General features: G+C 69.8%; 50 protein-coding genes (2 of these 50 only partly in view). 26 read left to right on the top strand and 24 right to left on the bottom strand.

What is annotated here, in order from left to right; translation table 11 throughout:
* Positions 1–815, top strand: partial view of a DNA cytosine methyltransferase gene (locus tag ODJ79_RS01015; RefSeq protein ID WP_263021343.1) — the 3' portion only. The gene continues 292 nt to the left of window position 1, outside the view; only the last 815 of its 1,107 coding nucleotides appear in the window; the start codon falls outside the window, past its left edge; it ends in the stop codon at positions 813–815.
* Positions 816–862: 47 nt separating this feature from the next.
* On the opposite strand, the gene ODJ79_RS01010 is transcribed toward ODJ79_RS01015, so the two are convergent.
* The 9 genes from ODJ79_RS01010 to ODJ79_RS00970 all read right to left on the bottom strand — a co-directional run bounded on the left by ODJ79_RS01010 (position 863) and on the right by ODJ79_RS00970 (position 11,878).
* Positions 863–1,231: a very short patch repair endonuclease gene (locus ODJ79_RS01010; RefSeq protein ID WP_263021465.1), complete on the bottom strand. Its 369-nt coding sequence runs from the start codon at positions 1,229–1,231 to the stop codon at positions 863–865.
* A gap of 81 nt (positions 1,232–1,312) precedes the next feature.
* Complete coding sequence (locus ODJ79_RS01005; protein WP_263021342.1) at positions 1,313–2,116, bottom strand: DUF6339 family protein; 804 nt, start codon at positions 2,114–2,116, stop codon at positions 1,313–1,315.
* Positions 2,113–3,027: a hypothetical protein gene (locus ODJ79_RS01000; RefSeq protein WP_263021341.1), complete on the bottom strand. Its 915-nt coding sequence runs from the start codon at positions 3,025–3,027 to the stop codon at positions 2,113–2,115. The genes ODJ79_RS01005 and ODJ79_RS01000 overlap by 4 nt, the downstream gene beginning before the upstream one ends.
* Positions 3,017–4,960, bottom strand: coding sequence for a hypothetical protein (locus tag ODJ79_RS00995; RefSeq protein WP_263021340.1), 1,944 nt, complete (start codon positions 4,958–4,960; stop codon positions 3,017–3,019). Before ODJ79_RS00995 ends, ODJ79_RS01000 begins: the two co-directional genes overlap by 11 nt.
* Positions 4,957–5,928 (bottom strand): PD-(D/E)XK motif protein, encoded by a 972-nt coding sequence (locus tag ODJ79_RS00990; RefSeq protein WP_263021339.1) that lies wholly within the window; start codon positions 5,926–5,928, stop codon positions 4,957–4,959. The genes ODJ79_RS00995 and ODJ79_RS00990 overlap by 4 nt, the downstream gene beginning before the upstream one ends.
* Before the next feature lie 17 nt (positions 5,929–5,945).
* Positions 5,946–8,543: a Z1 domain-containing protein gene (locus ODJ79_RS00985; RefSeq protein WP_263021338.1), complete on the bottom strand. Its 2,598-nt coding sequence runs from the start codon at positions 8,541–8,543 to the stop codon at positions 5,946–5,948.
* Positions 8,544–8,925: 382 nt separating this feature from the next.
* Positions 8,926–9,756 (bottom strand): PQQ-binding-like beta-propeller repeat protein, encoded by an 831-nt coding sequence (locus ODJ79_RS00980; RefSeq protein WP_263021337.1) that lies wholly within the window; start codon positions 9,754–9,756, stop codon positions 8,926–8,928.
* Between the two features lie 122 nt (positions 9,757–9,878).
* A complete protein-coding gene (locus ODJ79_RS00975; protein WP_263021336.1) occupies positions 9,879–11,195 on the bottom strand; it encodes a HAMP domain-containing protein in 1,317 nt (438 codons plus the stop codon).
* Entirely contained in the window at positions 11,192–11,878 is a 687-nt protein-coding gene (locus tag ODJ79_RS00970; RefSeq protein ID WP_263021335.1) for a response regulator transcription factor, read from the bottom strand. Before ODJ79_RS00970 ends, ODJ79_RS00975 begins: the two co-directional genes overlap by 4 nt.
* A 36-nt stretch (positions 11,879–11,914) precedes the next feature.
* Here ODJ79_RS00970 and ODJ79_RS00965 point away from each other — a divergent pair, with 36 nt between their 5' ends.
* The 4 genes from ODJ79_RS00965 to ODJ79_RS00950 are packed head-to-tail and all read left to right on the top strand — an operon-like array spanning position 11,915 to position 19,567.
* Positions 11,915–12,484, top strand: a complete 570-nt coding sequence (locus tag ODJ79_RS00965; RefSeq protein WP_263021334.1) for a DNA mismatch repair protein MutL — start codon at positions 11,915–11,917, stop codon at positions 12,482–12,484.
* Positions 12,485–12,501: 17 nt separating this feature from the next.
* Positions 12,502–12,840 (top strand): hypothetical protein, encoded by a 339-nt coding sequence (locus tag ODJ79_RS00960; protein ID WP_263021333.1) that lies wholly within the window; start codon positions 12,502–12,504, stop codon positions 12,838–12,840.
* Positions 12,840–14,750, top strand: a complete 1,911-nt coding sequence (locus tag ODJ79_RS00955) for a flotillin family protein (protein WP_263021332.1) — start codon at positions 12,840–12,842, stop codon at positions 14,748–14,750. The genes ODJ79_RS00960 and ODJ79_RS00955 overlap by 1 nt, the downstream gene beginning before the upstream one ends.
* On the top strand, positions 14,747–19,567 hold the full coding sequence (locus tag ODJ79_RS00950; protein WP_263021331.1) for a DNA repair ATPase: 4,821 nt from the start codon (positions 14,747–14,749) through the stop codon (positions 19,565–19,567). Before ODJ79_RS00955 ends, ODJ79_RS00950 begins: the two co-directional genes overlap by 4 nt.
* Here ODJ79_RS00950 and ODJ79_RS00945 read toward each other — a convergent pair.
* A complete protein-coding gene (locus ODJ79_RS00945) occupies positions 19,558–21,438 on the bottom strand; it encodes a discoidin domain-containing protein (RefSeq protein ID WP_263021330.1) in 1,881 nt (626 codons plus the stop codon). The genes ODJ79_RS00950 and ODJ79_RS00945 overlap by 10 nt on opposite strands.
* Positions 21,439–21,541: 103 nt before the next feature.
* Here ODJ79_RS00945 and ODJ79_RS00940 point away from each other — a divergent pair, with 103 nt between their 5' ends.
* Together ODJ79_RS00940 and ODJ79_RS00935 are read left to right on the top strand one after the other, a co-directional pair.
* Entirely contained in the window at positions 21,542–22,546 is a 1,005-nt protein-coding gene (locus tag ODJ79_RS00940; RefSeq protein ID WP_263021329.1) for a LacI family DNA-binding transcriptional regulator, read from the top strand.
* 104 nt (positions 22,547–22,650) lie between these two features.
* Positions 22,651–23,901 carry a ThuA domain-containing protein gene (locus ODJ79_RS00935; RefSeq protein WP_263021328.1) on the top strand — a complete coding sequence of 417 codons (1,251 nt, stop codon included), beginning with the start codon at positions 22,651–22,653 and terminating at the stop codon, positions 23,899–23,901.
* Here the strand turns inward: ODJ79_RS00935 and ODJ79_RS00930 are convergent, their stop codons facing one another.
* Entirely contained in the window at positions 23,902–24,093 is a 192-nt protein-coding gene (locus ODJ79_RS00930; RefSeq protein WP_263021327.1) for a hypothetical protein, read from the bottom strand.
* On the opposite strand from ODJ79_RS00930, the gene ODJ79_RS00925 reads away from it, so the two are divergent.
* A complete protein-coding gene (locus ODJ79_RS00925; protein WP_263021326.1) occupies positions 24,092–25,792 on the top strand; it encodes a SulP family inorganic anion transporter in 1,701 nt (566 codons plus the stop codon). The genes ODJ79_RS00930 and ODJ79_RS00925 overlap by 2 nt on opposite strands.
* 33 nt (positions 25,793–25,825) lie before the next feature.
* Positions 25,826–26,938, top strand: coding sequence for an aromatic ring-hydroxylating oxygenase subunit alpha (locus ODJ79_RS00920; protein ID WP_263021325.1), 1,113 nt, complete (start codon positions 25,826–25,828; stop codon positions 26,936–26,938).
* Positions 26,939–26,997: 59 nt separating this feature from the next.
* Here ODJ79_RS00920 and ODJ79_RS00915 read toward each other — a convergent pair whose 3' ends face one another.
* From ODJ79_RS00915 to ODJ79_RS00900, 4 genes are read right to left on the bottom strand one after another with little or no spacing between them, the layout of a single operon-like run.
* Positions 26,998–28,206, bottom strand: coding sequence for an ABC transporter permease (locus tag ODJ79_RS00915; RefSeq protein ID WP_263021324.1), 1,209 nt, complete (start codon positions 28,204–28,206; stop codon positions 26,998–27,000).
* Positions 28,187–28,873, bottom strand: coding sequence for an ABC transporter ATP-binding protein (locus ODJ79_RS00910; protein ID WP_263021323.1), 687 nt, complete (start codon positions 28,871–28,873; stop codon positions 28,187–28,189). The genes ODJ79_RS00915 and ODJ79_RS00910 overlap by 20 nt, the downstream gene beginning before the upstream one ends.
* Positions 28,870–29,862, bottom strand: a complete 993-nt coding sequence (locus tag ODJ79_RS00905; protein ID WP_263021322.1) for an efflux RND transporter periplasmic adaptor subunit — start codon at positions 29,860–29,862, stop codon at positions 28,870–28,872. Before ODJ79_RS00905 ends, ODJ79_RS00910 begins: the two co-directional genes overlap by 4 nt.
* Complete coding sequence (locus tag ODJ79_RS00900) at positions 29,862–30,350, bottom strand: hypothetical protein (RefSeq protein ID WP_263021321.1); 489 nt, start codon at positions 30,348–30,350, stop codon at positions 29,862–29,864. Before ODJ79_RS00900 ends, ODJ79_RS00905 begins: the two co-directional genes overlap by 1 nt.
* Positions 30,351–30,438: 88 nt before the next feature.
* Here ODJ79_RS00900 and ODJ79_RS00895 point away from each other — a divergent pair, with 88 nt between their 5' ends.
* Together ODJ79_RS00895 and ODJ79_RS00890 are read left to right on the top strand one after the other, a co-directional pair.
* A complete protein-coding gene (locus ODJ79_RS00895; RefSeq protein ID WP_263021320.1) occupies positions 30,439–31,080 on the top strand; it encodes a response regulator transcription factor in 642 nt (213 codons plus the stop codon).
* A 2-nt stretch (positions 31,081–31,082) separates the two neighbouring features.
* Positions 31,083–32,276, top strand: a complete 1,194-nt coding sequence (locus tag ODJ79_RS00890; RefSeq protein ID WP_263021319.1) for a sensor histidine kinase — start codon at positions 31,083–31,085, stop codon at positions 32,274–32,276.
* Here ODJ79_RS00890 and ODJ79_RS00885 read toward each other — a convergent pair.
* Both ODJ79_RS00885 and ODJ79_RS00880 read right to left on the bottom strand, forming a co-directional pair.
* Complete coding sequence (locus ODJ79_RS00885) at positions 32,248–32,616, bottom strand: hypothetical protein (protein ID WP_263021318.1); 369 nt, start codon at positions 32,614–32,616, stop codon at positions 32,248–32,250. The genes ODJ79_RS00890 and ODJ79_RS00885 overlap by 29 nt on opposite strands.
* A 28-nt stretch (positions 32,617–32,644) precedes the next feature.
* Entirely contained in the window at positions 32,645–33,940 is a 1,296-nt protein-coding gene (locus ODJ79_RS00880; RefSeq protein ID WP_263021317.1) for a helix-turn-helix domain-containing protein, read from the bottom strand.
* A 210-nt stretch (positions 33,941–34,150) separates the two neighbouring features.
* Here ODJ79_RS00880 and ODJ79_RS00875 point away from each other — a divergent pair, with 210 nt between their 5' ends.
* The gene (locus ODJ79_RS00875; protein ID WP_263021316.1) at positions 34,151–34,627 is read left to right on the top strand and encodes a glycine-rich domain-containing protein; all 477 of its coding nucleotides are present in this window, start codon (positions 34,151–34,153) and stop codon (positions 34,625–34,627) included.
* Between the two features lie 60 nt (positions 34,628–34,687).
* Positions 34,688–35,530, top strand: coding sequence for a phosphotransferase (locus tag ODJ79_RS00870; RefSeq protein WP_263021315.1), 843 nt, complete (start codon positions 34,688–34,690; stop codon positions 35,528–35,530).
* Here ODJ79_RS00870 and ODJ79_RS00865 read toward each other — a convergent pair.
* From ODJ79_RS00865 to ODJ79_RS00840, 6 genes are all read right to left on the bottom strand, one after another.
* Entirely contained in the window at positions 35,483–36,655 is a 1,173-nt protein-coding gene (locus ODJ79_RS00865) for an acyl-CoA dehydrogenase family protein (protein ID WP_317620625.1), read from the bottom strand. The genes ODJ79_RS00870 and ODJ79_RS00865 overlap by 48 nt on opposite strands.
* Entirely contained in the window at positions 36,652–37,764 is a 1,113-nt protein-coding gene (locus ODJ79_RS00860; RefSeq protein ID WP_263021314.1) for a CaiB/BaiF CoA transferase family protein, read from the bottom strand. The genes ODJ79_RS00865 and ODJ79_RS00860 overlap by 4 nt, the downstream gene beginning before the upstream one ends.
* Positions 37,765–37,826: 62 nt before the next feature.
* Entirely contained in the window at positions 37,827–39,290 is a 1,464-nt protein-coding gene (locus ODJ79_RS00855) for an aldehyde dehydrogenase family protein (protein WP_263021313.1), read from the bottom strand.
* An 85-nt stretch (positions 39,291–39,375) separates the two neighbouring features.
* Positions 39,376–40,713 carry a 4-aminobutyrate--2-oxoglutarate transaminase gene (gabT, locus tag ODJ79_RS00850; RefSeq protein ID WP_263021312.1) on the bottom strand — a complete coding sequence of 446 codons (1,338 nt, stop codon included), beginning with the start codon at positions 40,711–40,713 and terminating at the stop codon, positions 39,376–39,378.
* A gap of 1 nt (position 40,714) precedes the next feature.
* On the bottom strand, positions 40,715–42,133 hold the full coding sequence (locus tag ODJ79_RS00845) for a gamma-aminobutyraldehyde dehydrogenase (protein WP_263021311.1): 1,419 nt from the start codon (positions 42,131–42,133) through the stop codon (positions 40,715–40,717).
* Positions 42,134–42,716: 583 nt separating this feature from the next.
* Positions 42,717–44,216 carry an APC family permease gene (locus ODJ79_RS00840; protein WP_263021310.1) on the bottom strand — a complete coding sequence of 500 codons (1,500 nt, stop codon included), beginning with the start codon at positions 44,214–44,216 and terminating at the stop codon, positions 42,717–42,719.
* A gap of 145 nt (positions 44,217–44,361) precedes the next feature.
* Between ODJ79_RS00840 and ODJ79_RS00835 the strand changes: the two genes are divergently transcribed.
* Genes ODJ79_RS00835 through ODJ79_RS00825 form a run of 3 tightly spaced genes read left to right on the top strand, consistent with a single transcriptional unit; the run spans position 44,362 to position 47,088 of the window.
* Complete coding sequence (locus ODJ79_RS00835) at positions 44,362–45,930, top strand: PucR family transcriptional regulator (RefSeq protein ID WP_263021309.1); 1,569 nt, start codon at positions 44,362–44,364, stop codon at positions 45,928–45,930.
* 15 nt (positions 45,931–45,945) lie between these two features.
* Positions 45,946–46,419 (top strand): DUF2752 domain-containing protein, encoded by a 474-nt coding sequence (locus ODJ79_RS46965; RefSeq protein ID WP_317620624.1) that lies wholly within the window; start codon positions 45,946–45,948, stop codon positions 46,417–46,419.
* Between the two features lie 12 nt (positions 46,420–46,431).
* The gene (locus tag ODJ79_RS00825) at positions 46,432–47,088 is read left to right on the top strand and encodes an RDD family protein (protein ID WP_263021308.1); all 657 of its coding nucleotides are present in this window, start codon (positions 46,432–46,434) and stop codon (positions 47,086–47,088) included.
* Positions 47,089–47,131: 43 nt separating this feature from the next.
* Here the strand turns inward: ODJ79_RS00825 and ODJ79_RS00820 are convergent, their stop codons facing one another.
* On the bottom strand, positions 47,132–47,962 hold the full coding sequence (locus ODJ79_RS00820) for a class I SAM-dependent methyltransferase (RefSeq protein WP_263021307.1): 831 nt from the start codon (positions 47,960–47,962) through the stop codon (positions 47,132–47,134).
* A gap of 144 nt (positions 47,963–48,106) precedes the next feature.
* Between ODJ79_RS00820 and ODJ79_RS00815 the strand changes: the two genes are divergently transcribed.
* The 10 genes from ODJ79_RS00815 to ODJ79_RS00770 all read left to right on the top strand — a co-directional run.
* Positions 48,107–49,444: an extracellular solute-binding protein gene (locus ODJ79_RS00815; RefSeq protein WP_263021306.1), complete on the top strand. Its 1,338-nt coding sequence runs from the start codon at positions 48,107–48,109 to the stop codon at positions 49,442–49,444.
* 13 nt (positions 49,445–49,457) lie between these two features.
* Positions 49,458–50,393, top strand: a complete 936-nt coding sequence (locus ODJ79_RS00810) for a carbohydrate ABC transporter permease (RefSeq protein ID WP_263021305.1) — start codon at positions 49,458–49,460, stop codon at positions 50,391–50,393.
* Positions 50,393–51,226, top strand: a complete 834-nt coding sequence (locus ODJ79_RS00805) for a carbohydrate ABC transporter permease (protein WP_263021304.1) — start codon at positions 50,393–50,395, stop codon at positions 51,224–51,226. Before ODJ79_RS00810 ends, ODJ79_RS00805 begins: the two co-directional genes overlap by 1 nt.
* A 17-nt stretch (positions 51,227–51,243) precedes the next feature.
* Positions 51,244–52,467: an ABC transporter ATP-binding protein gene (locus ODJ79_RS00800; RefSeq protein ID WP_263021303.1), complete on the top strand. Its 1,224-nt coding sequence runs from the start codon at positions 51,244–51,246 to the stop codon at positions 52,465–52,467.
* 158 nt (positions 52,468–52,625) lie between these two features.
* Positions 52,626–54,263 carry a cellulose-binding domain-containing protein gene (locus ODJ79_RS00795; protein ID WP_263021302.1) on the top strand — a complete coding sequence of 546 codons (1,638 nt, stop codon included), beginning with the start codon at positions 52,626–52,628 and terminating at the stop codon, positions 54,261–54,263.
* A 119-nt stretch (positions 54,264–54,382) separates the two neighbouring features.
* On the top strand, positions 54,383–55,519 hold the full coding sequence (locus ODJ79_RS00790) for a serine hydrolase domain-containing protein (RefSeq protein WP_263021301.1): 1,137 nt from the start codon (positions 54,383–54,385) through the stop codon (positions 55,517–55,519).
* 118 nt (positions 55,520–55,637) lie between these two features.
* A complete protein-coding gene (locus tag ODJ79_RS00785) occupies positions 55,638–56,246 on the top strand; it encodes a hypothetical protein (RefSeq protein WP_263021300.1) in 609 nt (202 codons plus the stop codon).
* A 2-nt stretch (positions 56,247–56,248) separates the two neighbouring features.
* Positions 56,249–56,704 (top strand): hypothetical protein, encoded by a 456-nt coding sequence (locus tag ODJ79_RS00780; protein WP_263021299.1) that lies wholly within the window; start codon positions 56,249–56,251, stop codon positions 56,702–56,704.
* A gap of 39 nt (positions 56,705–56,743) precedes the next feature.
* Positions 56,744–56,869, top strand: a complete 126-nt coding sequence (locus ODJ79_RS00775; protein ID WP_263021298.1) for a hypothetical protein — start codon at positions 56,744–56,746, stop codon at positions 56,867–56,869.
* A gap of 238 nt (positions 56,870–57,107) precedes the next feature.
* A protein-coding gene (locus tag ODJ79_RS00770; RefSeq protein ID WP_263021297.1) for an AAA family ATPase crosses the window boundary here: on the top strand, positions 57,108–57,252 show its beginning. Its footprint extends 2,642 nt past the window's final position; 145 of the gene's 2,787 nt are visible here — the first part of the coding sequence; the start codon lies at positions 57,108–57,110; its stop codon lies off the right edge, out of view.

The following is a 57,252-nucleotide window of genomic DNA, read 5'->3' as shown; positions in this document are numbered from 1 at the left end:
TCGAATACGTTCGTGTACTTCGGGAGATCAAGCCGAAGGCCTTCGTGATCGAGAACGTCGATCGCTTTCTGACCAGCGACGAGTTCAAGGCGCTCCTTCGTCAGGTGGACGGCGGCGGTCTTTCCGGCTACGAGCTCCGATTCGATCTGGTCAACGCCGCCGATTTCGGCGCGGGCCAAGTACGACGTCGTGCAATCGTGATCGGTACGCGTAATGATCTGAAGCCCATCGACATTCCACTCGGCGACGTGCCCCGGGAACAATGGCGGTCGGTACGAGAAAGCCTCGACGGCCTCAACCCGCACGTGGACGAGAAGGATCAGCTCCTGCCGGACACGTATGTCGACCATCATGGTGTACGCCTGCCCGGCGCGTTCAGCGGCCTGACGTTGCACCTCACCCGCGACTACCAGGAGATCTCGAGAAAGCGGTTCAGGCGCATTCCTCCAGGCGGCAACAGATTCAACCTGCCGTACGAACTGCAGAGCCCCTGCTGGCGTAAGCACACCTCCGGTTCCGGGGACGTCATGGGGCGCCTGCACTGGGACCGCCCTTCGGTGACGATCCGAACCGAGTTCTTCAAGCCCGAGAAGGGCCGTTACCTTCACCCGACCGAGCACCGCGCCATCACCCACCTCGAGGCGGCTCGCCTTCAGGGCTTTCCGGACACCTTCCGGTGGTGCGGTTCCAAGTTGCAGATCGCGAAGCAGATCGGCAACGCCGTGCCGGTGGAGTTGGCTGCGGCCATCGGTAAGCACGTCGCCGAAAGCTTGGACAACGGCGGCGGTTCCGGCGAGCGGTCAACCCTCTTCTGAACACCTCAAGCCGAGCGGCCGGCCGCCGACCCACCCGTCATTGAGCCTCAAGAGCGAACAACAGCGGCGATGCGGTCGGCAGCCTCGGCAGGGTTCTCATGTTCCCAAATGCGCACGACCCGCCATCCAAGCGCGGCCAGGTGGTCGTTGGTGGCCACATCGCGAGCCTGATTTCCGGTGAGCTTCCTGAACCACCAATCCGAGTTGGCCGCCGGCCTGGTGGCGTGCTCTGGGCAGACGTGCCAGAAGCACCCGTCGACGAAGACCGCGACACGGGCGCGGGTGAAGGCGATGTCCATCGTTCGCCGCGGCATACCCGGAATCGGCATCGTGACTCGGAATCTCAGGCCCATGGCGTGCAGGCGCTTCCGAATCGCCACTTCGGGCTGCGTATTGCGCCTACGCTGCCGACTCATACGCCCCGAGACGGACGCCGAACTCGGTATCGGGAGTTGCGCCTCCGGCATGGCGGTCAGGCTACTCGCTGAACACGGACGTCAGATTCGGGCATGCCGCCCCACGGGTCGCCCGATATCGTCGCCTTGCCGCGTGCGGGTCCGGCCGTGCCGGACATCTGAGATCGTCCGCGCGACCTCGGGACGCAACAACGCCTCCGGAAGACCGAACAAGTCCTGGAACGCCCCGCGTCGCATCAGGTGCTTGAGGACATCTCGTAGGGCCTCGGTCTCGTCCATGCCCGTCCAGTCCTTCGGCCATTCCTTGGCGAGCGCTCGGATGAGCTCCGGTGAGCCGCCGATCGACCGACGACGCGCCAAGATCTGATCAAAGTTTCGTTCCGGGAACACGACGAGCAAATGGTACGGATCATCGCCGCGGACATTGTCCCGAAGCAGCTCAGCACGCCACCAAAGCCGGCCGAACACGTGGCGGGTGATGTCCGTCGCAAGGACCCGGTCCTCCGGAGGCTGGGGAAAGCGCCACACTGCGACATCGGGGAGCAGAACCAGGGCAAAGAATGCCCACATCGGTCGGATCGCGGCCTCGGCCGGAACGAGATCCATGCTCGTATGCAGCGTGCGAGCCAGCTCGGTGTCGAAGTCATGAACGGCACGGCGGATGGGTTCGCCAGGGAATCCGTGTTTTGCGGCGATCTCCACGACCTGGGTACGGATGACGGACAACCGCTCGACTGTCGCCCGGCCCCCACCGGTCGGCGCGAAGTACTGCGCAAGGTGCGACGTGTCGGACCATCCGGCCAGGCCTGCGGCATCCCGCGCCATGATCTCGCGGTAGCGTTCTCTTGCGGCATTCGCGGGCAAGCGCGGGTAAAGAGTGCTCATCGCTGGTCTGCCAGAAGCTCCGTGGCGGCCTGGATCACGGCCGCGAACAGCGGTGGATCGCTGCTTCGGATTCGCCGGATTTCCAGGAGGCCATCGTCGAGGTAACTCGCCATGTATGTCCTCATCAAACCCTGCAGAACTGCGCCCAGGGTGTCTTTCTCGAACGTCTCGGTCATCTCGAATGCTTCATCGCCGAGCGCCCGCTCGAGCATCGTCCGGACAACGTCCGACCGCAGCGTGGAGAGGACCGCGCGATCGACATCGCTCGGCGAGCCGGCGCGCTTCACGGCCGCCACAATCGTCGGATGATCCTGATTCACCAGGAGCTGGATGGCGCCGAGCGCGGTGGCGTTCAGATCCGGGCCCAACTCGAGATACCACGCCGCGCGTTGCGGAAGGCTTGACGATGAGAACGGGATCAGCGCGATCGGGAACAGCGGCGCGTCACCCTGCAGCCGAATCTCACACGCATCGCTCCACAGGTTGCTGCCGACGAGGTGCGCGGCGGCCGGGGCCGCCTCGACGTCACGGGCGAGCACCACCAACGTTTCGAACCGAACCACACCCCCGAGTCGTTCGCCGGGAACGGCCAAGTCGATCACGTAGTCCTGAACATCGTCCTGCAACTCGATCCAGGCCGCCGAGCCGCGAAGCAGCGACGGGACCGCACTCCACCGAACGCTGATCGCGAGCGGGGTTTCGCCGGGCAGGCCGGCGGACCTGCGGCATTCAGCAACGTCGATCGAGATTCGCCGGCGGAGCCGGAGGTTCGTCTGATAGTCCCACTCCGGCAGGCTGCCGGGTGCCTCCCGCTCGGAGTCGGAATCCGGATCAATGATCCATGCGGCGGCCTTGACCGAGCCACTCGCGATGCGGCGGTACGGCCACGCTCTCGTTCCTCTAGCGGCCAACGCCGACCGCCTCCTCGGGGCGAAGAACCGTCACGTCGATCTGCGTGATCGTATCCGGGACCGGTCTGACCACCAGGCTGAGTCGCAGCCCGGCCGCGGCGTCCGCCAGATTGATCAGCTCGCCGTCCTCGTCGTGCGTATCGATCCGCCAGCCGATGACCACTGGCTCCTCGGAGCCACCCGGAGGGTCCTGCTCGCGACTGCCATCCGCAACGGTGATACCGGCCGAGCCTCGGGCGACCAAGGGGCCGTTTCCGACCACCACCGCGTCCTGCACAAGCAGCAAGCCGATCTCGGAATCCTCGAAGTACGGGTCACCCTCGAGCCGAATCGAAGCCCGGCCGCGCTTCGCCGCACCCTGAATGGGCGGTGCCGTATCCGACCCTTCTGGTCCCTCGACTGCGCCGGCCCCGTCGGCGGGCGACGGACCGGGTTCGCCGTTGGACGGGATGGGATCTCCTCCCATCAGTGAGGCCGGCATCATGGCGGATGCAGCACCTGAGCCCGTCGCGGCGGCCACGAGCGACCCCAGGAAGTTGCTGACCGCACCGAGCGGCGCCGGCGCTCCCTCCGATTTCACCTCGGCCGGCCTCGCGAACTCCGCGAGCCGCTCCTTGATACGCACAAATGTCGTTCGGACGAACGTCCGATCTGCGCCCTCCAACTGCGCATAGACCCAGTCGTCATGCGTCGGCGGCTCGGCAGCCGCGTATGTGCGATCCATGTCGTCGAAGGCGCGGAACACGCCGCCGTAGGCAAGGTTCGCGCTGATCGGTTCGGGTCCTGGGTGATACTTCACGACCAACTCCGGCGCGCGCATCAGGCAGACGTGATGCGGTGCCGTCGTAATCCCGAGGTCCTGGGCCGCGGCCGGCGGCTCGTACGGGGGAATGAGCTGGCGCTCGAGCGCCATCCGACCGAGCGGCTTCTTCGGGCTGCCGCACATCAGGGTCTGCACATCCTCGCCGGTCGCCAGGCGTCGATACGCCGCGACGAAGGTACGCAGACCTCGCGTCTTCTCCGGAACCGGAACCGGCACGGCAAGGCCTCGATGCCAAACCTTCGGAACGAGCCGCTCGGCGCCGCGTTGCTCCAGCATGACCGGCCACAGGTTCCAGGCGATCGCATCGGCGAGGTATTGCGCGATGTCCTCGTCCGTCTCGTCACCGAAATCCGGCTCGACCACAACGACGTCGGTCCCGGTCTCGTCGGGTGCGAAGGCACGGAGACCGAGGGACTCGGCGACGGCTGAAGCGCGCTCGCCGACCAGAGGCTCGACATGTTCCGACTCCACATCGCCCCACCAATGACGGCCGGTGTACGGCTTGGCGATGCCCTCGCTGTCGGTCAACTCCATGGACTCGCCGAGGCAAACCCCGATGATGCGTGTTTCCAAGCCGCTGCTCGTAGCCGTCCTGGTATGCACGATGATCGTGCCGGCCCGAGACGTCTGGTAAAGAATGCCCTTGCCGTACCCGTACGTGCCCCCGCCACGCTTCGTGTCCGGCGGGTCGCCCACATTCAGCACAAACGAGACCCAGTCGCGCGGCTCCTCGCCCCGCGCAACATCCGCGCGGGTGGGGCCACCCAGTCCCTTGGTGCCACGGTCGCTGACGGTGAGTGTGCGAACCATCGTCGATTGCCATTCACGGCCACGCAGGATCTGACGCAGTGGGAAGCGCTCGCTGTGCGGTGCGCCCTCCAACAACATGGTTCGCCAGGCGTTGGCGTTCTGCGGCGGTACGACGGCAAGATTCAGCGTGAACTCCACCGGCTGGTCACCTATTTTGGCGTCCCAGCTGTTCTGCGCGGACTCGCGTACCAGGATGGCCGGCCACGGTATCGGCGGCTTGCCCAGTGTGCGTTTGATCCCCTCGGCACTGATGGAGCCGGCGGGCGGGAAGGGCTGCGAATACCAACGCGGCTGCGTCATTTTCCGGCCATGGCGTTCATGAAGTCGGAGATCTCGTCTTTCTGCATGGGCGCCGGTGCAAGATCAAGGTCGAGGGTGTAACGAAAGTCGGAGAGCCCGGCCGGCACACCGTTCACGAATGAGGTGGGCACGACCCGCGGGAACTGCTCGGTTATCCGGTAGCTCGCCTCCTCCATGACGGTGAACCGGATGCCGCTGTACTTGTCCCGGTCCGCGACAAGGTAGCCGCACCGGGCCAGCAGCTGCCAGAACTCACGAGGTCGGCCGACCCGAGCGGTGATCCTGTCGACAAGCTCCGGAATCGAGGTGCCTGTCCCATCCGCGGTGTCCAGGCGCATCCAGCGCAGCATGAGCCCACCGCCCGACGGCGGTACCAACTGATCCAGGCCATGTATTCGCACCGACCTACCCTCGGTCGAAGCGGTCGCCTTCACCTCCGCGTGCCAGCCGTTCGCCACGAAGTCGTGCGGCGATCGCAGCGGCCCTTGCCAGGCATCGGCCAGGGCCAGGTCGATGTCCAGCAGGGAATTGAGGAAGAACAACTCACCGCAGAGGCCGGCCAATCGTTCGATCCCGAGTTGTGCACCGCTTCGGAACAACTCGTGCCATCCGTCCAGCACCTCCTCGACGACCGCAAGCGGCGTGGCCCGTCGAAACGACAGCGCCCCGATGACGTCGGCGCAGAGCCCGGTGAAGATGTGCGCGAGGTCGTCACGTAGGAGCACCAGGTTCGCGTAGCAGCTCGCTCGTGAGCCTGCCTCGAGGACGAGCGGCAACAGATGCACGGCGGCGGCCCTGGTGTCGGCAGGCACGACGTCCGAGCTCTTCACCGGCACCAACAGGTGACGCTTTCGATCCGGGCCGATGGCGCAGAGCACGGGCGCAGCCTCGATCGAGACCGGAAGGGCGGAGGTCAACCACGCCGAGCTGCGTGGCTGGGCATCGAGGGCGGCCCAGTGGTCGGCCACCACGGTCCTCAAGTCGTTCATGCGCTCTCGTCCTCTGGGTCCTGGCGGAGGGCCTCGGGATCCTCCTCCTCCCAGTACGCTCCGGAGACCCTCGAGAGGTCCGCCGAGATGTAGTCCTGCTCGACCTGGCTGTCGGCTTTCGCGGGCTTGGGGAAGACAAACGCGGCGCCCATCACGACCTCGCAAGGCGCGTTCAGGGGGTGCCGCTCCTTACGCGTGGTCGTGGACACCGGGTCGATCGGGTACAGCAGAAGCAGGCCGTGGTCGGGGCGTTGCGCCGCCCGGAGCTTGTCGACCTCCGAACGCTTCGTCACGTCGGTACCGTCCGGCACCCAGAGGTTCACCGTGGCGTCCCGGGGACCGGACAACGTCTTGATGTCCGCCAACGGATCGTCGGCGTCATTGATCCGGCTACGGCGATTCAACCCCACCATGGTGCCGTCCGGCAGCTTCCACATGGTGGCATCCGCTTTGGAGTTGCCGATGATGGCAACATCCCAGGCGATCAATGCGTTGTTCTCGACCCGCTTCTCGATGTATCGCCTGAGAAGCTGGGGACGTGCCTCTTCGGTACGCTCATGGAAGCGGTACTCGTCGATGAAATTGAGAACGTCCCGGTACGAGACATCCCGCCACAGCCACCGCTGCCCGGAAGAGGGCAGCGGTTCGATCCGCCCGTGTTGTTGTGCCTCCTGGATCAGCAGCACCGCCGCATCCGCGTTCCGCTGGAGCCACTCCTCCGCTCCCGCATCCGTCGGGAAGTAACGGCTCTCCACAAGATCGCCGCCGTACGCGGCGTGCGCGGTCACCGCTGCCTTCATTCGAGCCGGCGCCGTGACAAGCATCTTCGGATGGGTGCGGATCCTGACCGCGAAGGTCAGCGGGTTCTTGTCCTCGGTGAGATAACGATCGATATCCTTGCGGATCTCGGCCTCCACCACCGCGAGATGCCGGAACCAGCCCGCCAGCTCGGTCGTCATCCAGATCCTCGGAAGATCTGCGTAACCGGATCGGTGGCCGAACCATCGACCCATCTGGAGCAGGGTGTCGTACGCGGAGGATGCCCGCACGAAGTAGCTCGTAACCAAGCCCTCAAGCGTCAAGCCACGGCTGAGTGTGTTCCCACCCACGGCGATCGCGACCACCGGTCCGGACTCGTAGTCGAGGCGGTCGCGGCTGCGGAAGTTGTCGACTACGACCCTGCTCTCAGCCACAACGTCCGGGAGATGCCGCAGAACAGCTTCGAAGGGAACGGGCATCTCACCGAAGTCCGCCGCGTTAACTCGACTCGTCTCGTCCGCCCACTGCTTCTCGATCTCGTCGTACAGATCGAAATCGTCGCTCCGCAGATCGACAAGCACCTCCTGACGAAGATCATCGAGCGGCGCGCGGAAATCCTCGTGGATGCCCGTCTGCAGCGTGGTGTGGACAAGCATGGTCGAATGCGGGACGCCCGTCCCCCGCACACGGCGCGCGGCCGTGGCGAGCCAGAAGTAGAGCACGGCGTGACGCAGCGACTCCGTCATCTCCGGCACGAAGTCCGCAGCGGCCGCTTTGTTGATCGGCCGGACCGACTCGACGTCCTCCTCCGGGATCTCGCGGATCATGTCCTCGCCGGCCGGCACCTCGTTGAGGTCCTCACCGTCCAGCGGATCGCGCCCGAAGAGCAACTCGGGTCCTTGATAGCCCGATGGTGCCTTCAGGCTTACGACGAAGTCCCGCGGGTAAAAGCCGTCGTCCACGGCGGGATCGATGAGGAGATTGGCGAATGGAGTCGCCGTGTATCCGACATAGTCGACCTTGGGAAAGGATTTGAGCAGCTTGCCGAGCAACGGGTTGATCACCTTGCCGCCGACCGTGGCCTGGTCGGCTTCATCGTCTATGACCAGCGTCGGGCAGTCACGGAGATAGGCCGTCGCGGTCGCCAGCCATCCGTTCAGCTTCTCCAGCACCTTCGCGTTCTTCTTGACGACCAGGAGGGACTGCTGATTCTGGGCAGCGAAATAGGCGGCCGCGTTCCCTTTGAGGTTGAAGTCCGAGTCGATGGTGGTGACCTCGTGCCACTGGCCAGGATTGAGCTGGACGAGTTCACGCGCGAGCCGGGCCTGCGTCTGGCGGCGGAGACCGTTGTGGATACCGGAAAGCACGATGAAGAGGCGATATCCGCGGTCGGCGGCCTTGGACATCACTGCGGTGAAGTTCGCCGTCTTGCCCGATTGAACGTAACCGAGCACCAGACCCATACTGCGGAAGTCGTCCGCCCGAGGGTTGTCGAGTAGTCCGACCACCTTCGTCGATTCCTCGTCGAGCGAGTCGATCGCGGCCTGCGGCCAAGGACGAGTGCCGCCCGCCAGCTTCTTCTGCAGCGCGGGCCAGTAGCGGTCTCCCGCCCGGGGCCCGGTGTACCACGTCAACCGACCCGCCGTGTAGACGACCTTGGGCTCCCGCATTTCGCGGACCCTGATGACCTCCTGCTCGTGTCGCTCGAGGATCAACCCGATGATCTCTTCCGGAACCCGAAGCAGACGAAGCTTCCGCACAGCCTTCTCAGGCGTGTCGCGTTCCAGGAACGATTGGAATGCTTCGTACTGGTCGTCCAGGTCCTCGTCGGTCATGCGGCCCATGTTTGCAGCAGGATGGGCCGGCACGACACAGGAACAGCAAAGAATTCTGCTGAAAGCGCTTGGCCGATCGTCGACCGAGCCCGACCAAGTGAAGCTGCCGTTCCCGACGAACAGCCTAAGACCTCACGGTCACGGCTCGGGAGCAAGGTTCTACGGCGTATCGACCGAAAGCGTTCCTGCGTCTTCCGTCAGAAGTTTGCCTCCGGTGACAGTCTGGTCCCCGCGATGGGTGGAGGCTGTCGGTGCGCCCGTTGCCGGGTCGAGGATGGGGCCCCCAAGTACAGCAGCCCGCCCGCCCGCACCGGCTGGGCCAGCTGCCCGGGCAGCGAGCGAGACCACAAGCCGCGCCCGCTAGCCGCGCTCAGCGCGTCGATCACCCCGCCGACCACGCGAAGACCCTGCGCCCGTCGGTGGCCAGCAAGTCGTTCGAGCCGCCCCGCGCGGTCCACAACACCGCCCCCGAGGCCGCGCCGATTGCCGACAACGACTGGCCGTTGGTGACCAGGAAGCGGTCGCCCGCCGGCGTCGCCGCCTTCGCCTGCCAGTAACCGCTCCTCGTCCATAAAGGAACGCCGGTGCTGATGGACACCGCCGAGGTTTGGTGGGTGTCGGTCAGCAGGAGGCGGCCGTCGGCGGAGACGTTTGCGCTCTGATAGCCGGCTTTGCGCCACGCGACCTTCCCGTCCGCCACGCGGTAGGCGACCGTGGCCCGCTCGTCCGAGGGGGACTCGCCCCACACCACGGCCATGCCCTTGTCGACGACCAGGGAGAAGGCCGGGGCATCGCTGGTGACGCGCCAGCGGACTCGGCCGGTGGCCAGGTCCAGGGCGACGATCGTGCCGTCCGGGTCGCTCTGGGAGAAGCAGTCGGTCGTGGCGGCGATCAGCGTGGCGCCGTCGACGGCCATCGACGGGGTTTCCGTGCCTACCGGGTCGGGCCAGTCGAAGTGCCAGGATGCCGCGCCGGTGGACTCGTTGTAGGCGGAGATGCCGTACTGGTCGGTGGCGATCACCCGGCCGGCCGCGACCAGCGGTGCCGAGAAGCCGGCGCAGGCGGCCTGTTTGCGCAGCTGGACGGTCCAGCGGCGGGTCAGGTGGCCGATCGTGCTGCGGTTGATCGCGGACTCGTGCGGGTTGTAGTAGCTGTCCTCGGCGTCGTAGCCGGGGTGCGGCCACTCGACGGTGGCGGCCGCACGGGCAGGCACCGAAAAGCCGACAGCCCAGATCAAAGCCGAGATCAAAGACAGGCGGAAAGCGTGCACGGCGCGACCGTATGTCGCAAGACGGGTCTGACGTGCGTAAATTCCCCGAGACGGACCGGAACGGGTTAGGGGACCGCGCGGCGGCGGGAGGGCTGTGCGGGCACCGGGGTCGGGTCGGGTGGGCCGAACAGGATGCCTACTCGGGCGCCGCCCAGGGGGCTGCGGGAGACCACCAGCTCGCCGGCGACCGTGTCGGCGGCTCGGCGGACTATGTCCAGGCCCAGGCCGGTCGAGCCGGCCCCGCTGACCCCGCGCTGGACGGCTCGCGACGGGTCGGCGATGCCGGGGCCGGCGTCGTCGACCAGCAGGCCGGTCGGGGCGATGCTCACCCGGAACGCGGTGCGCTCGGGGGTGTGCGAGAAGACGTTGCCGAGCATCGCGTCGACCACCAGGATCAGCTCGCTGCGGGGCAGGGGCAGCGTCACCGGCGTGTCGCCGCCTACCACCTCCCACGGGCGCTCCTGGTCCTCGGCCAGCACCGACCAGAAGGCGAGCCGGTCGGCGAGGACCTCGACCAGGTCGGTGCGCTCCTGGCCGCGGGCCTCGACGCCGAGTCGCGCCCCGGTGATGATCGCCTCGAGCTCCTCGTCGAGCAGGTCGCAGGCCTGGCGCATCCGGTCGGCCACCGGGCCGGGCGGCATCGCCTCGGCGTCCAGCCGCAGCGCGGTCAACGGCGTACGCAATCGGTGGGAAAGGTCTGCCGCCAGCTCGCGTTCCCGGTCCAGCAGGCTGCGCAGGTCGTCGGCCATGGTGTTGAAGGCGTTCGCGGCGTCGCGCAGCTCGCGCGGGCCGATCGGCTCGACCCGGGTGGCCAGGTCGCCGGCGCCGAGCCGGCGGGTGGAGCTGGCCAGCTGCCGGGTGGCCCGCACGAGCTGGCCGCCGAGCCGGTCGGCGAGCAGCGTCGAGCCGGCGACCAGCACGATCGCCAGGCCGCCGAGGATGAGCCAGGCCGTCCAGACGCCGCGGTGCATCTCGGCGTTCGGCACGTAGACCTCGACGACCACGGTCCGTCCGTCGGTGAGCACGGTCGGTTGCAGGTAGGCGAGCCCGTCCGGCGCGGGCGCCAGCACCGACCGGCGGTCCTGCGCGGCGAGCGAGATCTGCGCCTCGGCGGTGTGTGAGACGCCGATCGGGGAGACGTCCGGCAGGTGTACGGCGAGCCGCCCCTCGCTACCCGCCGTGGTGCTGGCCACCGCGTTGGTCAGCAGGGTCGGGTCGGCGTCCACGCCGAGCACGGTGACCAGCGAGGTGGCCTGCTGCCGGGCGTCGCTGACCGCCCGGTCGTACGCGATCTGCCGGGTCGCCACCGCGAGCGGCACGAGAAAGGCGAGCGCGACCATCGACGTGATGGCCAGTGCCAAGCGATTCAGGGCCCATCTCATCGGGGGTCGACCATCATCACGCCGACACCGCGCACGGTGTGCAGGAACCGGGGCTGCGCCGCGGTCTCGCCGAGCTTGCGCCGCAACCACGAGATGTGTACGTCGATGGTCTGCTCCTCGCCGATCCGGGCCTGGTTCCACACCTCGTTCATCAGCTCCCGCCGGCTGATCACCTGGCCGACCCGCTCGGCCAGGTAGGCCAGCACGTCGAACTCGCGACGGGTCAGCTGCAGCGGCTGTCCGCTCAGCTCGGCCCGGCGCTGCCGCGGGTGGATGACCAGGTCACCCACGACGATCTCCTGCTGGATCGGCTCCGGCGCGGTGCGGGCCCGGCGCAGCACCGCGGCGATCCGGGCGAGGATGTGCCCGCCGGAGAACGGCTTCGTGACGTAGTCGTCGGCGCCGGCGCTGAGCAGGCTGATGATGTCGGACTCGGAGCGGCGCGCGGTGGCCACGATGACCGGCACGTCGGAGACCGAGCGCATCATCCGCAGCGCGTCGGTGCCGTCGATGTCGGGCAGGCCGAGGTCGAGGATGACCAGGTCGGGCCGCTCCTCGGTGACGATCTTCAGCGCCTCCGCGGCGCGGCCGACCGGCCGCACGACGTGTCCCGCGTCGGTGAGTGCGCGGGAGAGCGCGGCCGTGATGATGCGGTCGTCCTCGACCAGCAGGATCAACGCCATGGCGTACACCATAGGGGCATCTGAGATCATGCCTACGTGGGATCTTCCCGGTGGACTCCGATCGCGGGCTGGGCTGCGGCCACCGCGACCAGCATCGTGCTGGCCAGCGTGGCCATTCTGCCGGTGCTGCGGACGAGCGAGCCGCGGGACGCCGCGCTGGCTCAGCTCCCCGCCGCGGCGACCACTTTTCCGGCGCCGCTACCGAGCGTAACCACCTCGGCGGGGGCGCCGACGACGTCGCCGGCCAGTCGCCGGCCGCGGACCAGCGCCGCCACCCCGAAGCCGACGAGCAAGCCGGCTACCAAGGCGACGGCCCCGCCGACCACCACCGAGGACGGCTGGACGGTCACCACCGCGGCGGACGGGCTGCGCACGTACGTGCGGTCGTTCCAGTGCGCGGGCGGCCAGGCGGTGATCAAGGTGACCTCGGACTCGGTGGTCTCGCTGATCACGGCGACGCCGGCCGACGGCTTCGCGGTGGAGAAGGTCCAGAACTCGAAGGACAACATGGCCGTCTATTTCAACGAGACGAACCACAGCTTCATCATTCACGTGACCTGGTTCACCGATAAGCCGTTCGCCGAGGTCAGCGAAGTCGGCCAATAGCGGACCAATCGGCGGGCTTGACGACGGCTGTCACCCTGGCCTCCGGCTCGGATGAAACGGGGAACAAACAGTCGATGAAATGGCTCGCTGGCCTCATCGGGCTGTTGCGGCCGACCGCACCGGATTCCCTCGCCGACTTCGTCGGCCGCACCTGCGTCATCCGCACCGGGCGGGTGACCCGCACCTTCGGCCAGGCCGAGGTGCACGCCGACGACGGCTCCTCGGCCATCGTGCAGGTCCGCCAGGCCGGCGCGGACGACCTGCACGCGGGGGTCGTCGCCCTGCTCTACGAGTACGACCCGGAGGGCGCATTCTTCTGGGCCATTCCCTTCGATATCGCCATGAAAGGCAATTGATGGACGCTGTCTCCACCGGTCTGGCCATCCTGATCGTCGCCGTTCTCCTGGTCGTTGTCGGCGGGCTCTTCCTGCTGAGCCGCCTGTTCCGCAAGGTCGAGCAGGGCAAGGCGCTGATCATTTCCAAGGTTAGGCGGGTGGACGTCACCTTCACCGGGGCGGTCGTGCTGCCCGTGCTGCACAAGGCCGAGGTGATGGACATCTCGGTGAAGACCATCGAGATCGCGCGGACCGGCCGGGAGGGCCTGATCTGCCGGGACAACATCCGGGCCGACATCCGGATCACCTTCTTCGTCCGGGTCAACAAGACCGTGGAAGACGTGATCAAGGTGGCCCAAGCGATCGGCACCACCCGGGCCAGCCACGAGGACACGCTGCAGGAGCTGTTCAGCGCGAAGTTCTCCGAGGCGCTCAAGACCGTGGGCAAGCAACTCGACTTCGTCGACCTCTACACCAAGCGGCACGACTTCCGCGACCAGATCGTCGAGGTGATCGGCACCGACCTCAACGGCTACAGCCTCGAGGACGCGGCCATCGACTTCCTCGAGCAGACGCCGCTGGTGGCCCTCGACTCGAAGAACATCCTGGACGCCCAGGGCATCCGGAAGATCACCGAGCTCACCTCGATCGAGTCGGTCAAGACCAACGACTTCCGGCGGAACGAGGAGAAGGAGCTCACCCGGCAGAACGTCGAGGCCAAGGAGGCGATCCTCGAGCTGCAGCGCCGGCAGGCGGACGCCGAGATCAAGCAGCGCCGCGAGATCGAGACGATGCGCGCCCGCGAGGAGGCGGAGATCGCGCTCGCGCACGCCGAGGAGCGGCTGCGCGCCGAGGGCGCCGCGCTCAAGACCGACCAGCAGCTGGGCATCCAGCAGGAGAACAAGGCCCGGGAGATCGCGGTCGCCGAGAAGAACCGCGAGCGGGTCATCGCCATCGAGTCCGAGCGGATCGAGAAGGACCGGATGCTCGAGGTCATCGCCCGGCAGCGGGAGACCGAGCTGACCACGATCGCCAAGGACAAGGAGGTCGAGGCCGAGCGGCGGTTGATCGCCGAGGTGGTCCGGGAACGGATCGCGGTGGAGAAGACCGTGGCCGAGCAGGAGGAGAACATCAAGCGCCTGCGGGTGGTCGAGGAGGCCGAGCGTACCCGTCAAGCGGTGATCATCCAGGCCGAGGCCGAGGCGCAGGAGGCCCTGGTCAAGGACATCAAGGCGGCGGAGGCCGCCGAGGCCGCGGCCAAGTTCCGGGCGCGCGAGGAGCTGCTGCTCGCCGAGGCCCGCCAGCAGACTGCCGAGCTGGACGCCCGCGCCAAGATCCGGCTGGCCGAGGGCCTGCAGGCCGAGGCGGCCGCGGCCGGCCTGGCCGAGGTGCAGGTGCGCGAGCGCAACGCCGCGGCGGTCGAGAAGCACGGTCAGGCGGAGAACGCGATCGCCCGGGAGAAGGCGATGATCGCGGCCGACGCGATCAAGGCGAAGCTGCTGGCCGAGGCCGAGGGCCTGCAGGACAAGGCGGGCGCGATGGCCGCGATGGACGCCGCGACCCGTGAGCACGAGGAGTACCGCCTGCGGCTGGAGCTGGAGAAGGAGATCCGGCTGGCCGGGATCAACGTGCACAAGGAGATCGCCGAGGCGCAGGCCATGGTGCTGGCAGCCGGCCTGGAGAAGGCGGACATCGACATCGTCGGCGGGGAGTCGATCTTCTTCGACAAGCTGATCGGCGCGATCTCGCTGGGCAAGAGCGTGGACGGGTTCGTCGAGAACTCGACCGTGGCGCAGGGTCTCGGCGCCCGCTATCTGAACGGCGAGGGTGACCTGGTCGGTGACCTGAGCAAGGCGCTGGCCGGGATGAGCACCGAGGACGTGGCGAACATGAGCATGGCCGCCCTCCTCGCGAAGCAGACCGCCCAGTGACCGAGCCGACGCTTGACGCCGGCACCTACGAGGTCCTGCGCGCCCGGCTGGGCGCGCAGGCCAAGGAGCTGGCGGCGCGTGCCGAGGCGCTGAACGACCGGCGGGTGGCGACGTTCGGCGGCGTGCCGATGACGCTGACCGGCACCGAGCGGATCCGCACCGAGAACAACTGCGTGCCGCGCGACATCGCGCATGTGGGCGGCGCGCTGCTCTTCGGCTACAACGTCTTCATCGGGCTCAAGGCGGAGACCACGGTCGCGGACGTCTTCGCCGTGCATGCCGGCCCGCTCGACGACCACGTGCAGCAGCCGCTGGGCCGGTCGGAGAAGCCGGGGCTGCTCGACGACCCGGCGTTCCAGCGGGACTTCGCCGAGCTGTACCGGTATTACAAGGACACCCGGCTGCTCCAGCTGCGCCGGCTGGAGGGGCTGCTGCTGGCGGTGTTCCAGACCGGGGCGCGCGGCGACGACCTCAAGGTGCTGCGCTGGCGGGTCGGCGCCGACGGCGCGGTGTCCTATCTCGACAACCGGGGCGAGCGCGATCACGTGTTCCCGCCCGCGCACGACTTCGAGTGGACGCCCACCACCCGGGACCAGCACGTCCAGGGCCGGCACCCGCACGTCTCGATCGAGGACGCGGTCTTCGTGGAGACGGTCGGCGGCGACCTGACCGTCAAGGTGGAGAACAACACCGAGGACGGCCAGGGCGTCTACAGCGAACCGGTGGACGAGCCGTTGCAGAGCCTCGCGGACGCGGATATCGCGTACGCACGCATCGGTCCTTTGATCTTGATCCGGGTGCTGCCCTACAAGGAGACCCGGCATCGGTATCTGGTGTTCAACACCCGGACCCGGGACGTGCACCGGCTGGACGGGATCGGGCAGGCGTGCCGGCGGCTGCCCGAGGACCAGGGGATCATCTTCCCCGGCGGGTACTACCTGGCCACCGGCGTGGCTCGGACGTTCGACGCGGAGACCGCGGATCTCGAATACGAGCGGGTGGTGCGCTCGGTCAACGGCGAGGATGTGCTCTACGTCTTCCACGCCCGGGACACCGGCCGTTACCTCCTGCTCCCGTACAACGTGATCCGCAAGGAGGTGGCCACCCCGATCACCTGCCACGGCTGGTCGCTGTTCGACGACGGCACGCTGACCGCGTTCCGGCACGACGGCGACGAGCCGAGCCGGGTGCATCCGATGCAGATCTGGCAGACGCCGTACGTGTCGGACACGTTCGCCGCCGCGCAGCCGGCCGGCACCGGGCCGCTGGACCGGATCGGCAACGCCGACCTGGTGCGGGGCATCGCGGACGCGCTCTCGGTGGCTCGGATGGTGGACGAGATGTCGCCGTCCGGCCCGGTCTTCGAGGCGATCATCGCGGCCTGCGGCCGGCTCGTCGACCACTACTTCTGGCTGGGCGAGGCCGGCCTGGACGGACCGCTCGCCGAGGTACGCGCGACGGCCGAGCAGGTGCTCGACGAATTCGAGGCGGTGCAGCAGCTCACCGCCCAGGCCCGGGCCGCTGTCGAGGCCGCGGCCACCGACGCGGACGCGCTGATCCGGCGCGCCCGGTCCGACGCGCCGACCGCGACCGACGGCTGGATCGCGCTGCTCGCGTCCCTTCGCCAGCAGCAGGGACACGCGGTCACGCTGCGCGAGATGCGCTACGCCGACCTGGCCCGGCTCGACGCGCTCGCCGCCGCGCTGGCGGAGGAGGTCGACGCGACGGCCGGCCGGGCCGTCGAGTTCCTGCGCCGCGAGGAGGCCTTCGCCGGATATCAACGGTCGGTCGACGCGCTGGTCACCGACGCCGGCAAGATCGACACGGTGGCGGCGGCCGAGCCGGTCGCGGCCCGGCTCGCCGAGCAGGCCGACGGCCTGCAGGTGGTCATCGACGTGGTGGGCGGCCTGGAGATCGCCGACGCCACCGTGCGGGTGGCCATTCTCGAGCGGATCGGCGAGGTGCTCGGCGGGGTCAACCGGGCCCGGGCCACCCTCGACGCGCGGCGCCGGGAGCTGGCGGCGCGCGAGGGGCGGGCCGCGTTCGCGGCCGAGTTCGCGCTGCTCGGGCAGGCGATCACGGCCGGGCTGGCGGCGTCGGACACGCCCGCGCGGTGCGACGAGCAGTCGGCCAAGCTGCTGTTGCAGGTCGAGGCGCTGGAGTCGCGGTTCGGCGAGTTCGACGACTTCGTCGACCAGTTGGGCGCCAAGCGATCCGAGGTTTACGAGGCGTTCGCCGGCCGCCGGCAGGCGCTGCTGGACGAGCGGGCCCGGCGGGCCGACCGGCTGGTCGCGTCGGCGCACCGCACGCTGACCAGCGTGCAGCGGCGGGTCGTCTCGCTGTCCACCGTGGACGAGGTGAACACCTACTTCGCGACCGACCCGATGGTGGGCAAGCTGCGGTCGGTCGCCGACCAGCTGCGGGAGCTCGGCGACACCGTCCGCGCCGAGGAGCTGGACGGCCAGGTCAAGGCGGCCCGGCAGGAGGCGGCGCGGGCGCTGCGCGACCGGCTCGATCTCTACGCCGACGGCGGCAACACGATCCGGCTCGGCCGGCACACGTTCGCGGTCAACACTCAGCCGATCGAGCTCACGCTGCTGCCGGACGGCGACGACCTGGCCTTCACGATCACCGGCACCGACTACCGGGGGCCGATCCGCGACGCGTCGTTCGTGGCGGAGACCCGGCCGTTCTGGGCGTACCCGCTGATCTCGGAAAATAGTGAGGTCTACCGGTCCGAGCACCTGGCCGCCGCGATCTTCGCGGCGGATCCGGCGGGTGCCGCGGCCGCGCTGGCCGACGGGACAATTGCGGATCTCGTACGGCGGGAAGCCGAGTCCCGCATCGACGAGGGGTACGAGCGGGGCGTGCACGACGCCGACGCGACCGCGATCCTGTCGGCGGTGATCCGGCTGCACGAGTCGGCCGGGCTGCTCCGGTACGAGCCGTCGGTGCGGGTCGCCGCGCAGTTGTTCTGGGCCTTCTCGGCCACGGAGGAGCAGCGGGCCGCTTGGCGGCTGCGCGCGGTCTCGCTGGCTCGGGCCCGGGAGGTCTTCGGCGCCACCGACTTGCTGGGCGACCTCGCGTCCGAATTGTCTGCCGCCGCGGGTTCGCCGATCGGGGAGTATCTCGCCGAGGAGCTGGCTTCGTCGGCCGGGTTCGTCACCAGCGCCGGGGCTCGGGCCTTCCTCGATCGGTTCCATCGCGCCGGGCCCGGTTACCTCGACGACCTCAAGGCATTGCCCCATCTCGATGACCGCCGGATGTTGATCACGAGCTGGTTGTCGGCGTTCCGGGCGGCGAACCCCGAGAGCGGGACCGAGGACGACCTGGTCGAGGCGGTGGCGATCGAGCTGACCGGCCCTTCGGTTGCCCGCCATGACTCGGCGGCGGCGCTGTCGGCGGAGGTCGAGGGGCTGCTCGGGGTGCATCCGCGGATCGTCGGCGGCCGGCTGGCGATCCGTCTCGACCGGTTCCTCGCGGCGACCCGGGAGTTCCGGGAGACGTGGGTGCCGGGCTTCCGGGCGTACGGGAAAAGGCGAAGCGCTCTGACCGCAAGCGAACGCACCCGCCTGCGCCTGGACGATTTCCAACCGGCGGTGCTGACCGCCTTCGTCCGCAACCGGCTGCTCGACGAGGTCTATCTGCCGCTGATCGGGGACAACCTGGCCCGGCAGATCGGGGCGGCCGGCGACGCCAAGCGCACCGACCAGTCCGGCCTGCTGCTGCTCATCTCGCCGCCCGGCTACGGCAAGACCACGCTGATGGAGTACGTGGCCAACCGGCTCGGCCTGATCTTCGTGAAGGTCAGCGGGCCGGCGCTCGGGCACGAGGTCACCTCGCTCGACCCGGCCGCCGCGCCGAACGCCACCGCCCGGCAGGAGGTCGAGAAGATCTCCTTCGCCCTGCGGATGGGCAACAACGTGCTGCTCTACCTCGACGACATCCAGCACACCTCGCCCGAGTTGCTGCAGAAGTTCATCTCGCTGTGCGACGCGCAGCGGCAGATCGAGGGCGTCTGGGACGGGCAGCCGCAGACCTATGACCTGCGCGGGAAGCGGTTCGCGGTGTGCATGGCCGGCAACCCGTACACCGAGAGCGGGCAGCGCTTCCGGATCCCGGACATGCTCGCCAACCGGGCCGACGTGTGGAACCTCGGCGACGTGCTGGCCGGGCGTCTTCATTTGTTTGAAATGTCCTACCTGGAGAACGCGTTGACCTCCAACCCGGTGCTCGCGCCGCTGGCCACCCGGGCGCCCGAGGACCTGCCGCTGCTGGTCCGGCTGGCCGAGGGCGACGACACGGTGCGGCCGGACCGGCTGTCGTACGCGTACTCGGCCGCCGAACTGGCCCAGGTGCTGTCGGTGCTGCGCAAGATGCGGCACGTCCAGCGGGTGGTGCTGGGGAACAACCGGGCTTACATCGCCTCGGCCGGGCAGGCCGACGCGTCCCGGACCGAGCCGCCGTTCCTGCTCCAGGGCTCGTACCGGAACATGAACAAGCTCGCCGAGCGGCTGGTGCCGGCGATGAACGACGACGAGGTCGAGGCGGTGCTCGACGACCACTACGCCGGTGAGGCGCAGACCCTCACCTCGGGGGCCGAGGCCAACCTGCTGAAGCTGGCCGAGCTGCGCGGGCGGATGACGCCCGCGCAGGCGACCCGGTGGGCCGAGGTGAAGGCGGCCTACCTGCGGGCGAGGGCGCTGGGTGGCGACGGCGAGGACCCGATGTCGCGGGCGGTCGGCGCGGTCGGCCTGCTCGCCGATCGGGTAGGTGAGATCTCGGCCGCTCTCCTTGATCCCTCCCGTCAGCGGTAGGCGCGGACGTCCGCTATGGACCACCAGTTGCCCGCGCTCCCGGTGGTCGCTATCCGAACAAATCTGATTTGTCGGTTATTGACGGTGCCGGTGGAGAACTGGCCGGCGCCGCTGGTGGGTGTCGGCCACCACGTGGTGCCGTCGCTGGACACGCTGATCGTGTAACCCCGCGGGTAGTCGCCGATGGACGCGCCGGTGTCGAAGACGACCCTGCCGACGCGCTGGATCCTGCCGAGGTCGACCTGGAGGTACTGGCCGGGCTGCTGGGCCGTGCCGGTGCTGAAGCGGGTGCTGGCGTCGTCGTCGACCGCGTTGGCCGGCACGTCGGTGGCGCTCGCCGGGGACGCGGTGGCGGTCCAGCCGGTCGGGTCGATCGGCCGATCTTCGCTGCGGCCGTGCCAGACGAACGTGGCCAGCGCGCCGCCCGGCAGCGTGTAGCTGAACTGCCGGTCGCCGAGCCGGACCGCGACCGCCTGCGGGTTGTCGTTCTCGTTGTGCGCGACCACGACCGTCTCGCCGTTCGGGTTGACGAAGGCCACGTCCATGACCTGCCCGTTCCAGCCGATGGTGCCGAACGAGGTGCTCGCCACCCGGACCGCGCCCGGCCGGACGAAGCGGGCCAGATGGCCGAGCGTGTAGTACTCGGCGTTACGGGTCACGGTGTCGCCGACCGTGACCACGCCGGTGCAGCCGCCGCAGCCGCCGGTGTGCGGGCCGTTCGCCGGGTCGAGCGCGAGGTTCCAGTTGACCACGGTCTTCGCCCAGTTCCGGGTGTTGCCGATGATCAGGTTGCGGGCGTGCCACTTGAGCGTGTCGGAGAACGTGTTGGCCGGGTCGCTCGACTGGCTGCCCGAACACTCGGTGAAGTAGATGCCCTTCGTCGGGAACTCGTTGTGCAGAACGGTCATCGCGCTCGGGTCGCCCGAGTAGCAGTGGTACGCCGTGCCGTCGACCCAGCGGGCGGCCGGCGAGGCGAGCAGCTCCTGCGGGTAGTGGTTGATGTCGGCGGTCTCGTCCGGCGGGGTGTTGGCCGCGTCGTTCGGGTGCTCGGTCCAGTTGTGGTCGTACCCGAGGATCCTGGTGTCGAGGCGGTAGGCGCGAAGCATAGGGCCGAGTTGCTCGATCACCTTGGCCTCCTGCCAGGACGGCAGGTCCATGCCCGGGTAGCCGTTGGGCGCCCGGTTCTGCGGCTCGTTCTGGATCGACAGGTAGTCGACCCGAACACCTTCCTTCCGGTACGCCAGGACGAACTTCACCAGATACCCGGCGTACGCCCGATAGATCGCCGGACTGTCGATCAGCCGGCCCCCGATCAGCGAGCCGTTCGTCTTCATCCAGGCCGGCGGCGACCAGGGCGTGCCCATGATCTTCAGCTCCGGGTTGAGCCGAGCGGCCTGACGCAGCAGCGGCAGGATCTGCGACTCGTCGTGCGCGACGCTGAAGTTGCGGAGCGCGTAGTCGGTCTGCCCGGCCGGCATGTCGTCGTAGGTGTAGGCCGGCTCGTCGGTGAAGTCGGAGGCGCCGATCGGCTGGCGCAGGAAGTTGAGCCGGTCGGTGGCGAAGAGATCGGCCATCACCCCGGCCCGCCGCGCCGGGTCGAGCCGGTAGAGCACCGCCGCCGAGGAGTCGGTGATCGACGCCCCGAAGCCGGTCATCGTCTGGAACCGCCGGTTCGGGTCGATCACGATGGTCGGGGTCGGGATGTCGGTCGCCTTGGTCAGCTCGATGGTCCCGAGATCGCTGAGGCGGTTTGTCCCGTCCGGCGTGGTGAGCCAGACGTGCGCGGTCGAGGTACGCGGATGAGCGGCCGCCGGCAGCGGCGCGACGACCAGGGCAACGGCGGTGAGTGCGGCGGTTCCGAAGCGTGACATGGGCTCTCTCCCGATGTAACAAGCTGAAACAACCACGAAACGTTTCTGCTATAACGCCAGGTAACCACCCACCTTCGCGCACGTCAATGTCTATGCTTCCGTCATGAAACGCGTGACGGTCCGCGACGTAGCAGCCCGCGCCGGTGTGTCCATCGCGACCGTCTCGCGGGTGCTCAACGATCAGACGCACGTCGCGCCGGAGACCCGCGACCTGGTGCAGCGGGCCATCGAGGAGCTCGGCGGCCAGGTCGTCAGCCGCCGGCCGGCCCCGCCCGGTGCGATCTTCCTGCGCTGCCCGTACCTGCTGACCGACTACTTCGGACTGATCGTGTCGTCGATCGCCGAGACGCTCGACCTGCACGGCCTGCAGGTGGTGCTGAACGCCGGCGAGGCCGCCCAGCAGCGCGAGGTGCTGCCCACGCTGGCCGCGCGGGCCGGGGTCGCCGGGGCGATCGTCGTGCTCCCGCCCGAGCCCGGCGCCGACCTGGTCGCGCTGCAGGCGACCGGCTTCCCGTTCGTGGTCGTCGACCCGCGCGAGACCGTCCCCCGGGACATCGCCGCCGTCTCGGCCGCCCACTTCGCCGGTGCCCGGAGCCTCACCGGCCACCTGATCGAGCTGGGCCATCGCCGGATCGGCCTGATCGCCGGCCCGGACAACTGGCTGGCCAGCACCGCCCGCCGGGCCGGCCACGCCTCGGCCCTGGCCGACGCGGGCGTGCTGCCCGACCGCCGGCTGGCGCTGCCGGGCGAGCCCACGGTCCGGTTCGGCTACGAGGCCGCGCAGCGCCTGCTCGACCTGCCTTCACGGCCGACGGCCCTGCTCGGCTTCAACGACAAGGCCGCCTCCGGCGCGCTGGCCGCCGCCGCGTCGCGCGGCTTGCGGGTGCCCGAGGACCTGTCGATAGCCGGCTTCGACGACCTCGACCTGGCCCAGGCGACCCGCCCGACGCTGACCACGGTTCGCCAGCCCCTGCAGGAGATGGGCCGCATCGCGGTGAGCCTGCTGCTGCGCCTGCTCAACCGCCACCGCCTGGACGCCCTGCACGTCGAGCTGGCCACCGAACTGATCGTCCGCGACTCCACCGGCCCGGCCTCTTTCGGAAGTTAGTTTAACTATTAATGCTCTTAACCTTGTGGGGCAGGGCATCGATGGTTGAGGATGTGAGCGCGGCGCCGCTTCCCCTACCGCTCTCATCCCCGAGGTATCGGATCGTGGCGAAAAGACTAGTCAGACGCGCCTTGGCGGCGACGATCGCCCTGCTCACGGCGACCGCGCTCGGCGTGGCCGGGCATGGCGGGCCGGCGGCGGCGGCGGCCAACTTCAAGGTGCTGGCGTTCTACAACGGGACGTGGGACGCCGCGCACATCGACTTCGACAAAGAAGCCAAGGAGTGGTTCCCGCAGGCCGGCGCGCAGTACGGCTTCAGCTGGGAGGCGACCACCGACTGGAGCCGGCTCAGCGCGTCGGGGCTGGCCGGGTACCAGGTGATCATGTTCCTGGACGATGCGCCGCCGGCCGATCGGCGGGCCGCGTTCCAGCAGTACGTGCAGAACGGCGGCGGGTTCCTCGGCTTCCACGTCAGCGCCTTCACCACCAGCGCGAACGACTGGAGTTGGTACTACAACACGTTCCTCGGGTCGGGGAACTTCGTCTCCAACACCTGGGGGCCGACCGCCGAGACGCTGAAGATCGAGGACCGGAACCACCCGTCGACCGCGGGGCTGCCGGCCACGATCCCGTCGTCGGTGAGCGAGTGGTACTCGTGGAGCCGGGATCTCCGCCAGAATCCGGACATCGACATCCTGGCGTCGCTCGACCCGTCCACGTTCCCGGTCGGCACCGACCCGAACCAGCAGTGGACCGGCGGCTACTACCCGATCATGTGGACCAACAAGAACTACCGGATGCTGTACGCGAACTTCGGCCACAACGGCATGAACTACGACACCAACACGCGTACGTCGTCGACCTTCGCGAGCGCCCAGCAGAACCAGTGGCTGATCAACGGTTTGCTGTGGCTGGGCGGCGGCCAGAATCCGGCGACGGATTGGCACGCGCTCGTCAGCAAGAGCAGCGGCAAGTGCGTGGACGCCAAAGCCGCCGCCACCGCCAACGGCACGACCATTCAGCAGTACACCTGCAACGGCACCACCGCGCAGCAGTTCCAGCAGGTGGCCACGACCGGCGCCTACGTGCGGGTCAACAACCGGAACAACAGCAGCCAGGTGCTCGACGTGACCGACGTGTCCACGGCGGACAATGCGAAGATCCAGCTCTGGGCGTACGGCGGAGGTCTGAACCAGCAGTGGCAGCCGGTCGACGAGGGTGGCGGGTACTACCACCTGGTCAACCGCAACAGCGGCAAGTGCCTCGACGTCCCCGGCGCCAGCACGGCCGACGGCGTCCAGCTGGTCCAGTACACCTGCAACGGCACCGGCGCGCAGAGCTTCACATGGCGGTAGTCAGCCGAAGCGTCCGTTGACGTAGTCCGCGGTGCGCGGGTCGATCGGCTCGTCGAACATCTGGTCGGTCGGCCCGTGCTCCACGATGTGCCCCGGCGTCCCCTGCTCGGCCAGGGGTCGCGATTGTCGGTGGCGAATATCCTTCGCCAGGAGGGATGCCGGACCGTCGCCTTCGATGGACGGTGATGACATGGCGACCAGCGAAACGCCGTTCCTCCAGGGCATCGCGCCATACCAGCGCGCGTGGCTGCGCCGGGACCTCATCGCCGGCGTGACGCTGGCCGCGCTCGCGATTCCCGAGGTGATGGGCTACACGAAGATCGCGGGGACGCCCGTCATCACGGGCCTCTACACCATCCTGTTGCCGGCGGTGGTCTTCGGCCTGCTCGGGTCCTCGCGCCACCTGGTCGTCGGCGGCGACTCGGCCACCGCGGCGATCATGTTCAGCGGCATCGCCGCGCTGGGTATCGCCGGGCTTCAACCCGGCTCGCCGCAATGGCTCGCGCTCGCCGGTCTGAGCGCGCTGATCTGCGGCGCGCTGCTGATCCTCGCCCGCCTGGTCAAGCTCGGCTTCCTCGCGAACTTCATCTCCCGCACGGTTCTCGTCGGGTTCCTCACCGGCGTCGGCATCCAGGTGGCCGCCGGTCAGGTCGGCGGGATGCTCGGGGTGCCCAAGCCGCACGTCGACGTCGACCAGGTGAGCGGAACATTGATCACCCTCGGCAAGACGCTCGACGAGATCGGACAGACGTCCGGCGCGACGCTCGCGGTGTCGGTCGCCGTGCTCGTCACGCTCGTCGTCTTCGACCGGTGGATCAAGGCGATCCCCGGCGGCCTGGTCGCCGTGGTCGCGACGATCATCGTCAGCTACGCGTTCCACCTGAGCTCGCACGGCGTCGCGACGCTCGGGCCGGTGCCGAGCGGCCTACCCCACCTCGGCTTCCCCAGCGGCGTGAGCTGGAGCAACGTCGGGGGGTTGCTCGGCGCGTCGGCCTCGATGTTCCTCGTGATCCTCGCGCAGAGCGCGGCCACCTCCCGCGCCTATGCGGTCCGCTACCGGGAACGGTTCGACGAGAACACGGATCTGGTCGGTCTCAGCCTCGCCAACGTCGCCGCCGGGTTCAGCAGCACCTTCGTCGTGAACGGCAGCCCCACCAAGACCGAGATGGTGGACGAGGCGAAGAGCCGCACGCAGATCGCCCAGCTGACGATGGCCGCGGTCGTCGCGATCGTGCTGCTCTTTCTCACGAAACCGCTGGAGTATCTGCCGAATGCGGTGCTCTCGGCCGTGGTCTTCCTGATCGGCATCAAGCTGGTCGACATCGCCGGCATGAAGGCGATCTGGCGGCTGCGGCGCGACGAGTTCTGGATCGCGGCGGCGACCGCGGCCGTGGTGGTCGGTGTCGGCGTCGAGCAGGGCATCATCCTGGCCATCGTCCTGTCGCTCATCCTGCACGTGCGCCGCCACTACGTACCGCGCGACACCGTCGTCACGGTGGACGACCGGGGCGATCCGCACCAGATCCCGGCCGAGCCGGGCGCGGTCAGCGAGCCCGGTCTCGTGATCTACCGCTTCGGCGTCGGGCTCTTCTACGCGAATGCCTCGCGCCTGGTGGAGGAGGCGATGGCGCTCGTCGACGTGGACCACCCGCCACGCTGGTTCGTGCTCCTCGCCGAGGCGATCGACGATGTCGACTACACCGGCGGCCAGACCCTGGCCGAGCTCGCCGACGGCCTCGCCGAACGCAACGTCACCTTCGCCGTCGTGGCCGCGACCGATCATCTGCGCGAGGAGCTCGACCGCTTCGGCGTGACGGCGAGGATCGGCACCGGCCGGATCTTCCCCACGATCACCGAGGCGGTCGCGGCGTTCCGGGTCAGCTCTTCGTAACCGGGGAGTGGAAGATCGGGGGAGACTGTCCGCATGGCTGCTCCGATCGACGCCGACGCTCTCGAAGCCGTGCTCCGGCCGTTCGGCCGGTCCCGCACCCTCCCCGCCGCCGCCTACACCGATCCACAGATCTTTGCGTGGGAGCTGCGCCACCTGTTCGCCGGGACCTGGACCTGCCTGGGCCGCGCCGACGAGGTCCGGGAGCGGCAGCGCGCGCTGACCGTAGGCGGCATCGGCATCCTGCTGACCCGCGACGAAGGGACGGTTCGCGCCTTCGCCAACGTGTGCCGGCACCGCGGCCACGAACTGCTGCCCGAGGGCGGGGCCGCCGACCGGATCGCCGTGGTGTGCCCGTACCACGGCTGGGCCTATCGCCTCGACGGGACGCTGAGCACCGCTACCGCGATGCGCGAGGTGGCCGATTTCGACCCGGCCGAGCACGGCCTGGTCGAGCTGCCCGCGGTGGTGTGGGAGGGCTGGCTGTTCATCAACGCGACGGGGGACGCGCCGCCGTTCGCCGACCACCTCGGCGACCTGGACGGCCTGCTGCGCCCGTACCGGTCGGCCGAGCTGCGGCTCGGGGCGGCGCACGACTACCGGGTCGCCGCCAACTGGAAGGTGATCGTCGAGAACTATCAGGAGTGCTACCACTGCCCGCAGATCCATCCCGAGCTGTGCCGCGTCTCGCCGCCTGCCTCGGGCAGCAACTGGGACCTGCCGGGTGCGTGGGTGGGTGGATCGATGGACCTGCGGGAGCACGCCGAGACGATGTCGACCGACGGGCGCGGCGCCGGGGTGTTCATCGACGGTGCACCGCGGCGCAGCGTGCGCTACGTCGCGCTGTTCCCGAACCTGCTGGTCTCCGCCCACCCCGACTACGTGATGACGCACCGCCTGTGGCCGGTGTCGCCGGGCGTGACCGAGGTCGAGTGCCGGTGGTACTTCCCCGAGGAGATCACCGATCCGGCGTACGCGGTGGACTTCTGGGATCTCACCAACCGGCAGGACTGGGCGGCCTGCGAGTCGGTCCAGCGCGGCGTCGGCTCGCCGCATTTTCGCCCGGGCCCGCTCGCCCCGAACGAGGACGCGGTGTACCGGTGGACGACGCTGATCGCCCGCGCGTATGCGAGCGGGCACCTCTACTGAACGCGGCGAGGTACGCCGAGGACCAGTCGACCTCCCCGGCGTACCGCAGCATCCCGATCTCAGACCGTGCGTAACGCCTCGGTGGGCGAGAGGCGCGCGGCCCGCAGCGCCGGCACCAGCCCGGCGATCGCGCCGATCACGACCGCCGCAGCGATCCCACCGGCCCACGCCTCCACCGGCACCACCACCTGCCAGCCCTTGGTCCGGGCATAGACGACGGTGGCGACGATGCCGGCGGCCACCCCGGCCGCGCCGCCGAGCACGGTGAGCAGCACCGCCTCGGCCAGGAACTGACCGCGGACCTGCCGCCGGGTCGCGCCGAGCGCCCGCCGCAGGCCGATCTCCGACCGCCGCTCCAGCACCGAGATGATCATGATGTTGGCGACCCCGACCGCGCCGACGATCAGCGCGACCACACCGAGCCCGAGGAACAGGCTGTCGAACGCGCCCTCGGCGGCGGCCCGGGCGGTCAGCGCGTCGGACGGCTGGCTGATGTCGACCTCGCTCGGCGACTCCGGGTTCGCGGTCTGGGCCAGCACCGCCTGCACCTGCGCGACCCGGTCGGTGTCGGCCCGCACGTACAGCTTGCTCGGCGGCCCGGCCACCGCCCTGCCGTGCTCGATCTCGACGTAGTCGAGGTAGTGCTGGGCCGCCGGGTATCCGATCAGGACACTGCTGTCCAGCTCGGTGGCGAGCAACGCGGGCTGGAGGATGCCGGCCACGTAGAACCACTGGCCGCCGAGCCAGACCCGCCGGCCCGGGGTGACCCGGTCGAAGCCGAGCCGCTGGGCCGCGACCGCGCCGAGCACGGCCACCGGCTGGGTGGCGGTGGCCTGGTTGAGCCAGCGCCCCTGGGCGATCCCGGTCGCCGCCACCGCCGGCAGGTTGAGGCTCGCGGCCCGCACGGTCAGCGCGTTGGTGCTGATCGCCGGGATCAGCGGGCTGCGGTAGACCTTCGCGTCGTCGATCGCCGCGGTGTGCGCGACCTGCTGGACCGCGTCCAGGTTGCCGACCCGGGCCGGCGCCTCGGCCGGCAGCTGGGCCGCCGCGCCGGCGAACGTCTGGCCGCTGCTCGCGGTGAGCAGGTTGGTGCCGAGCCGGTCGATCTGGGCCAGCAGCCCGGCCTGCGACGACGAGGAGAGGCCCAGCACGGCCACGATCGCGGCCACGCCGATCGCGATGCCCAGCCCGGACAGTCCGGCCCGCACCTTCCGAGCGCGCACCCCGATGCTCGCCACCCGTATCTGGTCAGCGAAGTGCAGCCGCATTGCTGTCCCTCACGATCCGGCCGTCCAGGAGGTGTACCTGCCGCGGTAGCTTTCCCGCCAGGTCGTTGTCGTGGGTGATCACGATGATCGTGGCGCCGTCCGCGTTGAGCTCGTGCAGCAGCTCGACGATGGCGCCGCCGGTCGCGCTGTCCAGGTTGCCGGTCGGCTCGTCGGCCAGCACGATCGCCGGCCGGCCGACCAGTGCGCGGGCGATCGCGACCCGCTGCCGCTCGCCGCCGGAGAGCTGGGACGGCTTGAACCGGGCACGATGGGACAGGCCGACCCGGTCCAGGGCCTCGGCCGCCCGGCGGCGCCGCGCCCGGGCCGGCACCCCGGCGTACAGCATGCCGTCGGCGACGTTCTCCACCGCGGTGGCGTGCGCGGCCAGGAAGAACTGCTGGAAGACGAAGCCGATGTCGCGGGCCCGGACGTCGGCCACCTGCCGGTCGCCGAGGCGGGCCACGTCGGTCCCGTCGATCCGCACGGTGCCGCCGCTGGGCCGTTCGAGGGTGCCCATGATGTGCAGCAGGGTGGACTTCCCGGAGCCGGACGGCCCGACCACCGCGACCAGCTCGCCCGGCCCGACCCGCAGGTCGACGCCGTGCAGCACGGTCACCTCGCCGTACGACTTGACCACCTCGACCAGCTCGAGTACCGGCTCGGTCATGTCGACGGCACCACCACTCGGTCGCCGGCCCGCAGGTCACCGGTCACCTGCACCATTCCGGCCGCATCGTCGAAGAGGCCGAGCTTGACCGGGACGGTCTCCCGCCCGCCGGCCGCGGTGACCCGCTCGATCGCGTACCCGGTGCCCGCCCCGATCAGCGAGGTCACCGGGACGATCAGCGCGTTCTTCACCCCGGCCGTGGTGATCTGCACCCGGACCGGCGCGGCGTCGAGCGTCCCGGCGTCCTTGGGCTTGTCCAGGCTCAGGTAGACCGGGACGGTCGCGCTGCCGTCCCGGCCCTGGGTGGCGACCGTGCCGATCCGGCTGACCCGGCCGCCGGTGACCCGGTTGTCCGGCAGCGTGACCTGTGCCCGGTTGCCGACCTTGACCTGGGCCTGCTGGGCCGCGTTCAGCTGCACGACGACCTCGTGGCGGGTGGTCACCGCGGTGCCGAGCGGGCTGCCCGGCACCGCCCGGCCACCGAGTTGAGCGGTGACCCCGGAGATCCGGACCGGCCCCGGGAGGACGACGGCATCGCCGACCGACAGCTCCTCCTTGTCCAACAGCTCCGACAGACCGGACGCTGTCTTCCCGGTGAACTCGTCGCCGGCGACGCCCAGGTTCCGGTTGAGGATGGCCACGTCCCAGCCGTCGTCGCCCTCGGCCAGGTCGCGGTAGAACGGGCGGCTGCCGCAGAGCAGCAGCACCGGGTCGTCACCGACCCGGTAGAGGACGTGGCCGCAGGCGACCACCTGGCCGGCGGCCGGCAGTTCGGTGTAGACACCGGCGGCCTGGTTGACCACTGGGTAGTCGCTGCCGTCGGCCTGGGCCGCGTACGACAGGGTGCCGTTCTGGCTGACCTGGCCGTTCAGCGAGCCCTGCCGCACGGTCGCGGTGGCCGGGGCGGCGGTCGCGGCCGGTTCCGCCTGGCCGGCCGCCCCGCACGCCGAGAGCAGGCCGACCAGCAGCATCAGGAGCGGGACGCGCATCAGCCCATCCCGCCGGGCGCCAGGTCGCGGCACTTCTGCTGGGCGTCCTTGAACGCCTGCGACTCCGGGTCGACCCCGTTGTCGACGGAGAACAGCATCCGGCCGTCGGCCTGCGGGTCGGGCATGTTCGGCACGCCGTTCTGCCGCATGCACTGCACCCACTTGAGCGCCTGCGCCTGCTGCTGGCCGTTCTGCCCGGCCCGGTTCGCGCCGGCCGGTTCGTACTGCTTGCAGGCCTCCTGCGCGGTCTTGAAGCCGGCGCTCTCCGGGTCGAGGTCGCTGCCCTTCTGGCCGCGCAGCTGGATCCGGCCGTCGACCGGGTCGGGGAAGTCGGGCACGCCGTTCTCCCGCATGCACTGCGAGTACTTCACGGCCTGGGCATCGCGGTCGGGCGTCGAGGGTGTGGCGGAGGGCTGGTCACCGTGGCCACCGCAGGCGGCGGTCGCGAGGACCAGCAGGCCGGTGGCGAGCAGAGTTTTGATTCGCATGGCTACGAGTTCTACGAGGGCCGCGGTCACAGCCGGGTCCGCGATTCGGTGACCTCGGTGTGACACGCGATCGGGCAGGCTGGGCGGCATGCGGGTGCTGGTGGTGGAGGATCAGGCCGAGTTGGCCGACTCGATCGGGCGGGTGCTGCGCCGCGAGGGGATGGCCGTCGACGTGGTCTACGACGGCGGCGCCGCCCTCGAGCGCACCATCGCGACCGACTACGACGTGCTGGTGCTCGACCGGGACATCCCGGTGGTGCACGGCGACGACGTGTGCCGGCAGCTGACCGGCCCCCGAGTGTTGATGTTGACGGCGTCGGGGACGCTGGCCGACCGGGTCGAGGGGCTCAACCTCGGCGCGGACGACTATCTGCCCAAGCCCTTCGCGTACGCGGAACTGATTGCCCGCCTGCGAGCGATAGGTCGCCGCTCCCCGCAGGTGGTGCCCACCCTGCTCGGGTATGCCGATCTCGAGCTCGACCCGGCCCGCCGGGTCGCCACCCGCGCCGGCGTCCGGCTGGCGCTGTCGCCCAAGGAGTTCGCCGTGCTGGAGTACCTGCTGGCCGCCGACCATCGCGCGGTCTCCGCCGAGGAGCTGCTGGAACGGGTCTGGGACGAGGCCGCCGACCCGTTCACCACCACGGTGAAGGCGACCATCAACCGGCTGCGCGGCAAGCTCGGCGAGCCCGCGATGATCGAGACCGTCCCGCGCGCGGGCTACCGGATCTGACCATGAACATCCGGGCCCGGCTCACCTTGCTCTACAGCGTTCTCTTCGTGCTCTCCGGCGCGGCGCTGCTGACCATCACCTACCTGCTGGTCTCCCAGACCAAGCGGAACCTGGTGCTGCGCAGCTTCAGCGGGCAGGGCGACCCGCCGCCTCCGGCCCTGCCCGATCTCGTCGACCGGGCCCGCTCCGAGGCCGAGCGCCAGCACCAGGCCACCCTGCACGCGCTGCTCATCTACTCGGGCGTCGCGCTGGCGATCATGACGGTGCTGGCCCTGCTGCTGGGCTGGCTGATGGCCGGCCGCATCCTCAGCCCGCTGCGCACGATGATCGCGACGATCCAGCGGATATCGGCCCGCAACGTGCACGACCGGCTCGCCGCGACCGGCCCCCGCGACGAGCTCAAGGACCTCTCCGACACGGTCGACGGCCTGCTGCAACGGCTGGAGACGGCACTCGACGCGCACCAGCGGTTCGTGGCCAACGCCGCGCACGAGCTGCGCACCCCGATCACCCTCGAACACGCGCTGATCGAGGAGACTTTGACCGACCGGACGGCGACGCTGCCGCAGTACCGGGCGCTGGTCGAGCGCCTGCTGGAGCTGCGCCGGCAGCAGGCCGCGATGCTGGAGTCGCTGCTCACCCTGGCCGGCAGCGAGCGCGAGCTCGCCCGGCACGAACACGTCGATCTCTCCGAGATCGCCGACCGGACGGTGGCGGCCTACCGGGTGGGCGCTCTGCACGCGGGCGTACGCCTGGGCACGCGCATCGACTCGGCCTGGACCAGCGGTGACCCGGCGCTGGTCGAGCGCCTGGTCGCCAACCTGGTGGACAACGCGATCGCGTACAACGTGCCCGGCGGCTCGATCGAGGTGACCACCGGCGTCCGCGCCGGCCAGCCGGTACTGACCGTCGCGAACACCGGCCGGCCCATCCCACCCGACCGCGTCGCCGACCTGTTCGAGCCGTTCCAGCGCCTGGACCGCACGGCCGGCCGGGCCGGCCACCACGGCCTGGGCCTGTCGATCGTCCGAGCCATCGCCACCGCCCACGACGCCACGATCGACGCACACCCCGGCCCGAGCGGCGGCCTGCGCATCGAGGTCACCTTCAGCAGCGACCGCGAGCTGGTCGCCGCCGCAAACACGGGGAACGTGGACAGCGCCTCGGTCAGCTCGTCCTTTCCGTCCGCTCGATAGCCTCGAAGATGTCCGCATCGACTTCTCGCTGCCACACCGGCAGGTCCTCCCAGGCGGCGACGTACGACGGCTTTGGATTTTCGATCCGCAGATGTATCTGGGCCGTCCAGCAAGCCGCCACGAATTGGCCTTTCTGAACCCGGGTGAGAAGACGTGCGGCCCCTTCGCTGCTTCGCAGCAGGTCGGCCACGAGTTGATAGACCGCGCCGGCGCTCTGCCGCTCCCACTCGGGAGTGTCGTCCCACGGCGCGACATAGCCAGCTTTGGGCTCGCCGGGGTAATGCTTGCCGACCCCGGATATCCATGCCTCGCGAAAGATCTTGCCAGCTTCTGCGGTCACTGAGGCGCCTTCCAGATGTACGTCGTGGTCACTTTGATGCGATTGCCAGGTGCGCGATTTCGTTGTTCAAGTTGCGAACGTGCGGATCCTTCGAGAACCGGGCCAGATGGGGTCGCAGGTCTTGTAACCTGCGCACCACGACTCCGGACGCGGTCTGCCGGGCGTGATCCACCGCAGCTGCTCCGTAGGTCACCAAGCGCAGCACGTCCGGCCGTAGCGCACTGGTCATCGCCAGATCGACGAGGGCGATTCCTCGCCGTCGCCCTGCGTGATGGCGGGTCAGGAGTTCAACCAAGAGCGGCTCCGCCAAGTCAGGCCGGCGCTGCTGCACATAGCAGCTTGCGCGGTCCTCCACGAGTCGGGAGCCGTCGAAACGTAGCCATCCGCCGTTGCCGGGACTCGTGAGGGCCTGTACCTGTTCGGCTTGTTCGAGGGCACGTTCGCAGGCCGCTTGATCGCCGACACCCGCCACGGCCTGAGCACGCACCGAGGAGACCCACTGACGGGTTGCCAGCTGCGGATCGCCCCTGCGGGCCAGGTCAGCAGCAAGCCCGAGCAGCGGAACCGCATCGCGGAACCGGCGCTCGTAAACGCTGATGTAGGCCTGCCGAGTCAGCGCACAAGCCCAAAGATCCATCGCGTCCGCCTCCCGCGCGGCCATCGCCGCAAGGGTGTAGCAGTAGCTGGCGTCGGCGTATCGGTTGGCGTCGAAGAGGATTTCGCCGGCGAGTTGAAAGACGTCGGCATTCAGGGCGCACACCATCGCGCGTACCACCGTGGACTGTGGTCGGCGCAGCACATCGGTCAGCCGCTGCACCTGGGCCCAGACGGCCGGCGCCACGTCGGCCTTGGCCGGGGCCAAGACGAAGGCCGTCCACAGACTTGCGTTGACCGTGGTGAGCTCACCGAGAGCGGCTCGACCCAGACGCCCGCGCTCCGATGCGCCCAGCCGGCCGAGGTCCTCTTCGTTCGCTGGGTGGGCAGGTGAAGAGGCGCTGACCACCGCGGTGGCTGCGGTAACCAGCCGCAGAAGCTCTCGTCGCTTCATGTCGCTCGATTCTGGGTCTCGGCTCCGAGAGCTCTCATTCTGGTCGCGGTACTGGCCAGGTGAGGTCGATTCCTGCGCCCCACCGTCGGCGAAGCTGATCGAGACCTTGCAGCCGAGCGCCGCGGCTATGGCGTGCAAGGTGGCCAAACGGGCAGTTCTGCGCTGCCCTTGCTCCAATCTGCGAATGACGTCGACGGATACGCCGGCACGTTCGGCGAGTTGCTCCTGCGTCAACCCGTTGGCGTGCCGCAGGGCGGCGATCTGCCGGCCGATCATCGGCGCGCCTCCGATCGCTGAGTGGCCATCCGACGGTATCGCCCGGCCGGCATCCCAGGAAGCCGCCGGCCGCCGCCTATGCCGTCGCGTCCTACCCGGCGGCCAGAACGTCCGGGGCCGACTATGCCGTCCGGTCCCTTCATCGACGCGACCCAACGCGGGTTCATGGAGTCAAGAAGCATCACCCAGCGCGGCACGACAGGAGGAATCATGGCCGCTCCCACCACGCCCATCGGTCTCAACGATCACCGGACACTGCTGCCGGCAACGTTGACCGATCGGCTCGTAGACCGGATCACCTCGGAACACCCCGAACTGGCATCGGGAATGCCCGCGCGCATTCTGGACCAGACCGTCGCCTTTCTGGGCACCTGCGCCACGTCGACCGAGCAGCTCGGACCGAGCCCGCTCGTAGACATCGGATGGCACGCATTCATCCTCTACACCCGCGAATACGCCGAGTTCTGCCACCGCATCGCCGGACGGTTCATCCATCACGTCCCCGACGACAGCCCTACCGGGGACGAATGGCCAACAACGCCCACGTCCGGCCCGGTGACACTGGCCGCCACCGTTTCCGCGATCGGTCAGGCCGGCTACCGGGTCGACCCGCAACTGTGGTCGATGGCTGCGGCTTCGGACTGCTCGCAGTGTCACGCCGGATGCCACGACAGCCCGACTCGGTGACGGATGGCTCGCGGCTGGGGACGTAGTCTTTCCCCAGCCGCGGACTAAGGAGGCTGCGACTTGCCCCGCCGCCACTGGCACGAACTCCCAACCTCCGTTCTTGCCGAGGTCAAGGCACGTGTCGGCCCTGTTCTTCGAGTGACTTCCATCGAGGCGGGATCCGTCTCCGATGTCGCTGTCGTGCTGGAGACCAGCCAAAACCGTTACTTCTGCAAGGGTGTCTCACCCGACAACCCGAAGGGCTGGATGCACCGCAACGAGGCTCTGATCAACCCCTGTCTGCCGACTCGAGTACCGCGTCTGCGCTGGCGGGTCGACACGTACGGCTGGCTGGTGCTGGGTTTTGACTACGTTCCGGGTCGGCACCCCGACCTGGCCCCGGGCTCGCCCGATCTGCCGGCGCTGGCCTCGGCGCTGATGACAATGGCGGCGGCGCTCACCCCGTGTCCGGCGAAGGACGTGCAGCGCGCCACCGTGCGATGGGCCGGTCGCATCGCGCCCGGTGCGATCGACGGCGACACCCTGGTACACACCGACGTCACGCCGCACAACTTCTTGGTCAACGATGCGGGGATCACGGTCGTGGATTGGTCGATGCCCTGCCGCGGAGCCGCGTGGATCGACACCGCCCTCATGGTCATCCGGCTGATTCGGGCCGGCCATGCGCCGGAGCAGGCGGAGGCTTGGGCAAGCCAGATCCCGGTGTGGGCGGATGCCCGCCCGGAGGCGGTCGACGCCTTCGCCGCCGGGGTCGCCGCACTCAACCGAGAACGGCAACACCAACGGCCGTCCGCCGGCCACCTCGGGCCCCTCGCCGATGCGGCCGCCGCCTGGACCCGCTATCGCGCCGGCGGCTCAGTGGCGGAACGCGGCATGGCCCGTGAGAGCCTGGCCCAGCACTAGCGTGTGCATCTCGGTGGTGCCCTCGTAGGTGAGCACCGACTCCAGGTTGGCCATGTGCCGCATCACCGGGTACTCGTACGAGATGCCGTTCGCGCCCAGGATCGTCCGGGCGGCCCGGCAGATCTCCAGCGCCTCCCGCACGTTGGTGAGCTTGCCCAGGCTGACCTGTTCCGGGGCGAGCAGGCCACGGTCCTTGAGCCGGCCCAGGTGCAGCGCGAGCAGGCCGCCCTTGGCCAGCTCGACCGCCATGCCGGCCAGCTTCGCCTGGGTGAGTTGGTAGGACGCGATCGGGCTGCCGAACTGGACGCGGCTGCCGGCGTAGTCGAGAGCGGCCGCGTAGCAGCTGCGGGCCGCGCCGAGGGCGCCCCAGAGAATGCCGTAGCGGGCCTCGTTGAGGCACGAGAGCGGGCCGCGCAAGCCGCGTACCTCCGGCAGGGCCGCGTCGGCCGGGAGCCGCACCTGGTCGAGCACCAGCTCGCTGGTCACCGAGGCACGCAGCGAGCCCTTGTGCTTGATCGGCGGCGCCTGGAAACCCTTGGCCGAGGTGGGTACGACGAAGCCGCGGATGCCCTCGTCGGTCTGTGCCCAGACCACCGCCACGTCGGCGACGCTGCCGTTGGTGATCCACATCTTGCGGCCGGTCAGCACCCAGTCGCCGCCGTCGCGGCGGGCCCCGGTGCGCATCGAGGCGGGGTCGGAGCCGGCGTCCGGCTCGGTGAGACCGAAGCAGCCGATCGCCTCGCCGGCCGCCATCGCGGGCAGCCATTGTTCGCGCTGCTGTTCGCTGCCGTGCCGGCGGATCGCGTACATGGCCAGCGATCCCTGCACGCTGACCAGCGAGCGCAGGCCGGAGTCGGCGGCCTCCAGCTCGAGGCAAGCCAGGCCGTACGCGACCGCGCTCATCCCGGCGCAGCCGTAGCCGGTCAGGTGCATGCCGAGCAGGCCGATGCCGCCCAGCTCCTTGGCCAGCTCGCGCACCCCGGGCAGCTCGCCCTGCTCGAACCAGTCCGCCACGTGCGGCAGCACCCGGTCGGCGCACCAGTCGCGGACCGTCTCGCGGACCGCGCGCTCCTCCTCGGTGAGCACCTGGTCGATGCCGGCCGGGTCGAGCGGGTCGATGGTCATCCGGTCTCCTTCAGCCATGCGCGGATCATGTCGGTGTGCTCGCCGAGCAGCGGCGGGCGGGTGGCGGGGGCGGTCGTGGCCTCGGCGTACCGGATGGGGTGGCGTACCTGCCGGGAATCGCCCACCGCAACCACCGGATCGAGGCCGAGCGTGGTCGCCCGGGTGATCGCCTCGCCGATGTCGCCGACGAGGCCGGCCGGAACGCCGGCCTTGGTCAGCAGTCTCTCCCACTCCGCGGCCGGTTTGGCGTGCAGCGCCTTCTCCAGGGTTGCCACCAGGTCGTCCCGATGCGCGACCCGGGACGGGTTGGTGGCGAAGCGGGGATCGGGCGCGATCTCCAGCACCTCGCACAGCCGCGCGAACTGGCGGTCGTTGCCGCAGGCGACGGCGATCGGGCCGTCGGCGCAGTGCAGCGTCTCGTAGGGCGCGATCGAGGGATGCCGGTTGCCCATCCGGCGCGGCGGGACGCCGGTGGCCAGGTAGCCCGAGGCCTGGTTGACCAGCCCGCCGAGCAGGCTGGAGAGCAGATCGACCTGTACGCGATCGCCGCGACCGGTCCGTTCCCGGTTGCGCAGCGCGGCCAGGATGCCGATCGTGGCGTCCTTGGCGGTGAGCACGTCGACCAGGGCGACGCCGACCTTGAGCGGCTCCCCGTCCGTCTCGCCGGTGATGCTCATCAGCCCGCCGACGGCTTGGACCAGGAAGTCGTAGCCAGGCAGATCCGCGTCCGGGCCGAAGCCGGTGATCTCGCAGTAGACCACCGACGGGTTCATCCGGCTTATCGCCGCATAGTCCAGCCCGAAGCGGTCGGCCTTGAGGTTGTGCACCAGGACATCGGCCCGCCGCGCGAGGTCCATGGCCGTTTCGCGATCCGCTGGATCGTCGAGATCAAGCGTGATGCTGTATTTGCTCCGATTTATACCTTCAAAGTAGGCGGCCTTGCCGTCGGCCGTCCACGGCGGACCCCAGGATCGGGTCTCGTCGCCGGCGCCGGGCCGCTCGACCTTGACGACCATCGCGCCCAGATCGGCGAGGGTCATGGTGGCGAGCGGCCCGGCCAGCACCCGGCTGAAGTCGGCGACCACAATCCCGTCGAGCGGCGCGGTCACCGTTCCCGGTTCCCGTCGACCCGGCGCGTTCGCTGTTCCCGGTTCCCGTCGACCCGGCGCGTTCATTGTTCCCGGTTCCCGTCGACCCGGCGCGGGATGCGCCATGGGTTCGCGGCGCGCAGCGGCGGGGGCAGGGCCGCGTCCGGCGCGTTCTGGTAGGTCACCGGCCGCAGGAAGCGTTGCAGCGCGGCGGCACCGACCGAGGTGTGCGCCGGCGAGGTGGTGGCCGGCCACGGCCCGCCGTGCTGCTGGGCCCAGCCGACCGCGACGCCGGTGGGCCAGCCGTTGACCACGACCCGGCCGCTGGTGCGAGACAGCCGTTCCACCAGGCCGGGCAGGTCGGGGTCGTCCTCGGCGGCGTGCACCGCGGTGGCCAGGCTGCCGGGCAGGATCTCCAGCACCTCGTCCAGTTCCTCGCGGCTGCCATATTCGGCGACCAGCGCGACCGGCCCGAAGACCTCCTCCAGCAGGGTCGGATCGCTCCTCAACCCCGCGGTGGTAACCGCAAGGACTGTCGGTTGCGCTTTCCATCCGCCTTCGGCCTCGGCCGTACGGGTGAGCACGCGCGCCCCGGTTTCCTCCAGGTTCTTGACGCCCTGCTGATAGGCGACGGCGATCTGCTCGGTCAGTAGCCAGCCGCGCGGCGCGTTTGCTCCGAGCGCCGCCGCTACCCGTTCGGGTATGCCCGCTTGGGCGGGCGCGAGCAGCAATCCCGGCTTGGTGCAGAACTGGCCCATGCCGAGCGTGAAAGATGCGACAAATCCGTTTTCATCGAAATTGCCCGCGGCGGCCGGGGTCACGACCGCGGTGTTGACCGTGCCCATCTCGGCGAAGACCGGGATCACGTCGTCCCGCTCCGCCGCCTGCCGCCACAACGCCAGCCCGCCACGCTGTGACCCGGTGAACGCCACCGCCCGGATCCCCGGATGCCCGACCAGCCGCGACCCGGCCGCGAACCCGCCGATCAGCCCGAGCGACCCGGCCGGCGCGCCCGTCTCGTCGAGGGCGCTCCAGGCGAGCTCGGCCAACGCGGCCGACAACCGCGGGTGCGCAGGGTGGGCCTTGGCCACCACCGGGCAGCCGGCCGCCAGCGCGGTCGCCGTGTCGTGGCCCAGCACGCCGAAGCCGAACGGGAAGTTGCCGGCCCCAAAGACGGCGACCGGTCCGAGCGGCACATTCACCCGGCGCAGGTCGGGCGGCCCCGAGTCGATCGCGGCGCCGAGCCAGCCGCCCTCGCGGACCACCGACGCGTAGAACCGGATCGTGTCGGCGGCGCGCCCGCACTCCTCGATGAGCCGCGGCAGCCCGAGCGCGACCTCCTCGTCGGCGGCCTCGGCCAGCTCATCCTTCCGATCCTGCAGGGAATCCGCGATCGCCTCGAGCCAGCCGGCCCGCTCGCCGGGCGCGGCCGCGGCCACCTCCTGCGCCGCCGCCACCGCCGCCGCCACCGTGTCGTCGACCTCGTCCAGGGTGGACTCGGGCGGCGCTTCCAGGGCGGCACCGGTCCGCGGGTCATACGAACTCATGCCGTGCCTCCCTTTGGCATGCCCTTCTGGCCCTCGCCTGCGGCCTGGGCGGGCCACTCGCGGGAGTGCCGCTCGGTGCAGGCGGTCACGCCGTCACCTTGCGGACGGCCTCGACCAGCACGTCGACCGCGTCGTCGAGCAGCTCGAAGTCGATCACCAGCGGCGGCAGGAGCCGGATCACGTTCGAATATGTGCCGCAGGTCAGCACGAGCACGCCGCGCTCGTGGCAGTACTTGGCCACCGCCGTGGCCGTGGCCGGCGCGGGCGCCTTGCTGCCCGGCTCCACGAACTCCAGGGCCAGCATCGCGCCCCGGCCACGGACGTCGCCGACCGCCGACACGTTCGTGGCAAGCTCCGTCAGACGCGGCAGCACCCGGGCACCGATCTCGGCCGCCCGGCCGGCCAGATTCTCCCGCTCGATAGTCTCGAGTGCGCCGAGCGCGGCCGCGCAGGCGATCGGGTTGCCGGCGTACGTGCCGCCGAGACCACCCACGTGCACGGAGTCCATGATCTCGGCGCGGCCGGTCACGGCGGAGAGCGGCAGGCCGCCGCCGAGCGCCTTCGCCGTGCACACCAGGTCGGGCACGATGCCCTCGTGCTCGACCGCGAACATGGTGCCGGTGCGGGCGAGCCCGGTCTGCACCTCGTCGGCCACGAAGACGATCCCGTTCTCCCGGCAGAACTCGGCGACCTTGGCGAGGAAGCCGGGCGCGGGGACGACGAAGCCGCCCTCGCCGGCGATCGGCTCGGCCACCACGCACGCGACCCGGTCAACCCCGATCTGAGTGCGCAGCACGTCGGCGAAGCGGGCGAACGCGTCATCGGTGCCGGCGCCGCGGAACGGGTCGGCCGTCGGCACCCGGTGGATCTCCGGGGAGAACGGGCCGAACGAGTGCTTGTACGGCATCTGCTTCGCGGTCATCGCCATGGTCAGCGACGTACGCCCGTGGTAGGCGTGATCGAAGACCACCACCGCGGGCCGGCCGGTGTACGCCCGGGAGATCTTGACGGCGTTCTCCACCGCCTCGGCCCCGGTGGTGAACAGCGCCGTACGTTTCTCGTGGTCACCCGGGGTCAGCCGGTTGAGCGCCGCGGCCACGTCGACGAAGCCGTCGTACTCGGTGACCATGAAGCAGGTGTGGGTGAAGCGCCCGGCCTGCTCCCGGACCCGCTCGACCACGTTCGGGTCGGACGCGCCGACGCTGGTCACCGCGATCCCGCAGCCCAGGTCGACCAGATGGTTGCCGTCGACGTCCACGACGATGCCGCCGCCGGCCCGCTCGACGAAGATCGGCAGCGTGATGCCGAAGCCGGCCGGAACCTCCTTCTGCCGGCGGGCGTGCCGTTCCCGGGAGAGCGGTCCCGGGATCTCGGTCTTCAGCAGGCGGCGCTGCTCGATGCCCTTGTGAAATAACCTGGTCATCTCACGCCTCGATGTTCGACATGACGTGCTTGATCCGGGTGTAGTCCTCGAGGCCGTACATCGACAGGTCCTTGCCGTACCCGGAATGCTTGAAACCGCCGTGCGGCATCTCGGCCACCAGCGGGATGTGCGTGTTGATCCAGACGCAGCCGAAGTCGAGCCGCTTCGCCATCCGCATGGCCCGGCCGTGGTCCTTGGTCCAGACGCTGGACGCGAGGCCGTACTTCACGCCGTTCGCCCAGCGCAGCGCCTCGTCCTCGGCGGTGAACCGCTGCACGGTGATGACCGGCCCGAACACCTCGTTCTGGATGATCTCGTCCTGCTGGCTCAGACCGGAGACGACGGTTGGTGCGTAGAAATATCCGGCATCTCCCACCCGCTGGCCGCCGGCGTTGAGCGATGCGTGGTCGGGAAGCCGGTCGATGAAGCCGGCCACCTTCGACAACTGCGCCGCCGAGTTGACCGGGCCGTACAGCGCGTCGGTGTCGGACGGCGGCGCGGTCTTGATGCTCCGGGCCTGGTCGGCGAGGGCGGCGACGAAGTCGTCGTGCAGGCCGGGCCCGACCAGCACCCGGGTCGCGGCCGTGCAGTCCTGCCCGGCGTTGAAGTAGCCGGCGATCGCGATGGCCTCGGCCGCCGCCTCCAGATCCGCGTCGTCGAAGACGATCACCGGCGCCTTGCCGCCCAGTTCCAGGTGCACCCGCTTGAGGTCGCGCGCCGCCGAGCCGGCCACCTCCATCCCGGCCCGTACGCTGCCGGTGATCGACACCATGTCGACGTCCTCGTGGTCGACCAGCGCCCGGCCGGTGTCCCGGTCGCCGGTGAGCACGTTGAACACGCCCGGCGGCAGGAACTCGTTGGCGATCTCGGCGAGCAGCAGGGTCGAGGCCGGGGTGGTGTCCGACGGCTTGAGCACGACCGTGTTGCCGGCCGCGATCGCCGGAGCGAACTTCCAGACCGCCATCATCATCGGGTAGTTCCAGGGCGCGACCTGCCCGCAGACCCCGATCGGCTCGCGCCGGATCATCGAGGTGTGCCCGGCCATGTACTCGCCGGCCGACCTGCCCTCCAGCACCCGCGCGGCGCCCGCGAAGAACCGGATCTGGTCGATCATCGGCGGGATCTCCTCGTCCAGCGTCAGCTGGATCGGCTTGCCGGTGTTCCGGCTCTCCACCGCGACGATCTCGTCGGCCCGCGCCTCGATCGCGTCGGCGATCTTCAAGAGAGCACGCTGCCGCTCGCTGGGCGTAGTGGCCCGCCAGGTCTCGAACGCCGCCCGGGCCGCCTTGACGGCGTTGTCCACATCGGTCGCGCCGGAGAGCGGCGCCTCCGCGTAGACCGCACCGGTGCTGGGATCGATGACATCGCTGGTCTTACCATCCACGGCGTCGACGGACGCCCCGGCGATGAAGTTCTGCATCTTCTCTCCTGGTTCGCGGCTCGGGGTTGTGGACGATCGCGGCTGTTTCGTCGTACCGCCGTGCTTCAGTCGGCCCCACCCAACAAGGGTGGGGGTGGCCCGCGGAAGACAAACAGCCCTCAAAATTCGCGCCTTGCCGTTCTGAGTCTCGCGCGCTGGCCGGATGTCTCGCTCAAACCCTTCTAGGTCGACGCCCGCACCCACGACCTTGAAGCGGAAATGCGCGGTGTGCGCAGGAACTCTTCATGGTTGCGGCTGCGCCAGCGCCAGCGAGGGGGTTTGGGGGAATGTCAGGCGGGGACAGGGGTTGGCTCTCGCGATGTGGGCGCTGTGGTCACGAGCCGGGACGGAGGCGTCCACGCTGCGAGACCGGCGGCGGCGCGCCCGGCTTGGCGCCGGAGCGAGCTAAGTCGGCGTGGAGCCGGCCCGGCGCCCGGACGGGAGAGCGCGCCATATGAACGCCTCCTGACAGCTCGGGTTGTGGACACTGGCGGAAATTGTCGTACCGGGGTGCTTGGCTCGCCCCCACCCAAACAGGGTGGGGGCGGTCCAGTGGAAACAAAACAGCCCGCGAAACGATCAACTAGTCGACGGCGGCGGAAACCGGGATGGCGTCCCCGGCCGGGGCCTCGCTGCGGTCGTGCGGCTTGGCCACGAAGAGATAGACCAGGCCCACGCCCACCACGAGCACCGCGGACAGAATCACCAGATAGTTGTCGTACCACGCCGCGTCCGGGGTGCGCGGCCATGCCATGTTGATTGCCGCGAGTACGCCGTAGACAAATGCCGCGATGTTCACCGGAAGCCCCCAGCGCCCCATGCTGAACTTGCCGGCCGGCACCCAGCCCTTGAGCCGGGCCCGCAGCGCCGCCAGCACGATCATCTGGAAGCCGATGTAGATGCCGAGCGCGGCGAACGACACGATCCGGGTCAGCGCGCTGGCCGACAGGGTCGAGCCGAGGATCACCAGCGCCGGCACCACCGCGGTCACCGCCAGGGCAAACGGCGGCACGTGCCGGGCCGGCGAGAACTTCGCCAGGAAGCGGCTGCCGAGAATCATCCGGTCCCGGCCGTACGACTGCAGGAGCCGGCTGCCGGCCGCCTGGAGGCTGAGCGCGCACGACAGGAACGAGATCAGCACGACCCCCAGGACGATCCGGGTGCCGACGCTGCCGAACGCGCCCTCCAGCACGGTGTGTACCGGGTCGGCGTCCTCGCCGCTGATCACCTTGCCGAAGTCGGGCACCGCGAGGATCAGCGCCACGGCCACGAAGATCGAGGCGGCGCCGCCCACGTAGATGGTCATCCGCATCGAGCGTGGTATCCGCGCGCCCGGGTTGCTGACCTCCTCGGCGACGTCGCCGCAGGCCTCGAAGCCGTAGTAGAGGTAGACGCCGATCAGCGACGCGGCCAGGAACGCCGCGGCGTACGAGCCGCCGGAGCCGGCGCCGAAGGTGTGGAAGATGGCGCCGAGGTCGTGCACCCGGTGGGCGGTGAGCAGCCAGATGCCGACCACGACCGCGCCGGCCAGCTCGGCCGCGAAGCCGAAGATCGCCGCCTGGGCCAGCAGCTTGGTGCCGCCCAGGTTGAGCAGCGTGGCGATCGCGACGACCACGAGCGCGCAGATGACCGTGCTGGTGGTGGACGGTTCGAAGCCGAGCATCAGCGCCATGAACGGGCCGGCGCCGTAACTCACCGACGCGATCGTGGCCAGCAGCGCGAGCGCGTACACCCAGCCGGCCATCCACGCCCAGCGCCGGCCCCACAGCCGCCGGGCCCAGGGGTAGATGCCGCCGGAGACCGGGAACTGCGAGACCACCTCGCCGAAGACCATGGCGACCAGCAGCTGGCCGACGCCGGCGATGACCAGCGCCCAGATCATCGGCGGGCCGCCGGTGGCGAGGGCGAAGCCGAACAGGGTGTAGACGCCGACGACCGGGGAGAGATAGGTGAAGCCGAGGGCGAAGTTGCCCCACATGCTCATCTCGCGGCGGTATTCGGAGGTGTATCCGAGAGCGGCGAGCGCGGCGGCGTCGTCCCCGCCGCCGCTTCCGCTTTCGGTGATCGATTCGGTTCCGGCCATGTGGGGGTGCCTCCTGGATCGTTCGGGGAACTGTGCGGAAGCGGGCCACAACCCCGCTGAAGTGCAGCCATGCTAAGTTCGCCGACCGCCGGGACAATGACGCCGGATTGTCGAATCAGGGGCGGCCGGACACTACGATCCGTCCATGCCGGTGACCGCCGAGGAACTGCTCGCCATGCCCGCTCTCGGGCTGCGCCTGGTGACCGGCGATCCCGCCGCGACGATCCGCTGGGCGCACTCGGTCGAGCTGCTCGATCCGACTCCCTGGCTGGCCGGCGGGGAGCTGGTGCTCACCACCGGGCTGCGGCTGCCCCGCTCGGCCGAGGGCCGGCGGCAGTATGTCGACCGGCTGGCCGACGCGAACGTCACCGGGCTCGGCTTCGGCGTCGGGCTCGGCCACGACCGTATCCCGCCCGCGGTCGGCCGGCAGTGCGCGGCCCGAGGCCTGCTCTTGATCGAGGTGCCGCTGCCCACGCCGTTCCTGGCGATCAGCGAGGCCGTCGCCGACCTGCTCGCCCAGCAGGCCGGCGCCGCCGTCCGCCGTACGCTCGAACACCAGCAGCGGATGGCCCGGGCCGCGCTCAACGCCGGGGTGGCCGGCATCGTGCGCAGCCTCGCCCGGGCGCTGGACGCCGAGGTGGTGGTGACCGACGCGCACCACCTGATCCTGGCTGCCTCCCCCGGGGACGGGGGCGCCCTGCTCACCCGGGCCACCGCCGAGCTCGGCGCCGAGGCCCGCTCCGGCAGCCCGCTCGGGCTCAGCGTCTCGGCCGGCGACGAGCACCTGATGGTGCAGTCGCTCGGCGTCGGCGGTACGCGGCAGGGCCTGCTCGCCGTCGCCACTCACCGGCATCCGCAGCACCCCGATCAGCTGCTGCTCACGCACGCCGCGTCGCTGCTCTCGCTGGAGCTGGAACGGCCGCGCGAGCTGGTCGAGGCGCACCGCGGGCTGCGCTCGGCGGTGCTCGGCGTGCTGCTCGACGGCGACCTGCCGGCCGAGGTGGCGCACCGGCCGCTGCGTTTCTTCGGCTTCGCACCCACCGACCGGCTGGTCGTGCTGCTGGCCCAGAGCAGCTCGCCCGATCGCACCACCACGGCGGCCGGCTCCGCGACCTCCCCGGAAAGCCCACGACCCACGGCGGCCCAGCGTGTCGAGCACCGCCTGGAGGATCTGGACGGCCGCCCTTACCTGCTGACCGGCCGGGCGGAGGGCGTGGTCGTGGTGGTGCGGGCCGACGACCAGGACAGCGTCGTCGCCGCGCTGGAGGCGGCCGACGTGACGCTCGGGGTCAGCGGCGTCACCACCGCGGGCGGGCTGGCCGCGGCGTTGCGTACGGCGGTGCAGGCCGCGGCCGACGCCCGCTCGATGCGCCGGCGGGTGGCCCGCTTCGGCGACCAGCGGCTGCCCGCGCTGCTCGCTCAGGAGGCGGTGCGCAGCGCGGTCGGCCACCTCGCCGACGACCTGCTCGCCCCGCTCGCCGCCCATCCGCTGCTGTGCCGGTCGCTCGACGTCTTCCTGCAGCACAACGGGGTGTGGGAGACCGCGTCCCGGGCGCTCGGCGTGCACCGGCACACGCTGCGGCACCGGATGGCGCGGGTGGCCGAGCTGACCGGGCTCGACCTGGAGTCCGCCCAGGACCGGGCCGCGCTGCTGCTGGCCCTGCTGGCTCGCAAGCTGTACGGGCTTGATCACTCGGCGGCCGGGATGTCCTAAAGTTGGCACTGCACGCTGAGAAAACGAACCCGCCGCTTACTATCGCGGTCTCGATCCAAAACGAGACCACGGGGGGCCTACCTGCGCACCTTTTCCGTACCGGAACGAGTCGGCGGCTTCGGCCTGCTCGTCGCGGTCGGTGCTGCGCTCTGGCCGACCTTCACGGTCCGCGCCGGCGTCGGGCTGCCGTGCCCGCTGCGGACCCTGACTGGCGTCCCCTGCCCGGTGTGCGGTATGACGACCGCGGCGGTCGCCCTGATCCGAGGGCACGCCGGCGCGGCGCTCTCGGCCAATCCCATGATCTTCGGGCTGGCGGCGCTCGCCGTCGCCGCCGGCCCGCTCGTGGTGTTGCGTGCCACGGGTGTGCTGAAACCACCGGAACCGTGGCCGGCTGCTCGGCGACGGTGGGTGGAACGGCTCATCTGGCCGCTCGCGCTCGCGAGCTGGCTCTTCCAACTGCATCGGCTCGGTATCGACCGGGCCTCGTAAAGGAATGCCGAGATGACATACCCTCCCAACAACGATCCTCAATACGGGCAGCAGCCCCCGCCGTACGGCCAGCAACCACCGCAGTACGGGCAGCCGCAGCCGCCGCAGTATGGGCAGCAGCCGCCGCAGTACGGCCAGCAGCCCCCGCAGTACGGCCAGCAGCCGCCCCAGTACGGCCAGCAGCCCCCGCAGTACGGCGCGCCGCAGTACGGCCAGCCGCAATACGGCACGCCCGGCGGCTACGGCGGGGTGGCCGCCAACTACGCCAGCTGGGGTTTGCGCGCCGGCGGCTACCTCATCGACTCGCTGGTGATCCTGCCGTTCTACATCGTCGCGATCATCGTCGCCGCGGTGGCCGGCAACAGCAACGGCACCGGCGGCGGCGCCTTCGCCCTGGTCTCCATCATCTACCTGGCCGGCCTGGCCGTCTTCTGCTACAACCGCTGGTACAACGGGGGTAAGGGCCAGACCTGGGGCCGCAAGATGGTCGGCGTCCGCCTCATCAGCGAGGAGACGGGTCAGCCGATCGGCACGGCCATGGCCTTCGTCCGCGACCTGTGCCACATCCTCGACTCGCTGGCCTGCTACATCGGCTGGCTGTTCCCGCTGTGGGACGAGAAGCGGCAGACCTTCGCCGACAAGATCATCAAGACCGTCGTCATCAAGTGACCGTGCGCGGGTGCCGGCCGTCGACGGCCGGCACCCGCCGGTACTACCCGACGTCGGCGACCGCCACCCGTTCGATCTCGAAGACGGCCAGGTCCCGGCGAATCGGGCGTAACAACTGCTCGCGGTACTGGTCGGCGGTCCACTCGCGGGCCAGCGTCAGGCCGCGCCCGGCCAGCAGGCGTGGCATCTCGGCCGGTTCGAAGCCGGTCTGCCAGCCGAAGCGGCGGACCCGGCCGGCCTGCTCCGGGTCGCTCAGCACGGCGCGCGGCAGGTAGGTGAGGACGAGCCGGCTTCCGGCGGGGAGGCTTCCCGCGTACGCGAAAATGCTCTCGACGACCGCAAGCGGCAGGTACTGGGTGACGCCCTCGCAGATCATCAGGGTCGGTCGATCGGCGTCGTGGCCGGCGGCCGCGAGCACCTCGCCGAGCGGCTCCCGGGTCAGGTCGGCCGGGACGTAGCGCACCCGCGCGGGCGGATCGCCGAGCCGCGCCCGTTTCGCCTCCTGCACCCGCGGCAGATCGAGCTCCCAGATCCGGACCGTGCGCATGGCGGCCATCCGGTAGGGCCGGGTGTCCATCCCGGCGCCGAGGATCACGACTTGCCGCACTCCGCCGACGAGCGACTCCCGGCAGGCGTCGTCGATCGCGCGGGTACGGCAGACGACGCCCCCGAAGAAGCCGGGCGCGGCCATCTCCATCAGCGGCATGAAGGCCCGGCGAGCCAGTCGATGCCGGACGACCCAGGCGGCCCAGCCGCTGAGCAGCTTCTCCGCCACCGGGTCCTCGAAGAGCCGCAGATCGGGTCGGGTCTTGGCTTCCAGCGCCCGCAGCAGCCCCACTCCGAAGGCGGTGCCTTCGACCCGCTCCCCTGCCATGCCTAGACCGTAGTGGAGAGCCGAATTTCATGCGTGGGGGATGAAGACGGGGCCGCGTGCCGAGGCGGACGTTGGAGGATACCGCCGCGACGCCGTCGTCCTGATGGACGGCCCGAGGCGGCCGGTCCGGCCAGGGAGGCGCGTGTGACCAGCGTGTACCCGGCGACCGCCCGACCCCGCCGCGCGCCGGGTCGTACGGTACGCCGCCAGCTCGCCGCGGCGGCGGCTCTCGCCCTGGTGGCCGCCACTCTCACCGCCTGCGGCAGTGAGGGCGGTCCCCCGGTAATCACCTGGTACATCAACCCGGACAACGGCGGCCAGGGGCGCCTCGCCGAGCAGTGCGCGTCCGCCTCGAACGGGGCGTACAAAGTGGACGTCCAGGTGTTGCCGAACGACGCGTCGCAGCAGCGCGAGCAGCTGGTGCGGCGGCTCGCGGCCAAGGACAGCTCGATCGACGTGATGAGCCTCGACCCGCCGTTCGTCGCCGAGTTCGCCAACGCCGGGTTCCTTCACCCGTTCGACGCTCAGGACCAGCAGGCGCTCACCGCGGGCGTGCTGAAGGGCCCGCTGGCCACCGCGTACTGGAAGGACCAGCTGGTCGCGGCGCCGTTCTGGGCCAACACGCAGCTGCTCTGGTACCGCAAGTCGGTGGCGAGCGCCGCCGGCGTGGACCCGACCGCGCCCGACTTCACCTGGAACAAGATGATCGAGGCGGCCACCGCCCAGCACAAGGTAATCGGCGTGCAGGCCAACCGGTACGAGGGCTACATGGTCTGGATCAACGCGCTGGTGGTGTCGGCCGGCGGCCAGATCGTCACCGACGTCGAGGCCGGCAAGAACGCCAAGCCCGCGATCGCTTCCCCGGCCGGCGACGAGGCGGCCCGGATCATCGGCGATCTCGCCCGGTCGCCGGCGGCGCCGCCGGCGATGTCCAACGCCGGCGAGGAGGAGTCCCGCTCGGCGTTCCAGGGCCCGAACGGCGGCTTCATGGTCAACTGGCCGTACGTGTACAGCGCCGCGAAGGAGGACGTCAAGGGCGGCGGCATTGCGCAGTCCGTGGTGGACGACATCGGCTGGGCGCGATACCCGCGGGTCACCGCGGACAAGCCGAGCGCGCCCCCGCTGGGCGGCATCAACCTCGCGATCGGCGCGTACACCACGCACCCGCAGCAGGCCCTCGACCTGGTGAAGTGCGCGACCTCGCTGCAGAACAACATCGCCTACATGCTCGACGCGGGCAACCCGGCCGCGAAGGGCGCCGCGTACGACGACCCGAAGGTGCGCGAGGCGTTCCCGATGGCCGACATCATCCGGCAGTCGATCAACGATGCCGGGCCGCGGCCGATCACCCCGTACTACAACGACGTCTCCACCTCGGTGCAGATCACCTGGCATCCGCCCACCGACGTCCGCGCCCCGCAGACGCCGCAGGAGACCCAGCAGTTCATGTCCGACGTCCTGCAGGGCAAGCGACTCCTGTGAGAGGAGCACCCCGATGACCCTGACCGAGGAGCGGGTCGCCGCACCCGCGCCCAAGAAGAAGGCCGAGGTCTCCGACCGGGCCCGGCACGAGCGGCGGCTCGGCCTGACCCTGTCCGCGCCGGCGTTCGTGGTGATGGTGTTCGTGACCGCCTACCCGCTGGTCTACGCGGTGGTGCTGTCGCTCTACAACTACCGGCTCACCGACCCGGCCGGCCGGTCGTTCGTGGGGCTGCGGAACTACGTCACGGTGCTGACCGACCCGCTGTGGTGGACGGACTTCTCCACCACCCTCCTGATCACCGTGTTCAGCGTGGCGGTCGAGCTCGTGCTGGGCTTCGCGTTCGCGTTCGTGATGTACCGGATCATCCGCGGCCGCTCGTGGGTGCGCACCGGCATCCTCATCCCGTACGGCATCATCACGGTCGTCTCCGCCTACATCTGGCGCTACGCGTTCCAGCTGGACTCGGGCTTCGTGAACCAGTGGTTCGGCCTGGGCGACTACAACTTCTTCGGGCAGCGCTGGTCGTCGCTGTTCGTCATCATCCTCTCGGAGATCTGGAAGACCACGCCGTTCATCTCGCTGCTGCTGCTCGCCGGCCTGGTCCAGGTGCCGGAGGAGATGCAGGAGGCGGCCAAGGTCGACGGCGCCACGGCGTGGCAGCGGCTCAAGCGGGTGACGCTGCCGAACATGAAGGCCGCGATCATGGTGGCCCTGCTGTTCCGCACGCTCGACGCGTGGCGGATCTTCGACAACCCGTTCGTCATGACGGTCGGCGCGAACAAGACCGAGACCCTGTCCTTCCTGGCGTACCGGCAGAACGTGACGCTGGTGAACCTGGGCGCGGGCTCCGCGGTCTCGGTGCTGCTGTTCCTCACCGTCGTGGTGATCGCGTTCGTCTTCGTCAAGGGCTTCCGGACCGATCTGTCGCAGGTACGGGGTGATCGGTGATGGGCGAGCGCAAGGTCAGCAACTGGTGGACCGTCTGGGGCGTGCTCATCCTGGTGTGGGCGCTCTTCCCGCTGCTGTGGATGGTGTCCCTCTCGTTCAAGGACCCGAACACGTTCCGCAGCTCCACGCCGACGTTCTTCCCGCAGAAGTGGGTGTGGGACAACTACAAGACCGTCTTCACCGACTCGCTGTTCACCAGCGCGCTGCGCAACTCCGTCTTCATCTCGCTGATCGCGACGGGGCTCGCGGTCGTGATCGCCATGTTCGCCGCGTACGCGATCGCCCGGATGGACTATCCCGGCAAGAAGCTACTGCTCTCGATGGCGCTGGCCATCGCCATGTTCCCGCAGGCCGCGCTGGTCGGACCGCTGTTCAACATGTGGCGGAACCTGGGCATCTACGACACCTGGATCGGGCTGATCATCCCGTACCTGACGTTCGCGCTGCCGCTGTCGATCTGGACGATGTCGGCGTTCTTCCGGCAGATCCCGTGGGAGATGGAGCAGGCCGCGCAGGTCGACGGCGCCACCGCCTGGCAGGCGTTCCGCAAGGTGATCGTCCCGTTGGCCGCGCCGGGCGTGTTCACCACCGCGATCCTGACGTTCTTCTTCTGCTGGAACGAGTTCCTGCTGGCGATCTCGCTGACCTCGACCGACAAGGCCCGGACCGTGCCGGCCGCGCTGTCGTTCTTCACCGGCGCCTCGCAGTTCCAGTCGCCGATCACGTACATCATGGCCGCCTCGGTGGTCGTCACCATTCCCGTGGTGATCCTGGTGCTGATCTTCCAACGCCGCATCATGGCCGGCCTCACCGCCGGTGCCGTCAAGGGCTGAGCAGGAGGGGACCCGTCATGGCCGAGATCAGCATCCGCAACCTCGTGAAGCGCTACAGCGACGGCTTCCAGGCCGTCAACGACATCAGCCTGGAGATCGCCGACGGCGAGTTCGTCATCCTGGTCGGCCCGTCCGGCTGCGGGAAGTCGACGCTGCTTCGGATGATCGTCGGGCTCGAGGACATCACCTCCGGCGACCTGCTGATCGGCGGGGAGCGGGTCAACCAGAAGGCGCCGCGCGACCGCAACCTGGCCATGGTGTTCCAGAACTACGCGCTCTACCCGCACCTGACCGTCTTCGAGAACATCGCCTTCCCGATGCGGCTCAAGAACGTGCCGAACGACGAGGTGACCAAGCGGGTCACCGAGGCCGCCGAGCTGCTGCAGCTCACCGAGCACCTGCAGCGCAAGCCGGCGCACCTGTCCGGCGGGCAGCGGCAGCGGGTGGCGATGGGCCGGGCGATCGTCCGCAAGGCCGACGCGTTCCTCTTCGACGAGCCGCTGTCGAACCTGGACGCGAAGCTGCGCGGGCAGATGCGCACCGAGATCGCCCGCCTACAGCATCAGCTGGGCACCACGACGGTCTACGTCACGCACGATCAGACCGAGGCGATGACCCTGGGCGACCGCATCGCGGTGCTGCGCAAGGGGCTCTTGCAGCAGGTCGGCACGGCACGGCAGCTCTACGAGGAGCCGGTCAACCTGTTCGTGGCGGGCTTCATCGGCTCGCCGCCGATGAACTTCCTGCCCGGCCGGATCAAGGGCGGCCAGGTCGAGACGCCGTTCGGCAGTGTCTCGGCGGCCGGGCCGCGGCTCAGCAAGGTCGGCGACCAGGAACTGGTCATCCTCGGCCTGCGGCCGGAATACTTCGAGGACGTACGGCTGGTGGAGCCCGCCAAACGCGGGCGCGGCAAGACGTTCACCGCCGAGGTCGACGTCACCGAGTGGCTGGGCAGCCAGCTCTACGCGTACGTCCCGTACGACGCCCCGGCCGAGATCAACGAACGGCTCGAGGAGCTCGAACGGGAGCTGGACAGCGAGCAGATGCGTACCCAGCTGGTGGTCGCCCTCGACGCGGCCAGCCGGATCCGCTCGGGCGGCCGGGCGGAGCTGTGGTTCGACCCGGAGCGCATGCACGTCTTCGACGCCGCCACCGGCGAGAACCTGACCCGCGACCCCGATCGGGTCTTCGAGGCCGACAGCGACGAGCCGACCGAGGAGGGGCAGGAAGTCCGGCGTTGACCTGTCGCCCGTAAGTTTCGGAGCCTCCTGCTGCCGCACTGTCCGCACGGACGGCCGGCGTTCGCGGAAGTTTCCGATACGTATTGACTCCTTTCGATGGATGGCCGGAGACTGCTTTGGGAGCGCTCCCGAAAACCCTCCCCGGAAGGAGAGCCCTCATGATCCGATCGACGGTCGTCGCCCTCGCGGCGGTGGCACTCGCGGTCGGCGGGACGGTGACCGCCATCCCGCACATCACCGGCGCGCAGGCCGCACCCCCCGCGGCCACCGGCGTCGAGGACGAGGGCGCGGGCTGCTCGGTGCCCACGCTCCCCGACGTGGGCTCGCTGCCCACCAACGCCAAGCTCCCCGACCCCTTCAAGAGGCTGGACGGCACGCGGATCACCAGCACCGCCGACTGGACCTGCCGGCGCGAGGAGATCAAGAAGCTGTCCGAGAAGTTCGTGTACGGCGAGAAGCCCGCCAAGCCGCAGAGCGTCACCGGCACCGTCTCCAGCACCACCATCACGGTGAACGTCTCGAACCAGGGCAAGAGCGCCTCGTTCTCCGCCTCGGTGAGCCTGCCCAGCGGCACCGGCCCGTTCCCGGCCGTCGTCGTCCTCGGCGGCTTCGGCGCGGACACGGCGACCATCAAGGCGGCCGGCGCCGCGGTCATCAACTACGACCCGTACGCGGTCGGCAAGGAGGGCACCCCCCGCAACAACAAGCAGGGCGCCTTCTACACCCTGTACGGCGCGACCAGCCCGACCGGCCTGCTGATGGCCTGGGCCTGGGGCGTCAGCCGGATCATCGACGTGATCGAGCAGTCCGGCGGTGGCGTCCTGCGAGCCGACGCGACCGGCGTGACCGGCTGTTCGCGGTTCGGCAAGGGCGCCTTCGTGATCGGCGCGTTCGACCAGCGGATCGCCCTGACCATGCCGATCGAGTCGGGCAGCGCCGGCGTGCCGATCTTCCGCGGCATCCCCGGCGAGGGCGCACAGAGCCTGAGCAGCGCGTACGGCGAGCAGCCCTGGCTCGGCGACGCCTTCGGCTCGTTCACCGGCGCCCCGACCCGGCTGCCGATCGACACGCACGAGGTGGTCGGGATGTTCGCGCCACGCGGCCTGTTCATCATGGACAACCCGCACATCGTCAACCTCGGCCCGAAGTCGGCGAGCGTCGCGGCCCTGGGTGGCGCCGAGATCTACAAGGCGCTCGGCGCGGCCACCAACATCAGCTACATCTCGGACGTCGCCGACGGCACCCACTGCGCGAACCGGCCCGAGTGGCAGACCCCGCTCACCCAGAACATCAAGAAGTTCCTGACCAGGACCGGCAACGACCCGGGCGTCTTCCGGATCTCCAGCTCGGCCCAGGGCCGCCTGTCGGACTGGATCGACTGGACCACGCCGACGCTGAGCACCCAGCCGACCACCCCACCGACCACGCCGCCCACCACTCCGCCGACGACGCCGCCCACCACCCCACCGACGACGCCACCGACCACACCGCCCACGACGCCGCCGTCCGGTGGCTGCTCGGCCACGGTCTCGCTCAACTCGTGGACCGGCGGCTTCGTGGCGACGGTCCGGGTCACCGCCGGCTCGTCACCGGTCAACGGCTGGTCGGTCGGTCTGACCCTGCCGTCCGGTGTCACCATCACCAACGCCTGGAACGCCAACCGCAGCGCCGACAGCGGCGCGGTCCGGTTCACCAACGTCGCCTACAACGGCCAGATCCCGGCCGGCGGCTACACCGAGTTCGGCTTCCAGGCGACCGGCACCAGCGCGGCCATGACACCGACCTGCGGCACGTAGCTCCCCCGCCGTGGGTGGTGCTACCACTACCCCGGTTTGTCGGGCTGCCAGGATCGGAACGGGCGCCGACATCGAGAAGCATCGAAGGGGTCATTGATCGATCCCGAAGGAGCCATCCGATGCTCACTCGCAAGGCGCTCGCCACTGCCTTAGCCGCCGCCCTGCTGACCACCGCCGTCGCGCAGCCGGCGGTGGCCGCGACGGCGGTACGGCCGGCCCACGATCCGCTCCGCACCGAGTTGACCGCCCTGGTGCAGACCGACGGTTTCCCGGGCGCACTCGCCTCCGTCACCGACCGACGGGGGCGGGTCCGCCAGCCGACCGCCGGGGTCGCCGTGATCGGCACCCATCGTCCGGTCCCCGCCGACGGCCAGGTCCGGATCGGCAGCAACACCAAGACCTTCGTCGCCGTCGTGATGCTGCAGCTGGTCGCCGAGCACCGGGTGCGGCTGGACGCGCCGGTCGACACCTACCTGCCCGGCCTGCTGCGCGGCGACGGCATCGACGGGCGGCGGATCACCGTACGGCAGCTGCTGCAGCACACCAGCGGCCTGCCGAACTACACCGAATACCTCGGCGTCGACGACCTGTCGCTGCGCTTCAAGCATTTCCAGCCGCAGGAGCTGGTCGACATCGCGCTGGCCCATCCGGCCGTCTTCGCGCCGGGCACGAGCTGGGAGTACAGCAACACCAACTACATCGTGGCCGGGCTCATCGTCGAGAAGGTCACCGGCCGGCCGCTCGCCGAGCAGATCACCGACCGGGTGATCCGCAAGGCCGGGCTGCGGCACACCTACTTCCCGGGGCCGGGCGAGTTCGGCATCCGGGAGCGGCACCCGCACGGGTACACCCCCGACTCGAACGGCGCGCCGTTCGACATCACGGTCCTCGACCCGTCCTGGGGGTGGGCCGCCGGGGCGATGGTGTCGACCCCGTCCGACCTGAACAAGTTCTTCGCCGAGCTGATCGGTGGCCGGCTGCTGCCCGCGGCCCAGCTCGCCGAGATGCGCACGACCGTGCCGGCCGACATCGTCCCGGGCGCCCGCTACGGCCTGGGCCTGATCAGCTTCCCGCTGAGCTGCGGCGGCACCGCCTGGGGCCACGGCGGCGACATCCCCGGCTACGAGACCCGCACCGAGGTCACCACCGACGGCCGAGCCGCAACGGTCGCGGTCACCTCCCTGCCCGACACCGAGAAAAAGGCAACCGACGTGTTCCACGCGGTCGACACCGGCCTCTGCGCCACGAACAACTGACCGAGGTCGCGGAGCGGGCCGCGCGGCCCGCTCCGCATCGCTCGTGGTTCGCCGGCATCTTGATTGGCGTCGATACCATGACCTTCCGCGGTCTGAAGCACACGGACGGTGTACGGGCATGGCCAAACCGCACCATCCCCACCACGGCGGCTCGGACGAGCCACCGGCGGACGGTGGTGATGGCCGGTCGCCCGGACCACCTCTCGGCAATCAGCACAGTGTCCGTGCGGCGCACGACGAGCTCGCGAACGCCTTCCGGGCCGCACGACCCAAGAGCGCAGGCCGACCGGCGACGTCCGCCGACGAGGTCAAAGGGCCGGCTGCCAGCACGCCGCTGCGGCCACCCAGCGACCGGCACAACCTGAACCGCATCCGGTCCAAGAGCCCGGCGAAGGAGAAGAACTCCATCGTGCTGCCGGGCACAGACGTGGCCGGAGATCTGGCGGCGATATCGGCCGGGCGGGCGACCTGGGTCGCCCAGACCAACCGGTACGAGGTCAACGGTCGAAGCTACGCCGTGGAATCGACCGGAACGGTGTTCCCCGTGTCGGGCCCGGGCATCGTGAGTTTGACCCGGCAGGAGTACAAGGTCCTCAGACAGCTGATCGTGAGCGACGGCGACGTCGGGGCCGCGCAAAGAGCACTGGCCCGCGACCCCGGCATCGGCGACGCTGATTGGAACGCGGCGTTCGAGGTCTTCAAACACCACAAGAGCTACAAGGGCTGACCATGACGTACGGGATCTACTTCGACAGCGCGACCCCCGCCGAGGCACTGCGGCAGGCGCTGCACACCGTCTACGGCGTGCCGCTGGAACTGGTGTACGTCGGGCCGTATGACGAGCTCAACGATTACCCCGGGCCGGATCCGGTGGTGCTGATCACGCCGGTTGACGGGCCGTTCGGGCATGAACTCAGCGGGGGCGACGGACTCCACGAGCTGACCAAGGCGTCCGAGCTCGAACTGGCCCGGTCGATCTGCCGGGTAGCCCGCACTCGGGCGCTGGTCGACGACGGGAGTGTCGCGCCGGACTATTGGTTCCTCGTCGCGGCGGACGGCAGCTCCGGCCGGGTTCAGACCGACCCCGATCGCGACGAGCTCACCATCCTGTACGCCCTGGAACCCATCGCCGGGGCGCCGGAGCTCCCGGTGGTGCCCCCACCGGATTGGGCCCGCACCTGGTGATCGGCCCGGGTCGGACGGGGCGGCGAGGACTTCCTTCGGGTGACCGCCCGCGGGCTGGTCTTCGCCGACGCGATCGCGAGCGGCGAGGCGTCGGCCAGCGGTGATGCCGAGGCGGTGCGCCGGTTGACCGGCCTGTTCCGGCTGCCGTTGCCGCGCAACCGATAGCGCCTTCCAGACTCACCGGAGAACCCGGGCGGACATCGCCATCCATTGATCGATTGGACTCCGGCCACCGAGTACGGCAGGGTGCGCACCGAGACGTTCCGTACTCAATGGTCAATCGGCTGAGAACCATGGCGTAACGGCGGTCGGGCGGGACTCGGAAGAGTCTTAATTTGATCGCGTCCGCCGGCCACGGTCGGCGGTCCAGGGCCCGTCTTGTGAGAGGGACGGTGGAACGCGGGTGGGTGACCACATCGTCGGCCGCGATCGTGAGCTCGCGGTGATCCGTAAGGCTTTGCACGACACCGACGCCGGGGCAGGGGGCTGCCTCGTCGTCTCCGGACCGCCGGGCATCGGCAAGTCGCGGCTGCTGCGCGCGGCCGGTG

Source organism: Actinoplanes sp. KI2, from assembly GCF_025630775.1.
GTDB lineage: Bacteria > Actinomycetota > Actinomycetes > Mycobacteriales > Micromonosporaceae > Actinoplanes.
The sequence above is the reverse complement of the archived record's forward strand: the minus strand, read 5'-3'. Positions and strand labels throughout refer to the sequence as shown.

What these genes read in the sequence shown, in the direction of transcription:
- ODJ79_RS01010 (WP_263021465.1), bottom strand. Translation starts at nt 1,231, where the DNA reads ATGAGTCGGCAGCGTAGGCGCAATACGCAGCCCGAAGTGGCGATTCGG.
- ODJ79_RS01005 (WP_263021342.1), bottom strand. Translation starts at nt 2,116, where the DNA reads ATGAGCACTCTTTACCCGCGCTTGCCCGCGAATGCCGCAAGAGAACGC.
- ODJ79_RS00995 (WP_263021340.1), bottom strand. Translation starts at nt 4,960, where the DNA reads ATGACGCAGCCGCGTTGGTATTCGCAGCCCTTCCCGCCCGCCGGCTCC.
- ODJ79_RS00985 (WP_263021338.1), bottom strand. Translation starts at nt 8,543, where the DNA reads ATGACCGACGAGGACCTGGACGACCAGTACGAAGCATTCCAATCGTTC.
- ODJ79_RS00975 (WP_263021336.1), bottom strand. Translation starts at nt 11,195, where the DNA reads ATGAGATGGGCCCTGAATCGCTTGGCACTGGCCATCACGTCGATGGTC.
- ODJ79_RS00970 (WP_263021335.1), bottom strand. Translation starts at nt 11,878, where the DNA reads ATGGCGTTGATCCTGCTGGTCGAGGACGACCGCATCATCACGGCCGCG.
- ODJ79_RS00955 (WP_263021332.1), top strand. Translation starts at nt 12,840, where the DNA reads ATGGACGCTGTCTCCACCGGTCTGGCCATCCTGATCGTCGCCGTTCTC.
- ODJ79_RS00945 (WP_263021330.1), bottom strand. Translation starts at nt 21,438, where the DNA reads ATGTCACGCTTCGGAACCGCCGCACTCACCGCCGTTGCCCTGGTCGTC.
- ODJ79_RS00940 (WP_263021329.1), top strand. Translation starts at nt 21,542, where the DNA reads ATGAAACGCGTGACGGTCCGCGACGTAGCAGCCCGCGCCGGTGTGTCC.
- ODJ79_RS00925 (WP_263021326.1), top strand. Translation starts at nt 24,092, where the DNA reads ATGGCGACCAGCGAAACGCCGTTCCTCCAGGGCATCGCGCCATACCAG.
- ODJ79_RS00930 (WP_263021327.1), bottom strand. Translation starts at nt 24,093, where the DNA reads ATGTCATCACCGTCCATCGAAGGCGACGGTCCGGCATCCCTCCTGGCG.
- ODJ79_RS00920 (WP_263021325.1), top strand. Translation starts at nt 25,826, where the DNA reads ATGGCTGCTCCGATCGACGCCGACGCTCTCGAAGCCGTGCTCCGGCCG.
- ODJ79_RS00915 (WP_263021324.1), bottom strand. Translation starts at nt 28,206, where the DNA reads ATGCGGCTGCACTTCGCTGACCAGATACGGGTGGCGAGCATCGGGGTG.
- ODJ79_RS00910 (WP_263021323.1), bottom strand. Translation starts at nt 28,873, where the DNA reads ATGACCGAGCCGGTACTCGAGCTGGTCGAGGTGGTCAAGTCGTACGGC.
- ODJ79_RS00905 (WP_263021322.1), bottom strand. Translation starts at nt 29,862, where the DNA reads ATGCGCGTCCCGCTCCTGATGCTGCTGGTCGGCCTGCTCTCGGCGTGC.
- ODJ79_RS00900 (WP_263021321.1), bottom strand. Translation starts at nt 30,350, where the DNA reads ATGCGAATCAAAACTCTGCTCGCCACCGGCCTGCTGGTCCTCGCGACC.
- ODJ79_RS00895 (WP_263021320.1), top strand. Translation starts at nt 30,439, where the DNA reads ATGCGGGTGCTGGTGGTGGAGGATCAGGCCGAGTTGGCCGACTCGATC.
- ODJ79_RS00890 (WP_263021319.1), top strand. Translation starts at nt 31,083, where the DNA reads ATGAACATCCGGGCCCGGCTCACCTTGCTCTACAGCGTTCTCTTCGTG.
- ODJ79_RS00880 (WP_263021317.1), bottom strand. Translation starts at nt 33,940, where the DNA reads ATGATCGGCCGGCAGATCGCCGCCCTGCGGCACGCCAACGGGTTGACG.
- ODJ79_RS00875 (WP_263021316.1), top strand. Translation starts at nt 34,151, where the DNA reads ATGGCCGCTCCCACCACGCCCATCGGTCTCAACGATCACCGGACACTG.
- ODJ79_RS00865 (WP_317620625.1), bottom strand. Translation starts at nt 36,655, where the DNA reads ATGACCATCGACCCGCTCGACCCGGCCGGCATCGACCAGGTGCTCACC.
- ODJ79_RS00855 (WP_263021313.1), bottom strand. Translation starts at nt 39,290, where the DNA reads ATGAGTTCGTATGACCCGCGGACCGGTGCCGCCCTGGAAGCGCCGCCC.
- gabT (WP_263021312.1), bottom strand. Translation starts at nt 40,713, where the DNA reads ATGACCAGGTTATTTCACAAGGGCATCGAGCAGCGCCGCCTGCTGAAG.
- ODJ79_RS00845 (WP_263021311.1), bottom strand. Translation starts at nt 42,133, where the DNA reads ATGCAGAACTTCATCGCCGGGGCGTCCGTCGACGCCGTGGATGGTAAG.
- ODJ79_RS00840 (WP_263021310.1), bottom strand. Translation starts at nt 44,216, where the DNA reads ATGGCCGGAACCGAATCGATCACCGAAAGCGGAAGCGGCGGCGGGGAC.
- ODJ79_RS00835 (WP_263021309.1), top strand. Translation starts at nt 44,362, where the DNA reads ATGCCGGTGACCGCCGAGGAACTGCTCGCCATGCCCGCTCTCGGGCTG.
- ODJ79_RS00825 (WP_263021308.1), top strand. Translation starts at nt 46,432, where the DNA reads ATGACATACCCTCCCAACAACGATCCTCAATACGGGCAGCAGCCCCCG.
- ODJ79_RS00820 (WP_263021307.1), bottom strand. Translation starts at nt 47,962, where the DNA reads ATGGCAGGGGAGCGGGTCGAAGGCACCGCCTTCGGAGTGGGGCTGCTG.
- ODJ79_RS00810 (WP_263021305.1), top strand. Translation starts at nt 49,458, where the DNA reads ATGACCCTGACCGAGGAGCGGGTCGCCGCACCCGCGCCCAAGAAGAAG.
- ODJ79_RS00805 (WP_263021304.1), top strand. Translation starts at nt 50,393, where the DNA reads ATGGGCGAGCGCAAGGTCAGCAACTGGTGGACCGTCTGGGGCGTGCTC.
- ODJ79_RS00800 (WP_263021303.1), top strand. Translation starts at nt 51,244, where the DNA reads ATGGCCGAGATCAGCATCCGCAACCTCGTGAAGCGCTACAGCGACGGC.
- ODJ79_RS00795 (WP_263021302.1), top strand. Translation starts at nt 52,626, where the DNA reads ATGATCCGATCGACGGTCGTCGCCCTCGCGGCGGTGGCACTCGCGGTC.
- ODJ79_RS00790 (WP_263021301.1), top strand. Translation starts at nt 54,383, where the DNA reads ATGCTCACTCGCAAGGCGCTCGCCACTGCCTTAGCCGCCGCCCTGCTG.
- ODJ79_RS00785 (WP_263021300.1), top strand. Translation starts at nt 55,638, where the DNA reads ATGGCCAAACCGCACCATCCCCACCACGGCGGCTCGGACGAGCCACCG.
- ODJ79_RS00780 (WP_263021299.1), top strand. Translation starts at nt 56,249, where the DNA reads ATGACGTACGGGATCTACTTCGACAGCGCGACCCCCGCCGAGGCACTG.